The 57,671-nt window shown below is 37.1% G+C and carries 55 protein-coding genes, 2 tRNA genes, 1 pseudogene and 2 other annotated features (1 of these 60 running past the window's edge); of the genes and pseudogenes, 52 read left to right on the top strand and 6 right to left on the bottom strand.

Going from position 1 to position 57,671, the window contains the following annotated elements:
- The 9 genes from racE to MRBLBA3_RS10165 form a co-directional block, all read left to right on the top strand.
- Positions 1-264, top strand: the 3' portion of a protein-coding gene (gene racE / locus MRBLBA3_RS10205) for a glutamate racemase (protein ID WP_000593836.1). It extends 549 nt beyond the left edge of the window; only the last 264 of its 813 coding nucleotides appear in the window; the start codon falls outside the window, past its left edge; the stop codon is at positions 262-264.
- Positions 265-394: 130 nt separating this feature from the next.
- Positions 395-1,444, top strand: coding sequence for a GerMN domain-containing protein (locus tag MRBLBA3_RS10200; RefSeq protein ID WP_044737636.1), 1,050 nt, complete (start codon positions 395-397; stop codon positions 1,442-1,444).
- A 131-nt stretch (positions 1,445-1,575) separates the two neighbouring features.
- Positions 1,576-2,313 carry a ribonuclease PH gene (gene rph / locus MRBLBA3_RS10195; protein ID WP_001261778.1) on the top strand — a complete coding sequence of 246 codons (738 nt, stop codon included), beginning with the start codon at positions 1,576-1,578 and terminating at the stop codon, positions 2,311-2,313.
- Between the two features lie 11 nt (positions 2,314-2,324).
- Complete coding sequence (locus MRBLBA3_RS10190; RefSeq protein ID WP_000815922.1) at positions 2,325-2,933, top strand: XTP/dITP diphosphatase; 609 nt, start codon at positions 2,325-2,327, stop codon at positions 2,931-2,933.
- A gap of 13 nt (positions 2,934-2,946) precedes the next feature.
- Entirely contained in the window at positions 2,947-3,450 is a 504-nt protein-coding gene (locus tag MRBLBA3_RS10185) for a metallophosphoesterase (RefSeq protein ID WP_000645487.1), read from the top strand.
- Positions 3,451-3,558: 108 nt separating this feature from the next.
- Positions 3,559-3,632, top strand: a tRNA-Gly gene (locus MRBLBA3_RS10180).
- 1 nt (position 3,633) lies between these two features.
- A tRNA-Arg gene (locus MRBLBA3_RS10175) sits at positions 3,634-3,707 on the top strand.
- Positions 3,708-4,072: 365 nt separating this feature from the next.
- Positions 4,073-4,375, top strand: coding sequence for a hypothetical protein (locus MRBLBA3_RS10170; RefSeq protein ID WP_044737637.1), 303 nt, complete (start codon positions 4,073-4,075; stop codon positions 4,373-4,375).
- Positions 4,376-4,408: 33 nt separating this feature from the next.
- The gene (locus MRBLBA3_RS10165; protein WP_000124357.1) at positions 4,409-4,609 is read left to right on the top strand and encodes a hypothetical protein; all 201 of its coding nucleotides are present in this window, start codon (positions 4,409-4,411) and stop codon (positions 4,607-4,609) included.
- A gap of 319 nt (positions 4,610-4,928) precedes the next feature.
- On the opposite strand, the gene MRBLBA3_RS10160 is transcribed toward MRBLBA3_RS10165, so the two are convergent.
- A complete protein-coding gene (locus MRBLBA3_RS10160) occupies positions 4,929-5,543 on the bottom strand; it encodes a PH domain-containing protein (RefSeq protein WP_000473869.1) in 615 nt (204 codons plus the stop codon).
- Positions 5,544-5,859: 316 nt separating this feature from the next.
- Here MRBLBA3_RS10160 and MRBLBA3_RS10155 point away from each other — a divergent pair, with 316 nt between their 5' ends.
- The 7 genes from MRBLBA3_RS10155 to ysxC all read left to right on the top strand — a co-directional run bounded on the left by MRBLBA3_RS10155 (position 5,860) and on the right by ysxC (position 15,296).
- On the top strand, positions 5,860-6,108 hold the full coding sequence (locus tag MRBLBA3_RS10155; protein WP_002094402.1) for a hypothetical protein: 249 nt from the start codon (positions 5,860-5,862) through the stop codon (positions 6,106-6,108).
- 197 nt (positions 6,109-6,305) lie between these two features.
- Entirely contained in the window at positions 6,306-7,304 is a 999-nt protein-coding gene (locus tag MRBLBA3_RS10150) for a hypothetical protein (RefSeq protein WP_000358260.1), read from the top strand.
- Positions 7,305-7,613: 309 nt separating this feature from the next.
- Entirely contained in the window at positions 7,614-8,891 is a 1,278-nt protein-coding gene (tig, locus tag MRBLBA3_RS10145) for a trigger factor (RefSeq protein WP_000105212.1), read from the top strand.
- 263 nt (positions 8,892-9,154) lie between these two features.
- Entirely contained in the window at positions 9,155-10,414 is a 1,260-nt protein-coding gene (clpX, locus tag MRBLBA3_RS10140; RefSeq protein WP_000472284.1) for an ATP-dependent protease ATP-binding subunit ClpX, read from the top strand.
- 106 nt (positions 10,415-10,520) lie between these two features.
- On the top strand, positions 10,521-12,191 hold the full coding sequence (gene lonB / locus MRBLBA3_RS10135) for an ATP-dependent protease LonB (protein WP_044737638.1): 1,671 nt from the start codon (positions 10,521-10,523) through the stop codon (positions 12,189-12,191).
- A gap of 181 nt (positions 12,192-12,372) precedes the next feature.
- Positions 12,373-14,703 carry an endopeptidase La gene (lon, locus tag MRBLBA3_RS10130; RefSeq protein WP_044737639.1) on the top strand — a complete coding sequence of 777 codons (2,331 nt, stop codon included), beginning with the start codon at positions 12,373-12,375 and terminating at the stop codon, positions 14,701-14,703.
- Complete coding sequence (ysxC, locus tag MRBLBA3_RS10125; protein ID WP_000869121.1) at positions 14,700-15,296, top strand: ribosome biogenesis GTP-binding protein YsxC; 597 nt, start codon at positions 14,700-14,702, stop codon at positions 15,294-15,296. Before lon ends, ysxC begins: the two co-directional genes overlap by 4 nt.
- Positions 15,297-15,329: 33 nt before the next feature.
- Here the strand turns inward: ysxC and MRBLBA3_RS10120 are convergent, their stop codons facing one another.
- Together MRBLBA3_RS10120 and MRBLBA3_RS10115 are read right to left on the bottom strand one after the other, a co-directional pair.
- Entirely contained in the window at positions 15,330-15,746 is a 417-nt protein-coding gene (locus tag MRBLBA3_RS10120) for an organic hydroperoxide resistance protein (RefSeq protein WP_000359777.1), read from the bottom strand.
- A 2-nt stretch (positions 15,747-15,748) separates the two neighbouring features.
- Positions 15,749-16,201, bottom strand: a complete 453-nt coding sequence (locus MRBLBA3_RS10115) for a MarR family winged helix-turn-helix transcriptional regulator (RefSeq protein ID WP_044737640.1) — start codon at positions 16,199-16,201, stop codon at positions 15,749-15,751.
- A gap of 416 nt (positions 16,202-16,617) precedes the next feature.
- On the opposite strand from MRBLBA3_RS10115, the gene hemA reads away from it, so the two are divergent.
- The 32 genes from hemA to pheA all read left to right on the top strand — a co-directional run bounded on the left by hemA (position 16,618) and on the right by pheA (position 50,363).
- Positions 16,618-17,952 carry a glutamyl-tRNA reductase gene (hemA, locus tag MRBLBA3_RS10110; RefSeq protein ID WP_000547846.1) on the top strand — a complete coding sequence of 445 codons (1,335 nt, stop codon included), beginning with the start codon at positions 16,618-16,620 and terminating at the stop codon, positions 17,950-17,952.
- Between the two features lie 17 nt (positions 17,953-17,969).
- Positions 17,970-18,803, top strand: a complete 834-nt coding sequence (locus MRBLBA3_RS10105) for a cytochrome c biogenesis protein (protein WP_000009001.1) — start codon at positions 17,970-17,972, stop codon at positions 18,801-18,803.
- Between the two features lie 15 nt (positions 18,804-18,818).
- Positions 18,819-19,748 (top strand): hydroxymethylbilane synthase, encoded by a 930-nt coding sequence (gene hemC / locus MRBLBA3_RS10100; RefSeq protein ID WP_001226437.1) that lies wholly within the window; start codon positions 18,819-18,821, stop codon positions 19,746-19,748.
- 2 nt (positions 19,749-19,750) lie between these two features.
- On the top strand, positions 19,751-20,503 hold the full coding sequence (hemD, locus tag MRBLBA3_RS10095; protein WP_000992360.1) for a uroporphyrinogen-III synthase: 753 nt from the start codon (positions 19,751-19,753) through the stop codon (positions 20,501-20,503).
- Between the two features lie 69 nt (positions 20,504-20,572).
- A complete protein-coding gene (gene hemB / locus MRBLBA3_RS10090) occupies positions 20,573-21,562 on the top strand; it encodes a porphobilinogen synthase (RefSeq protein ID WP_001087063.1) in 990 nt (329 codons plus the stop codon).
- Complete coding sequence (gene hemL / locus MRBLBA3_RS10085) at positions 21,562-22,851, top strand: glutamate-1-semialdehyde 2,1-aminomutase (protein ID WP_000712930.1); 1,290 nt, start codon at positions 21,562-21,564, stop codon at positions 22,849-22,851. The genes hemB and hemL overlap by 1 nt, the downstream gene beginning before the upstream one ends.
- 79 nt (positions 22,852-22,930) lie before the next feature.
- A complete protein-coding gene (gene spoVID, locus MRBLBA3_RS10080) occupies positions 22,931-23,944 on the top strand; it encodes a stage VI sporulation protein D (RefSeq protein ID WP_363381093.1) in 1,014 nt (337 codons plus the stop codon).
- A gap of 72 nt (positions 23,945-24,016) precedes the next feature.
- Positions 24,017-25,042, top strand: a complete 1,026-nt coding sequence (ysxE, locus tag MRBLBA3_RS10075) for a spore coat protein YsxE (RefSeq protein WP_363381090.1) — start codon at positions 24,017-24,019, stop codon at positions 25,040-25,042.
- 135 nt (positions 25,043-25,177) lie between these two features.
- Positions 25,178-25,409: a binding site (T-box leader), on the top strand.
- 38 nt (positions 25,410-25,447) lie between these two features.
- A complete protein-coding gene (locus MRBLBA3_RS10070; protein ID WP_000072220.1) occupies positions 25,448-28,093 on the top strand; it encodes a valine--tRNA ligase in 2,646 nt (881 codons plus the stop codon).
- A 94-nt stretch (positions 28,094-28,187) separates the two neighbouring features.
- Positions 28,188-29,489, top strand: coding sequence for a bifunctional folylpolyglutamate synthase/dihydrofolate synthase (locus MRBLBA3_RS10065; protein WP_000582042.1), 1,302 nt, complete (start codon positions 28,188-28,190; stop codon positions 29,487-29,489).
- 164 nt (positions 29,490-29,653) lie between these two features.
- Positions 29,654-30,616: a hypothetical protein gene (locus tag MRBLBA3_RS10060; protein WP_000361025.1), complete on the top strand. Its 963-nt coding sequence runs from the start codon at positions 29,654-29,656 to the stop codon at positions 30,614-30,616.
- A gap of 211 nt (positions 30,617-30,827) precedes the next feature.
- On the top strand, positions 30,828-31,403 hold the full coding sequence (locus tag MRBLBA3_RS10055; RefSeq protein ID WP_000720483.1) for a Maf family protein: 576 nt from the start codon (positions 30,828-30,830) through the stop codon (positions 31,401-31,403).
- A 50-nt stretch (positions 31,404-31,453) separates the two neighbouring features.
- Positions 31,454-32,131 (top strand): DNA repair protein RadC, encoded by a 678-nt coding sequence (gene radC / locus MRBLBA3_RS10050; protein WP_044737643.1) that lies wholly within the window; start codon positions 31,454-31,456, stop codon positions 32,129-32,131.
- 158 nt (positions 32,132-32,289) lie between these two features.
- A complete protein-coding gene (mreB, locus tag MRBLBA3_RS10045; RefSeq protein WP_000466737.1) occupies positions 32,290-33,309 on the top strand; it encodes a cell shape-determining protein MreB in 1,020 nt (339 codons plus the stop codon).
- Positions 33,310-33,350: 41 nt separating this feature from the next.
- A complete protein-coding gene (gene mreC, locus MRBLBA3_RS10040) occupies positions 33,351-34,202 on the top strand; it encodes a rod shape-determining protein MreC (protein WP_001135479.1) in 852 nt (283 codons plus the stop codon).
- A gap of 14 nt (positions 34,203-34,216) precedes the next feature.
- Positions 34,217-34,762 carry a rod shape-determining protein MreD gene (gene mreD, locus MRBLBA3_RS10035; protein WP_044737644.1) on the top strand — a complete coding sequence of 182 codons (546 nt, stop codon included), beginning with the start codon at positions 34,217-34,219 and terminating at the stop codon, positions 34,760-34,762.
- Positions 34,763-34,797: 35 nt separating this feature from the next.
- Complete coding sequence (gene minC, locus MRBLBA3_RS10030) at positions 34,798-35,484, top strand: septum site-determining protein MinC (protein WP_000391519.1); 687 nt, start codon at positions 34,798-34,800, stop codon at positions 35,482-35,484.
- 2 nt (positions 35,485-35,486) lie between these two features.
- Positions 35,487-36,284 carry a septum site-determining protein MinD gene (minD, locus tag MRBLBA3_RS10025; RefSeq protein ID WP_000503308.1) on the top strand — a complete coding sequence of 266 codons (798 nt, stop codon included), beginning with the start codon at positions 35,487-35,489 and terminating at the stop codon, positions 36,282-36,284.
- Between the two features lie 133 nt (positions 36,285-36,417).
- Positions 36,418-37,164, top strand: a complete 747-nt coding sequence (locus MRBLBA3_RS10020) for a M23 family metallopeptidase (protein ID WP_000797460.1) — start codon at positions 36,418-36,420, stop codon at positions 37,162-37,164.
- On the top strand, positions 37,157-38,017 hold the full coding sequence (locus MRBLBA3_RS10015) for a M50 family metallopeptidase (RefSeq protein WP_044737645.1): 861 nt from the start codon (positions 37,157-37,159) through the stop codon (positions 38,015-38,017). Before MRBLBA3_RS10020 ends, MRBLBA3_RS10015 begins: the two co-directional genes overlap by 8 nt.
- Before the next feature lie 194 nt (positions 38,018-38,211).
- A complete protein-coding gene (locus tag MRBLBA3_RS10010; protein ID WP_044737646.1) occupies positions 38,212-39,621 on the top strand; it encodes an Rne/Rng family ribonuclease in 1,410 nt (469 codons plus the stop codon).
- A 77-nt stretch (positions 39,622-39,698) separates the two neighbouring features.
- Positions 39,699-39,776: a sequence feature (ribosomal protein L21 leader region), on the top strand.
- Between the two features lie 14 nt (positions 39,777-39,790).
- Positions 39,791-40,099 (top strand): 50S ribosomal protein L21, encoded by a 309-nt coding sequence (gene rplU / locus MRBLBA3_RS10005; RefSeq protein WP_000270907.1) that lies wholly within the window; start codon positions 39,791-39,793, stop codon positions 40,097-40,099.
- A gap of 11 nt (positions 40,100-40,110) precedes the next feature.
- Complete coding sequence (locus MRBLBA3_RS10000; RefSeq protein WP_001973720.1) at positions 40,111-40,455, top strand: ribosomal-processing cysteine protease Prp; 345 nt, start codon at positions 40,111-40,113, stop codon at positions 40,453-40,455.
- A 3-nt stretch (positions 40,456-40,458) separates the two neighbouring features.
- On the top strand, positions 40,459-40,749 hold the full coding sequence (rpmA, locus tag MRBLBA3_RS09995) for a 50S ribosomal protein L27 (RefSeq protein WP_000944957.1): 291 nt from the start codon (positions 40,459-40,461) through the stop codon (positions 40,747-40,749).
- A 63-nt stretch (positions 40,750-40,812) separates the two neighbouring features.
- A complete protein-coding gene (locus tag MRBLBA3_RS09990) occupies positions 40,813-41,361 on the top strand; it encodes a sporulation initiation phosphotransferase B (RefSeq protein WP_001003577.1) in 549 nt (182 codons plus the stop codon).
- Positions 41,361-42,644 (top strand): GTPase ObgE, encoded by a 1,284-nt coding sequence (gene obgE, locus MRBLBA3_RS09985; RefSeq protein WP_000497118.1) that lies wholly within the window; start codon positions 41,361-41,363, stop codon positions 42,642-42,644. The genes MRBLBA3_RS09990 and obgE overlap by 1 nt, the downstream gene beginning before the upstream one ends.
- A 261-nt stretch (positions 42,645-42,905) precedes the next feature.
- A complete protein-coding gene (locus MRBLBA3_RS09980; protein WP_000276713.1) occupies positions 42,906-43,613 on the top strand; it encodes a response regulator transcription factor in 708 nt (235 codons plus the stop codon).
- Positions 43,603-44,685 carry a HAMP domain-containing histidine kinase gene (locus MRBLBA3_RS09975; RefSeq protein ID WP_044737647.1) on the top strand — a complete coding sequence of 361 codons (1,083 nt, stop codon included), beginning with the start codon at positions 43,603-43,605 and terminating at the stop codon, positions 44,683-44,685. Before MRBLBA3_RS09980 ends, MRBLBA3_RS09975 begins: the two co-directional genes overlap by 11 nt.
- Before the next feature lie 93 nt (positions 44,686-44,778).
- Positions 44,779-45,555 (top strand): ABC transporter ATP-binding protein, encoded by a 777-nt coding sequence (locus MRBLBA3_RS09970; RefSeq protein WP_000114529.1) that lies wholly within the window; start codon positions 44,779-44,781, stop codon positions 45,553-45,555.
- On the top strand, positions 45,530-47,452 hold the full coding sequence (locus tag MRBLBA3_RS09965; protein ID WP_001011391.1) for an ABC transporter permease: 1,923 nt from the start codon (positions 45,530-45,532) through the stop codon (positions 47,450-47,452). The genes MRBLBA3_RS09970 and MRBLBA3_RS09965 overlap by 26 nt, the downstream gene beginning before the upstream one ends.
- A gap of 49 nt (positions 47,453-47,501) precedes the next feature.
- Positions 47,502-49,415 carry an ABC transporter permease gene (locus MRBLBA3_RS09960; protein ID WP_044737648.1) on the top strand — a complete coding sequence of 638 codons (1,914 nt, stop codon included), beginning with the start codon at positions 47,502-47,504 and terminating at the stop codon, positions 49,413-49,415.
- Positions 49,416-49,511: 96 nt separating this feature from the next.
- Positions 49,512-50,363 (top strand): prephenate dehydratase, encoded by an 852-nt coding sequence (gene pheA, locus MRBLBA3_RS09955; RefSeq protein ID WP_044737649.1) that lies wholly within the window; start codon positions 49,512-49,514, stop codon positions 50,361-50,363.
- 102 nt (positions 50,364-50,465) lie between these two features.
- Here pheA and MRBLBA3_RS09950 read toward each other — a convergent pair whose 3' ends face one another.
- The 3 genes from MRBLBA3_RS09950 to MRBLBA3_RS09940 all read right to left on the bottom strand — a co-directional run bounded on the left by MRBLBA3_RS09950 (position 50,466) and on the right by MRBLBA3_RS09940 (position 52,884).
- Positions 50,466-51,113, bottom strand: a complete 648-nt coding sequence (locus MRBLBA3_RS09950; protein ID WP_044737650.1) for an MOSC domain-containing protein — start codon at positions 51,111-51,113, stop codon at positions 50,466-50,468.
- 86 nt (positions 51,114-51,199) lie between these two features.
- On the bottom strand, positions 51,200-51,742 hold the full coding sequence (locus tag MRBLBA3_RS09945; RefSeq protein WP_044737651.1) for a transcription repressor NadR: 543 nt from the start codon (positions 51,740-51,742) through the stop codon (positions 51,200-51,202).
- A complete protein-coding gene (locus MRBLBA3_RS09940; protein ID WP_363381073.1) occupies positions 51,742-52,884 on the bottom strand; it encodes an IscS subfamily cysteine desulfurase in 1,143 nt (380 codons plus the stop codon). The genes MRBLBA3_RS09945 and MRBLBA3_RS09940 overlap by 1 nt, the downstream gene beginning before the upstream one ends.
- 153 nt (positions 52,885-53,037) lie before the next feature.
- On the opposite strand from MRBLBA3_RS09940, the gene nadB reads away from it, so the two are divergent.
- The 4 genes and pseudogenes from nadB to exsA form a co-directional block, all read left to right on the top strand.
- Positions 53,038-54,567, top strand: coding sequence for an L-aspartate oxidase (nadB, locus tag MRBLBA3_RS09935; RefSeq protein WP_044737653.1), 1,530 nt, complete (start codon positions 53,038-53,040; stop codon positions 54,565-54,567).
- Between the two features lie 19 nt (positions 54,568-54,586).
- Positions 54,587-55,420: a carboxylating nicotinate-nucleotide diphosphorylase gene (gene nadC / locus MRBLBA3_RS09930; RefSeq protein WP_044737654.1), complete on the top strand. Its 834-nt coding sequence runs from the start codon at positions 54,587-54,589 to the stop codon at positions 55,418-55,420.
- Positions 55,421-55,450: 30 nt separating this feature from the next.
- The gene (nadA, locus tag MRBLBA3_RS09925; protein WP_000511758.1) at positions 55,451-56,557 is read left to right on the top strand and encodes a quinolinate synthase NadA; all 1,107 of its coding nucleotides are present in this window, start codon (positions 55,451-55,453) and stop codon (positions 56,555-56,557) included.
- A 225-nt stretch (positions 56,558-56,782) separates the two neighbouring features.
- Positions 56,783-57,671: pseudogene (exsA, locus tag MRBLBA3_RS09920) on the top strand (spore coat assembly protein ExsA); the annotation flags it as partial.

The following is a 57,671-nucleotide window of genomic DNA, read 5'->3' as shown; positions in this document are numbered from 1 at the left end:
TTAGGGTGTACACATTATCCGATTTTAGGTCCTGTTATTAAAAAGGTAATGGGAGATCAAGTGCAATTAATTAGTTCGGGTGATGAAACAGCGCGTGAGGTAAGTACGATTTTATACCATAGTAAGATGTTAAACGAGGGAGAAGAACAAAGTGATCATCTCTTCTTAACGACTGGTAAAATAGGTCTGTTTAAAGAAATTGCATCAAAGTGGTTCGGTCAGCCAATTGAAAATGTGAAGCATATTAATTTAGAAACAGAATAATAGTAGATTCATATAAGAGAACTCCTGAGAAATCAGGAGTTTTTTCTGTGTAAGTAGTTATAGCTTGTTCTAAAATATGAAACAGCTCGTATACATAATAGTACAAACTTAGATTTTAGGGGGGAATGGCATGCCTAAATCCACTTTTAAATGGGTTGTTGGTGCTACTGTGAGTGCGATTTTATTATCAGGGTGTGGCTTATTAAATCAAGAGAAAGCAACAGAACAAATTGATCCACCGAAAAAAGTTACGTATACAGAAGGTGAAAAGAAAGAAACAGCTAAAAAAGATAAACAAGGGCAAACAGTAAATAGAGAGTTATACCTCGTTGATAAAAATGGATATGTCGTACCGCAAACTATTGCAATGCCTACTCCGAAAGCGAATGAAGTTGTAAAGCAAACGTTAGAGTATCTTGTGAAAGATGGACCAGTAACAAATTTATTGCCAAATGGATTTCGAGCAGTCCTTCCAGCGAATACGACGATGACCTTGGATTTGAAAAAGGGTGGGGCAGCAGTAATTGATTTCTCTAAAGAAATGAAAAATTATTCAAAAGAAGAAGAGCGTCAAATTGTTGAATCAGTAGCGTGGACTTTGACTCAATTTACAGAAATAAAACAAGTGCAGTTCCAAATAAATGGTGAAAAGCTAGCGAAGATGCCTGTTGCGGGTACGCCACTTGGTGAAGGCGTAAGTCGTGCGAATGGAATTAACTTTGATGATGAACAAGTAGCAGATGTAACGCATACAAAACCGGTTACACTTTACTTTATGGCGCAAAATAATAATAAGCAGCAATATTACGTACCGGTAACAAGACGCGTTGCAGAAGGAAAAGAAAATGATTACGCGACAATTGTGGATGAGCTTGTAAAAGGTCCGATTCAAGGGTCGCTATTAAATGATTTTAATCCAGGAGCTAAGCTTATTACGAACCCGAAACTGGAGAATGGAAATATTACATTAAACTTTAATGAAAATATATTTGCGAACCAAGACAAGAGTGTAATTTCAAATTACGTATTGAAGTCGTTAGTCTTATCTTTAACGGAAAAACAAGGTGTGAAAAATGTTTCTATTGAAGTGAATGGGAAAGCGAATCTGATGGATGAAAAAGGTGAAAAGTTAACAAAACCTGTTAATCGTCCACAAAACGTGAATACAGGTAGTTTTTAATCGCGAATAATTTGATATACTTATGTAAGAAAGGGGAATTGCTTTTTGAGTTCCCCTTCTTTTATTGTTATACATATCGTACATTTAAATTTGGCTATACTAATGAGAGTAGTTATGAGGAGGTTATTTTTATGCGAGTAGATGGTAGAGGACAAGCAGAGCTACGCCATATACATATTCATACAAATTATTTAAAACATCCAGAGGGATCGGTACTAATTGAAGTTGGGGATACAAAGGTGATTTGTTCAGCGACAATTGAAGAGCGTGTACCGCCGTTTATGCGTGGAGAAGGAAAAGGTTGGGTAACGGCAGAATACTCAATGATTCCACGTGCGACAGAGCAACGTACAATCAGGGAGTCAAGTAAAGGGAAAGTAACAGGGCGTACAATGGAAATCCAGCGTTTAATTGGACGAGCATTACGTGCGGTTGTTGATTTAGAAGCGCTTGGCGAAAGAACGGTTTGGATTGACTGTGATGTAATTCAAGCGGATGGCGGAACGAGAACAGCTTCAATTACAGGTGCCTATGTAGCGATGGTATTAGCTTTTGAAAAATTATTGCAAGCAGACAAAGTATCTAAAATTCCTGTAAAAGATTATTTAGCGGCAACGTCAGTAGGTGTTGTTGAAGAACAAGGTGTCGTTTTAGATTTAAATTATGCCGAAGATTCTAAAGCAGACGTTGATATGAACGTTATTATGACTGGAAAAGGTCAGTTTGTTGAAGTACAAGGAACTGGAGAAGAAGCGACGTTTAGCAGAGCAGAATTAAATGAACTACTTGATGCTGCGGAACAAGGGATCTTCCAACTTGTTGAAAAGCAAAAAGAAGCGTTAGGTGACATCGTATCTCATATAGAGTAGAGGTGGAAAATATGAAGCAAGTTGTTGTAGCGACGAAAAATCTTGGGAAAGTACGTGAATTTGCTGAGTTATTTGAGAGATTTGACTTAGAAGTGAAATCTTTACACGATTTTCCTCATATTGAAGAAGTCGAAGAAACTGGTGAAACATTTGAAGAAAACGCAATTTTGAAAGCGGACAGTCTTAGTAGACAGTTGAATTCCATCGTAATTGCGGATGACTCTGGTCTTATTGTAGATGCCTTGAACGGGAAACCAGGTGTATATTCAGCTCGTTTTGCTGGAGAGCCGAAAGATGACCAAGCGAATATCGATAAAGTGTTGCAAGAGTTAACTGACGTCGATTTAGAAAAACGTACAGCTCGTTTTTACTGTGCGCTAGCGGTTGCTTTCCCTGAAGCAGATAAAGAGCCTGTTATTGTAAACGGAACGTGTGAAGGAAAAATCTTAGAACAGCGCCGCGGGGAAAATGGTTTTGGATACGATCCGATTTTTTATGTAGAAGAATATAAAAAAGCAATGGCTGAGCTAAGCTCAGATGAGAAAAATGCCATTAGCCACCGCGGACGCGCTCTTCGTAAATTAGAAGAGAAAATCCCAGAATGGTTTTTAGAAGAATAAGGGAGAGAAATTGATGAAAGCTTTAATCGTAAGCGATAGTCATAGCTCTGTGAAGGAATTACAGCAGTTAAAAGAGAAATATGAAGGGAAAGTAGATATCATGATTCATTGTGGTGATTCAGAGCTAACGCCTGCTCACGAAGAGCTACAAGGTTTTTGTGTTGTAAAAGGGAATTGTGATTATGCTAACTTTCAAGATGAAATTGTAACTGATGTAGATGGAATTCGTTTCTTAGTTGTACACGGTCATCGTCATAATGTGAAAATGACGTTACAAACGTTAGCGTATCATGCAGAAGAAGTAGGAGCACAAGTAGCGTGCTTTGGACATTCTCATGTATTAGGGGCAGAATTACTTGATGGGATTTTATTTATTAATCCAGGAAGTATTTTGCTCCCGCGCTCTCGTGTGGAAAAGACATTCGCTTTATTAGAAATGGATGAAAATCATATAGAAGTCCGTTTTGAAACATTAGACGGACAGCTAGTTGAACAAGCAGTTTTTAAAAGAGGATAATAAAAATTATCCTCTTTTAAAAAAGTGTTGACTTTATAAGTAGTTATGAATATAATAAATATTGTCGATAGGGCAACGGCGCTAACGAAGAAAAATAAAATAACATATGCGGGTGTAGTTTAGTGGTAAAACAAGAGCCTTCCAAGCTCTGGTCGAGAGTTCGATTCTCTTCACCCGCTCCATGTCCCAGTAGCTCAGCCGGATAGAGCATACGCCTTCTAAGCGTACGGTCGGGAGTTCGAATCTCTCCTGGGACGCTAAAAAAACCTTGTTATCTTTTGATAACAAGGTTTTTTGTTTGTCTAAAAATTGATTTGTGTGTAAGTGGTGGAAGATTATTATAATATAATATATGATAATAATTGTATAGAAAAAATAAAAGCAAACTACATATCGTTGATTAAACGGCTTAGCCGACGATAGTTGTTATGAGATAAATAATGGAATACAATTGTGCGTCTTTATTTCGGTAGAATGCATCCGCCGTGCGAAATTTTTCCACAGCTCTTTCTAGTTCGTTAGCTATTTTATCGAATTCTGTTAAAACATTGAATATATCGACATATATGTTATCAGCAACGAAGACTGGCACGATGCGGACGATCAGAAGAAAGTACGATTAATGAACTCGGCGGATCGAACGTGGCACAATCAATTCAAAGGATATGATATCCCCTATAATGCAATATGCGAATTCAACGCATACTTAGTAATCGTTTATAACGATACAAACAAAATGCAGCGGCAAGGAATCGCATCATTTAGCGTAACTGGCGTCAGATCATTCAAATTCAAAGAAAATAATGTTTCTAGTACGATTGTGCAGCCGTTATCGGAACTTATCCCCGGCAGTGTGTTACAATTAATAGAAGCGGAAAGCGAGGATCTCCAATTGACTGGACGTGTGATTGATTGGACAGTTTAAGAAGGTTGTATAAAAAAGGGAGATGGCGCAAATATGGCGAGATCAAAAGAAAATGATTTAACGGAGAAATTGGCAGAAGGTCAACAAAAATATGGTGACGGCAACTTTACAGTACAGAACATCGGTGATGAAACTAACCCGAATTGGACTGTCGTAAAAAATGTGAGGAAGGGATCGGCAGGCATTCGCGAAGAGGAAGATATATTAAGACTGCAATCAAAATATATAAAATAGTGCGGAAAGGTACGCCGAGATTCGTATTTTAAGACGATTATTTTTTATTCCGTGGATAGGGAATATCATCTAAATACGTCAGAATTTTCGATAGGGAATCGATAGAACAAAAAGGCATTCAACATTGATGTAGAACTACTATATACCGTATAATATTAATTAACAAAAATGGTCAGTCGACCGCACAAATGAACGTTCAGTAAGCGATGAAAGAATCGTTTATATATCGGTAATTGACGGGTCGGGAGTTCGAATCTCTCCTGGGACGCTAAGAAAACCTTGTTATCTTTTGATAACAAGGTTTTTTGTTTGTTTTAAATTAGTTATTAATAAACTTTTCAAAGACAAAACCGTAATCTTTCACGTTATACTGTTTCTTCGTATCAACGAGCCAATTAAAAGCAATCTCGTTCATCTCTTTAAATTGTTCTGCTAAATTTACTTGTGCGTTTGAAATACGGCTGAAAGCATTAGATGCCATATCTAGACTTTTATGTGCATACTGCAATGTAATGTCGTTGTCGTATGAAATTTCTTCTATTTTAAGTAGAGCCTTATATAAATCTTTTAATTCTTCAATATGTTTTTTATGAACATCAATTGAGTAATGCTCATCGCCCATTTGAAACTTAATTTCTACATCTAAATCAATCGTTCCCGCAGTTTCAAGTGCTACGTTTTTAATTTGATACTTACTATAGCTAAAGCGGCGCAGTGTGCGTTTTTTACTTGTCGCACTTGTACCATCTAGGTGGATTAACCCTTTGTTTGTAAAGCAATATTCATCTGATTTTGATTTAATTAGAAAATAAATTTTCTCTCCATCTTCATGCATCACGTAATCATCAGCATCGACCTTATCGTAATCTTTCGGTGTGATGACAGAACCTACATCGCTTAAACCCAAAACATCAGCTGCCATTTTTTTGAACATATATAATCCCCCTTGTAAATTAAATTCTTAATTGTACAAAAATATAATAACATGATTTTAAACTTATTTTTGAAATCTTACAATTCTGTAAGGTAACTGTAAGGAAGTTCGATGGTAACAAATTACTAATCCTCTATAATGAAGGTAACAACGATAAAACAAGGAGGAAGAAATGATGAAGGGATTAATCGTAACGGGCTTAACAGTTGCTTTTGGATTTGTAGCGTATGAAAAATTAACGTATGTAGTTGATGTTGTAAAACATTTAATCGCTTAGAAAAAACTACCATGAGAGGGAAAGGGAATGAGTGAATGAATGGAATGGTTATTTGGAATTATAGGTACTTGTAGTGTAGTATTATTGTTCTTTGTCCCGAGTGGTATACTTAGTTCGACAACGAGTTTGTTCTTCTTAAGTTTGTTTGCTTGTACGATGCTTATTATTATGTTTTTAATGAAGCGAAGTAAACCAATCTTCTACTTTAGCATGATTGTTATGGCAATTATTGTTCTCCAAATTATTACCCTTGTTATATACCCCACAATTATAAACGCTTTCCATTAATGATGAATCCTCTGCTTCTGTTGCTGAGGGTTTTTGTTTGTGAAAAATGAATTTCATTTAAAAGGTTGTTGATTTTTCGATATAAAAATTAAATATTCCTATATTTCAAACGAATGGTTTTGGAATGTTGTGTTCTCATTACGCATTTGATATATTTACTTTGAAGATAATTAAAATCTAGAAAAAGAGGCGAACGTATGGATAAAAAAGAAAATACGGTCGTATTGTTTCCGCAACTATCAGAACGCTATATTGATGAAGGTTTTTTAGCGTTGAAAGAGCGGAAATTCGAAGATGCATTGCGCTGCTTTGAAATATTACGTCAGTATAATGCGGAAACGGAACAAACAGAATTAGCTTCAGTTATTTGTTTGTTAGAATTAAAGCATATGGAAGAAGCGAAAGACAAATGTGAGCAGTTGCTTGAAACGGGAGCTGTATTATTTGGTGACATTCTTGAAACGTATGTGACGATTTTAGTTCAAACAAATGATTATGAAGGTGTTATTGAAATTGTCGAAAAAGTTTTGCAAACGAAAGACATAATGCCCGAGCAAAAGGAAAAATTAGCGCAGCTCGCTTTATTTGCAGAAGGTATGCTAAATGAGGAAGACGCGTCGCTAGTTGATTCGAATTTTGAATTAGACGAGTTTACTAATGAACTTTTTGGAGAAAACTTTGGTCAAAAGCTAAGAGTGATCCAGAAACTTTCATTAAAAGACCTGGATCTCGCACTTCCTGCTCTAAAGAAATTTTTAATAGAGGAAAAGCAACACCCTTATTTAAAAACTTCTATTTTGTATAAAATGGTAGAAAATCAAATAGAAGAAGAGATAGAAGTAGAGAAGTTTGGAAATACGATAAAAGTGATACCAGCATTTACAGGTCATAATGAGGAGCAATCCGATAAAATCATACATAAATTATCAAGCCAATTAGAACAAAATTATCCGGATATATTTAGTGCGATGGTCACTTACTGGAAAGAATTACAAATTAGCATTTTCCCATTCCCTCTATTAATGGATAAAGTAGAAATTTGGGCTGCCGTCTTAGAGAGAATTGGAAGAAAGCGTTTCGGATTGGCTATTGATGAAGAAGAACTTATGACAGCATACAATATCGAGTTAGAGGAATTTCATATCGCCTATCAATGGTTACTACGCATTGAAAGAGAAGGATATTTGCCCGTATAATTATGAAAAAGAATCGTTCAGTTATTGAAACGAGCATATTCTATGTTATAATGTAAGGGTTGCAAAAGGCAGAAATCTGCCTGTTTGTAAGAGAAGAGGAGTATAATTCTCTTACTTAATATGTTTCATATTAGTCTCGAACAAAATATACCGTAGTTGTCTTTTAGACAATTAGTAGATTGGAACATTATATCTGAAAGCTTTTGCTAGAGGGTTATTTGTACATTTGTTATTTCAAAAAAGAGATAATGAATATTTTAATCTATAGAGGTATGTGCATACATTATTATAGTTGGAGGGAAAGAATAAATGTCTACAAAATGGGAAAAATTAGAAGGTAACGTTGGCGTTTTAACAATCGAAGTTGATGCTAAAGAAGTAAACAACTCTATCGACGCTGCGTTCAAAAAAGTAGTAAAAACAATTAACGTACCAGGTTTCCGTAAAGGGAAAATGCCTCGTCCGTTATTCGAACAACGCTTTGGTATCGAATCTTTATACCAAGATGCTTTAGATATCATCTTACCAAAAGCATACGGTGAAGCAATCGATGAAGCTGGTATCTTCCCAGTTGCTCATCCTGAAATCGACATCGAGAAGTTCGAAAAAAATGCTAACCTTATCTTCACTGCAAAAGTTACAGTGAAACCTGAAGTTAAATTAGGTGAGTACAAAGGTTTAGCAGTAGAAAAAGTTGAAACAACTGTAACTGACGAAGATGTAGAGAACGAAGTAAAAGCTTTACAAGAGCGTCAAGCTGAACTAGTTGTTAAAGAAGAAGGAACTATTGAAAATGGTGATACAGCTGTAATCGACTTCGAAGGTTTCGTTGATGGCGAAGCATTTGAAGGCGGAAAAGGCGAAAACTATTCTCTTGCAATTGGTTCTGGCACTTTCATCCCAGGTTTCGAAGAGCAAGTAATTGGTCTTAAATCTGGTGATTCTAAAGACGTTGAAGTTTCATTCCCAGAAGAGTACCATGCTGCTGAATTAGCTGGCAAACCAGCAACATTCAAAGTAACAATTCACGAAATCAAAACAAAAGAACTTCCTGAGTTAAACGACGAGTTCGCTAAAGATGCTGACGAAGAAGTTGCAACTCTTGATGAATTAAAAACAAAACTTCGTACAAACTTAGAAGAAGGCAAAAAGCACGAAGCTGAGCACAAAGTACGTGACGAAGTAGTAGAATTAGCTGCTGCTAACGCTGAAATCGACATTCCAGAAGCTATGATCGACACTGAGTTAGATCGTATGGTTCGTGAATTCGAGCAACGTTTAAGCCAACAAGGTATGAACCTTGAGCTTTACTACCAATTCACAGGTACTGATGCTGACAAGTTAAAAGAGCAAATGAAAGAAGACGCTCAAAAACGCGTAAGAATCAACCTTGTTCTTGAAGCTATCATTGAAGCTGAAAACATCGAAGTTACTGAAGAAGAAGTAACTGCAGAAGTTGAAAAAATGGCTGAAATGTACGGTATGCCAGTAGACGCTATCAAGCAAGCTCTTGGAAGCGTAGACGCTTTATCTGAAGACCTTAAAGTGCGTAAAGCTGTAGACTTCTTAGTAGACAACGCTGCATAATAAAATAACAAGGCGCGATTTTAATCGTGCCTTGTTTTATAAATATAGAAATATATTTATAAAACTTTTCGATGAAGAAGGAAAAGTTTCTTCATAAGTCGAATATACATATTTCAAAAGTTTTAAAATTTTTTATTTGTACATAACTAGTCATATTATTTGTATTTCTCGCCACGTAGTGACATAATATGTATTTACATACGATACATTTATCGTGTACATACGAAGGCAAGAGGTTAGCACTTTGTAAGGGGTGTGAAAATATGTTTAAATTTAATGATGAAAAAGGTCAATTAAAATGTTCTTTCTGTGGTAAAACACAAACGCAAGTTCGAAAGTTAGTTGCAGGTCCAGGTGTTTACATTTGTGACGAGTGTATCGAGCTTTGTACTGAAATTGTACAAGAGGAGCTTGCGAAGGACGAAGAAGTAGAATTCAAAGATGTACCGAAACCGGTAGAAATTCGTGAAATCTTAGATGAGTATGTCATCGGACAAGATAACGCGAAAAAAGCACTAGCGGTAGCGGTATATAACCATTACAAACGCATTAATTCTAACAGCAAAATTGATGATGTAGAATTAGCGAAGAGTAATATTTCACTTATTGGGCCAACAGGTAGTGGTAAAACATTATTGGCACAAACATTAGCGCGTATTTTAAATGTTCCATTTGCAATCGCGGACGCAACATCTTTAACTGAAGCTGGATACGTTGGGGAAGATGTAGAAAACATCTTACTAAAATTAATCCAAGCGGCTGATTACGATGTAGAAAAAGCGGAAAAAGGAATTATTTATATTGATGAGATTGATAAAGTGGCACGTAAGTCCGAAAATCCATCAATTACACGTGATGTATCTGGTGAAGGTGTACAGCAGGCACTTCTGAAAATTTTAGAAGGTACTGTAGCAAGCGTTCCACCTCAAGGTGGTCGTAAGCATCCGCATCAAGAGTTTATTCAAATTGATACAACGAACATCTTATTCATTTGTGGTGGAGCGTTTGATGGCATCGAGCCAATTATTAAACGTCGCCTTGGTGAAAAAGTAATTGGATTTGGTGCTGAGAAGAAAAATGCTGATGTAAATGAGAAGCATGTTTTATCTCACGTTTTACCAGAGGACCTTTTAAGATTCGGTTTAATTCCGGAGTTTATCGGTCGTCTTCCAGTTATTGCGAACCTAGAGCCGCTTGATGAAGATGCTCTTGTAGATATTTTAACTAAACCGAAAAATGCACTTGTTAAGCAATTCCAAAAATTATTGGAGCTTGACGATGTTGAGTTAGAGTTTGAAGAAGGTGCACTAGTTGAGATTGCGAAAAAAGCAATTGAACGTAAAACAGGTGCTCGTGGACTTCGTTCTATTATTGAAGGCTTAATGCTTGATGTAATGTTCGAACTTCCATCTCGCAAAGATATCGAGAAGTGTATTCTTACAAAAGAAACAGTAGCTGATAATGCACCGCCAAAATTGGTGTTACAAGACGGTACTGTACTTGATACAAAAACATCTGCATAATGCGAAGAAGAAACAGCAATTTTTATAATTGCTGTTTTTCTTTATGTTTAGCACTATTCCTCCCAGGAAATACTAAAAGATAAAACATAGCGGGAGGAAATGAATTATGAGCTGGACAAATATATTTTTACTTGTTCAACTTGTTTTTGGTGTAATTGTCGGATTGTACTTTTGGCATTTACTTCGAAATCAGCGAACACAAAAAGTTTCAATTGATCGAGAATCGAAAAAAGAATTAGAGCAGCTTCGTAAAATGCGTGAGGTTTCTTTAACAGAGCCACTTGCGGAAAAGGTGCGTCCTACATCCTTTTTAGACATTGTGGGGCAAGAAGACGGGATTAAGTCGTTAAAAGCGGCTCTTTGTGGTCCTAACCCGCAACATGTGATTATATATGGTCCGCCAGGTGTCGGAAAGACAGCGGCAGCACGCCTTGTATTAGAAGAAGCGAAACGAAACCCAAAATCTCCATTCCGTACGAATGCAACATTTATCGAACTTGATGCGACGACAGCTAGGTTTGATGAACGTGGTATTGCAGATCCTTTAATTGGTTCAGTCCATGATCCAATTTATCAAGGAGCGGGTGCAATGGGGCAAGCGGGTATCCCGCAGCCGAAAAAAGGGGCTGTAACAGATGCGCATGGAGGCATTTTGTTTATTGATGAGATTGGTGAATTACATCCGATTCAAATGAACAAAATGTTAAAGGTGTTAGAAGATCGGAAAGTATTTTTGGAAAGTGCGTACTATAGTGAAGAAAATTCGATGATTCCAACGTATATACACGATATCTTTCAAAAAGGTTTACCAGCCGATTTTCGCTTAGTTGGTGCAACGACGCGTTCGCCAGAGGAAATTCCTCCTGCAATTCGGTCGCGGTGTTTAGAAGTGTTCTTCCGGGAGTTAGAAACAGAAGAAATTCAAAAAGTAGCGAAGAATGCAGCTGACAAAGTGGAAATGCAAATAGGTAAGAACGGTATTGAAATGATTGGAATGTATGCAAGAAATGGACGGGAAGCGATTAATCTCGTACAAATTTCTGCTGGTATGGCGATAAATGAAGAACGTTCTTTCATTAAAGATGAGGATATCGAGTGGGTTGTTCATTCGAGCCAACTTACACCAAAGTACGAAAAGCACATTTATCCAATTCCAAGGATTGGTCTTGTGAACGGGCTTGCTGTATATGGACCGAATACAGGCGCTTTATTAGAAATTGAGGTAACAGCTATTCCTGCGAAAGATAAAGGATCAGTAAATGTAACTGGTATTGTGGAAGAGGAAAGTATTGGGAGTCAAACGAAATCAATCCGCCGTAAAAGTATGGCGAAAGGTTCTGTTGATAACGTATTAACAGTACTCCGTTCTCTAGATGTACTTCCAGAAGGCTATGATATACATATTAACTTTCCGGGCGGTATCCCGATTGATGGTCCTTCGGCAGGGATTGCTATGGCAACGGGTGTTTATTCAGCGGTGCATCGTACATATGTGAATAATGAAGTAGCGATGACAGGTGAAATAAGTATCCACGGAGAAGTGAAGCCTATTGGTGGTGTGTACGCAAAAATAAAAGCTGCGAAAAAAGCGGGGGCTAAGAAAGTCATTATTCCGGCTGAAAACATGCAACCATTTTTGTATACAATAAAGGGAATTGAAATCATTCCTGTCCGCAAATTAAAAGAAGTATTTGAATTAACATTTATGCAGGAAAATATGCATCGTGAGATTGATGTACAGACTGCTTTGGACGAAACAGATGCACAATCAATGTAAGAATAAACGATAATAAAATTTGCCAGACTTCGTTTAAGTTTGTATGCTTAAGCGGAGTCTTTTTCTTTTCGTAAGGGAGAAAAACAAGATATTTACAATTGCGGAGAATCTCTGCAATTGCATCTAGATGTATTGTAATATAAAATAGTTGAACAGGAGTTTAATTTATTATGGAGGTGCTATGTCTAGTATGAATACGAACGAAAGAATTGTGCCCCTCCTACCATTAAGAGGCGTTCTCGTATATCCAACGATGGTTCTGCATCTTGATGTAGGACGTGATAAATCGATACAAGCACTAGAGCAGGCGGCAATGGATGAAAATATCGTCTTTTTAGCGATGCAAAAAGAAATGAATATCGACGATCCGAAAGAAGATGACATATATAGTGTAGGTACAGTGGCGAAAGTGAAGCAAATGTTAAAGTTGCCGAACGGTACGCTTCGTGTCCTTGTAGAAGGTTTACATAGAGCAGAAGTAGTAGAGTTTATCGAAGAAGAAAATGTAGTACAAGTTTCAATTAAAACGGTAACTGATGAAGTAGAAGATGATTTAGAAGAGAAAGCTCTTATGCGTACGTTACTGGAGCATTTCGAACAATATATTAAAGTTTCGAAAAAAGTTTCAAATGAAACATTTGCAACGGTAGCCGATGTAGAAGAACCGGGAAGACTAGCTGACTTAATTGCTTCTCATTTGCCGATTAAAACGAAGCAGAAACAAGAGATTTTAGAGATTGTATCTGTAAAAGAACGACTACATACACTTATTTCAATTATTCAAGATGAACAAGAGTTGCTTAGCCTAGAAAAGAAAATTGGACAAAAAGTGAAACGTTCAATGGAGCGCACACAAAAAGAATATTTCTTACGTGAGCAAATGAAGGCGATTCAAACAGAACTTGGTGATAAAGAAGGTAAGGGCGGGGAAGTTGAAGAACTTCGTGAGAAAATTGAACAGTCAGGAATGCCTGAAGAAACATCGAAGGCTGCGCTGAAAGAATTAGATCGTTATGAAAAGTTACCAGCAAGTTCTGCGGAGAGCGGTGTTATTCGCAATTATATTGACTGGTTATTAGCCCTTCCGTGGACAGAAGCGACAGAGGATATGATTGATCTTGGTCATTCTGAAGAGATTTTAAATAAAGATCATTACGGCCTTGAAAAAGTAAAAGAGCGAGTGCTTGAATATTTAGCTGTACAAAAATTGACTAACTCATTAAAAGGCCCTATTCTTTGTTTAGTAGGACCTCCTGGGGTCGGAAAAACTTCGTTAGCTCGTTCTATCGCAACATCATTGAATCGTAACTTTGTCCGTGTATCCCTTGGCGGTGTACGTGATGAGTCTGAAATTCGTGGTCACCGTCGTACGTATGTTGGAGCAATGCCAGGACGCATTATTCAAGGTATGAAAAAGGCGAAAACAGTTAATCCAGTCTTCTTATTAGATGAGATTGATAAAATGTCTAACGATTTCCGTGGAGATCCATCAGCAGCATTACTTGAAGTGTTAGATCCAGAACAAAACCATAACTTTAGTGATCATTACATTGAAGAGCCATATGATCTATCGAAAGTTATGTTTGTAGCAACTGCCAATACACTTTCAAGTATTCCAGGTCCGTTGCTTGACCGTATGGAAATTATTTCGATTGCTGGCTATACAGAACTTGAAAAGGTGCACATTGCTCGTGAACATTTACTGCCGAAACAATTAAAAGAGCATGGCTTACGAAAAGGTAATTTACAAGTACGTGATGAAGCGCTTCTTGAAATTATTCGTTATTATACACGTGAGGCTGGTGTTCGTACACTAGAGCGTCAAATTGCAAAAGTTTGTCGTAAAGCAGCAAAAATCATTGTTACAGCAGAACGCAAGCGCATTGTTGTAACGGAGAAAAATGTTGTTGATTTACTTGGCAAGCACATATTCCGTTACGGACAAGCTGAGAAGACAGACCAAGTTGGTATGGCGACTGGTTTAGCTTATACAGCAGCTGGTGGTGATACACTTGCTATTGAAGTGTCTGTAGCGCCAGGTAAAGGGAAATTAATTTTAACAGGGAAACTTGGGGATGTTATGAAAGAATCAGCACAAGCAGCGTTTAGCTATATTCGTTCTCGTGCAGAAGAGCTGCAGATCGATCCGAATTTCCATGAGAAAAATGATATTCATATTCATGTTCCAGAAGGAGCAGTTCCAAAAGATGGACCGTCAGCAGGTATTACGATGGCAACGGCACTTATTTCGGCACTAACAGGTATTCCTGTAAGTAAAGAAGTAGGTATGACAGGTGAAATTACACTTCGTGGTCGTGTATTACCAATTGGTGGTTTAAAAGAAAAAACATTAAGTGCTCACCGCGCAGGCTTAACAAAAATTATTTTGCCAGCAGAAAACGAGAAAGATTTAGATGATATTCCAGAGAGCGTAAAAGAAAACCTTACGTTTGTGCTTGCATCTCATTTAGACGAAGTATTGGAGCACGCATTAGTAGGAGTGAAACAATGAAAGTAACAAAAGCAGATATTGTAATTAGTGCGGTTAAACCAGAACAATATCCAGACAGTGATTTACCAGAAATTGCATTAGCAGGTCGTTCAAATGTCGGGAAGTCTTCCTTCATTAATAAAATTTTAAATCGTAAAAAGTTAGTACGTATTTCTTCTAAACCAGGAAAAACGCAAACGCTGAACTTTTTCTTAATCAATGAAATGATGCATTTTGTTGACGTTCCAGGTTATGGATATGCGAAAGTATCTAAAACGGAGCGCGCGGCATGGGGCAAGATGATTGAAACGTACTTTACAACACGTGAGCAATTAGACGCAGCTGTATTAGTAGTTGATTTACGTCACCAACCAACAAAAGATGACGTGATGATGTATGATTTCTTAAAGCATTATGAAATCCCAACAATTATTATTGCAACGAAAGCCGATAAAATTCCGAAAGGGAAATGGCAAAAGCATTTAAAAGTTGTAAAAGAAACGCTTGCTGTTGAAATTGGCGATGAAATCGTTCTATTCTCTTCTGAAACAGGACTTGGAAAAGAAGAGGCATGGAAAGCAATTCATAAAATGACAAAAACAAAAAACGCGTGACGAATGTCGCGCGTTTTTTTATTTACTAAACTTTTAGCGTACGTTTAATGTTACTTCAATATTCCCTCGTGTTGCTTTAGAGTACGGACACACCCCGTGAGCAGCTTCTACAAGTTCTTGTGCTTCTGCATGAGAAACGCCAGCGACATGTACATCAAGTACAGCAGATAGACCGAAACCACCATCTGTATCTTTTCCGATAGAAACGTGAGCAGTTACTTCTGTACTTTCCACCTTCACACGTTTTGTACGAATGACAAGTTGTAATGCACTATCAAAGCAAGCTGCATAACCAGCAGCAAATAGTTGTTCTGGATTTGTTGCCTCTCCGCCTGCACCACCTAGTGCTTTCGGCATTTTTACATCAAGGTTTAATATGCCATCATCTGAAACTACTTTCCCGTTTCTTCCACCTGTTGCTGTTACTGAAGCAGTATATAATTTATCCATGTTTATTCCCCTTTTCTATCATTAATGGTTTTCATTGTTTCAATTAATTTATTTAATTGGATGAGTAAAGAACGATATTCTTGCTCTGTAATTCCTAAATTTGTAGCCATCGTTGTCGGTAATGAACAAGCCTTTTCTTTTAAATCTTTACCTTGTTCTGTTAATTCAATACAAACTTTTCGCTCGTCTTCTTTTGAGCGAACACGTTTTACAAGTTTTAATGATTCCATTCGTTTTAACATAGGTGTTAACGTACCAGAATCTAAAAATAGGCGTTCGCCAATTTCTTTCACTGTTAGCCCATCTTGCTCCCATAGTACGAGTAAAGTAATGTACTGGGGATACGTAATACCCATTTCTTCTAAATAGGGCCGATAAAAACGGGTAACCTCTTTAGAACAAGCGTAAATAGAAAAACAAAGTTGGTTATCTAGATGTAAAGAATTCTCTGTCATACATAACTCCCTTCTAATTAAGTTGTGCACAATTTAATTTTGTAAAATCAATATAACCAAAAAGAAATACAATGTCAAATGCATTGCATTGAGAAAGTGAGGACTATATTTTGGAACAATCATACATATTTTCCTTCATGATGAAAGAAGATAGAAAAGATGATGTTATAATTAATATGGAATAGTTTCCATCACTTGATTATGAAGACTTTTTTTGGTAACGTACAAATAGAGTTGTTATTTTATAATCATTATAAAGTAGAGGTTTCTTTATTAATTTTACTGAAGCTCCTTTATTACATATGGAGAATAAATAAAAAATAATCAGTTGTTCACACGATTGTCAGATTCATAAGAGGAAAGTTGTATTATGATAGTAGATAAAGTGATAAAACGGGTGAAGGGGGACATGCTGCGTGCATATTCTTGTTGTTAGTGTAAATTATCGAACAGCCCCTGTAGAATTTCGTGAGAAACTCACATTTCAGGCAGCAGAGCTAGAGCAAGCAATGACTACATTACAAAACCAAAAGAGCGTGTTAGAAAATGTCATTGTATCAACTTGTAATCGCACTGAAATTTACGCTGTTGTCGATCAATTACACACGGGACGGTATTACATTAAGAAGTTTTTAGCTGATTGGTTTCAGCTTGAAATAGAAGAAGTCGCACCATACTTGTCTATTTTTGAACAAGATGGTGCAATAGATCATTTATTCCGCGTAACGTGCGGTTTAGATTCTATGGTAGTTGGAGAGACGCAAATTTTAGGTCAAATAAAAGATAGCTTTTTAGAAGCGCAACAAGTAAAAACAACGGGCACAATTTTTAATGAATTGTTTAAGCAAGTTATTACATTAGCGAAACGTGCGCACTCTGAAACGACAATTGGTGAAAGTGCGATGTCTGTTAGTTATGCTGCTGTTGAGCTTGGAAAGAAAATATTTGGCGATTTAACAGATTGTCATGTGCTCATTCTTGGTGCTGGTAAAATGGGTGAACTGGCATTGCAAAACTTATACGGAAGCGGTGCTCGTAAAGTAACAGTTATGAACCGGACGCTTTCGAAAGCGGAAGTAATGGCTGAGAAATATATGGGACATGCAAAATCTTTAAGTGAATTACAATGTGCATTATTAGAAGCGGATATTTTAATTAGTTCAACTGGTGCATCAGAGTATGTCATTACGAAAGAGATGATGACGAAAGTGGAGAAAATGCGCTCTGGTCGTCCTTTATTTATGGTTGATATTGCAGTACCACGTGATATTGATCCAGCGATTGATGAATTAGAAGGTTCTTTCTTATATGACATTGATGATTTGCAAGGAGTAGTGGAAGCAAACCGTGCTGAGCGTTTGAAAGAAGCGGAGAAAATTCAATTTATGATTGAAGAGGAAATTGTTTTATTTAAAACGTGGTTAAGTACACTTGGTGTTGTTCCATTAATATCATCGCTTCGTGATAAGGCACTTGCTATTCAAAGTGAAACGATGGAAAGTCTGGAACGTAAATTACCAAATCTTAGTGATCGTGAGAAAAAAGTAATTAGTAAGCATACGAAAAGTATTATTAACCAATTATTAAAAGACCCAATTTTAGTAGCAAAAGAAATAGCTGCAGAAGAGGGAGCAACGGAAAAACTAGCTTTATTTGCGAAGATTTTTGATTTAGAAGTGGAAGAAGTAGAGAGTCGTGCGGAAGAAGTAGAACATAAAAGAGCGTGGACACCATCCGTTCCATCTTTATAATTTGGAAGGATGATCGGATGAGTTTTTTAAATAACAGTATTATTTATCATATTGCAATTATTTTATATGCTTGTAGCATTAGTTTATATTTTATAGATTATTTCCAAAGTAACCGAAAGGCGAACCGATTTGCTTTTTGGTTACTTTCGATTGTATGGGTATTGCAGTCTATTTTTATGTTGCTTAGGGCGACAGATTCAGAAACGAATCCCATATTAACTTTATTATCAGGGATTTATTTTTATGTTTGGTTATTGATTACGATGTCGTTAGTAATAAATCGATTTATGCGCGTTGACTTTTTAGTCTTTTTTACAAATGTTGTTGCATTTGGCGTAAGCGCTTTTTCGATTTTTACACCGCTCGGAAAGATGTCGCCAGTACTTGCAGAGCAATTGGTTTCAGAACTTGTATACGTGCATGTCGGAATGGCGATTATTTCTTATGCAACGTTTACTGTATCGTTTATTTTTTCTATTATGTATTTACTGCAATATCGCCTATTAAAAAAGAAAAAGTGGAATGCGAGATTAAGAAGGTTAGGGAATTTGCCGAAGCTTGAATCTACGTCTTTCGGATTAAATTTATTTTCTGTTCCATTCTTCTTACTAGCAATTTTATTAGGATGTATATGGGGATATACAAAATTGGACAATTTCCATTGGTATGATACGAAAGTAATCGGTTCGTTTGTTGTTCTATTTGTATATTGTGCGGGCTTGTATTTACGAGCGGCAGATGTGCTGCAAGGGAAGAAAATTGTACTGTGGAATGTAGGGGCATTTCTCGTAATGCTAGTTAACATTTTTCTATTAAGTAGTTTATCTAATTTCCACTTTTGGTATTTATAATGAGGAGAGAGAATTATGCGCAAAATTATTGTAGGTTCACGAAAGAGTAAACTAGCATTAACACAAACAAACTGGTTTATTGATCAGTTAAAAGCACTTGGTTTACCATATGAATTTGAAGTGAAAGAAATTGTCACTAAAGGTGATGTGATTTTAGATGTTACTCTTTCAAAAGTAGGCGGAAAAGGTTTGTTCGTTAAAGAAATTGAACATGCGTTACTTACGAAAGAAATCGATATGGCTGTACATAGTATGAAAGATATGCCGGCCGTACTTCCAGAAGGGTTAATGATTGGTTGTACACCAAAGCGTGTTGACCCTCGTGATGCTTTTATTTCTAAAAGCGGGGAATCTTTTAAAGACTTAGCAAAAGGTGCAATCTTAGGGACGAGTAGTTTGAGACGTAGTGCGCAACTACTAGCTGCGAGACCAGATTTACAAGTGAAGTGGATTCGAGGAAATATTGATACACGCTTACGTAAGTTAAAAGATGAAGATTACGATGCAATTATTTTAGCGACAGCTGGATTACAGAGAATGGGCTGGGACGATGAAGTTATTACAGAACATTTAGATGAAACGTTATGTGTACCAGCTGTAGGACAAGGTGCATTAGCGATTGAATGTCGTGAGGACGATAAGGATTTACTTCAGTTGTTAGCACATATTAATGATGCAGTAACAGAAAGAACAGTGGCTGCTGAACGAGTATTTCTTCATAAACTTGAAGGTGGATGCCAAGTTCCAATCGCTGGATATGCAACTCTTAAAGAAGACGATGCAATCGAATTAACAGCGCTTGTCGGTTCTATGGACGGTTCTGTTTTGTTGAAAGAGACAGTAGTAGGCACTGATCCGAAGCAAGTTGGATTAGAGGCTGCGGACCGTTTAATTAAACAAGGAGCAAAAGAGCTCATCCTTGCTGCAAATAAGGAGCAACAATAAATATGAACGCTCTCGCTGGCAAAACAGTATTGATTACACGTGCCCAGCACCAAGCGAAACAAATGAGTGTAGCAGTGAAAGAAAGGAGCGGAATTCCATTGGAAATTCCGCTTTTGCGTATGGAAGGTATGTCTCATCGGCAAATTCAACATATAGCAGGGCAGCTACATTCGTATGACTGGGTTATTTTTACGAGTAAAAATGGGGTAGCTTTTTTTCTAGATAGTTTGAGAAAGAAGCTCCCCGGAACGATTAAAATTGCTGCAGTAGGCGTGAAAACAAAGTTAGAGTTAGAAAAGAGAGGCTATCAAGTAGATTTTGTTCCCACTGCATTTGTTGCAGAAGTATTTGCAGAAGAGTTTGTAAAAAAACTAAGTGGAAACGAATGTATTTTATTTCCGAAAGGGAATTTAGCAAGAGATGTAATTCCAGTTACACTTCGGGAAAGAGGTGTTTCTCTAGAGGAGCTAATCGTATACGGTACGAAAGTAAATGTAGAGAAAAAGCAAGAGCTTATAGCAGCGTTGAAGTTAGGGAAAGTAGACATTATTACATTTACGAGCCCTTCAACTGTCACTAGTTTTGTTCGTTTACTTGAGGGTACAAACTGGAGAGAATGGACAAAAAAATGTACAATTGCTTGTATAGGGCCTATTACGGAAAAAGAGGCGAGCCTTTATTTTTCGCATGTTATTGTGCCAAAAGAGTACACTGTAGAAGCATTGCTGCAATGCATTTGTGAATCTATAAAGTGAAACTTTAATTAGTGGGGTCTTACTGCCCGCAAATAGCGGGATAAAATAAAAGAATGGGGATAGAAATCTATGAATTCTTTACAATTTAATCGTCATCGTCGCTTAAGACAAAGCGGGGGCATGCGTGCGCTTGTGCGTGAAACGTTTTTACATACGGAAGATTTTATTTACCCTATTTTTGTATTAGAAGGTGAAAATGTTCGTAATGAAGTTCCTTCTATGCCAGGCGTATATCAAATGTCTTTAGATTTATTGCAAGCTGAAATGCAAGAGGTTGTTGACTTGGGTATTCGTTCTGTTATTGTATTTGGTTTACCTGCTGAAAAGGATGAAGTTGGGTCATCAGCATATTGTGATCATGGAATTGTACAACGTGCAATTAAGCAAATTAAAGGTGATTTCCCTGAGCTAGTAGTAGTTGCGGATACATGTTTATGTCAATTCACAAGCCATGGTCATTGCGGTGTGATTGAAGATGGTATTATTTTAAATGACGAGTCTCTTGCAGTTCTTGCGAAAACAGCTGTAAGCCAAGCGAAAGCAGGGGCGGACATTATTGCACCATCAAACATGATGGACGGATTCGTAACAGCAATTCGCCATGCATTAGATGAAAATGGTTTTGGTCATGTGCCAGTTATGTCGTACGCTGTGAAATATTCATCAGCATTTTACGGACCATTCCGTGATGCGGCTCACGGTGCACCACAATTTGGTGATCGCAAAACATATCAGATGGATCCAGCGAACCGTATGGAAGCGTTCCGTGAAGCAGAATCAGATGTAATGGAAGGGGCAGATTTCTTAATTGTAAAGCCAGCTCTTTCTTACTTAGATATCATTCGTGATGTGAAAAATAACTTTAATTTACCAATCGTTGCTTACAACGTAAGTGGTGAATATTCAATGATTAAAGCGGCAGCGCAAAATGGTTGGATTAATGAAAAAGAAGTTGTGCTTGAAAAATTAATTAGCATGAAACGTGCAGGAGCAGACTTAATTATTACGTATCATGCGAAAGATGCAGCAAGATGGTTACAAGAAGGAGGCGCTAAATAATGAAAAAGTTTGATAAGTCTATTGCGGCGTTTGAAGAGGCACAAGACTTAATGCCTGGTGGCGTAAATAGCCCTGTTCGTGCCTTTAAATCTGTCGGTATGAATCCGTTGTTTATGGAGCGTGGAAAAGGTTCTAAAGTATATGATATCGATGGAAATGAATACATCGATTACGTATTATCATGGGGTCCTTTAATTCATGGTCATGCAAATGATCGTGTTGTAGAAGCTCTAAAAGCTGTTGCTGAAAGAGGTACAAGCTTCGGTGCACCAACAGAAATTGAAAATAAATTAGCAAAACTTGTTATTGAGCGCGTACCATCAATTGAGATTGTACGTATGGTTAACTCTGGAACAGAAGCGACAATGAGTGCACTACGTTTAGCTCGTGGTTATACAGGCCGTAACAAAATTTTGAAATTCATTGGTTGTTACCATGGTCATGGCGATTCGTTATTAATTAAAGCAGGCTCTGGTGTGGCGACGCTAGGTTTACCAGATAGCCCTGGTGTACCAGAAGGTGTAGCGAAAAATACGATTACAGTAGCTTATAACGATTTAGAAAGTGTGAAATACGCTTTTGAACAATTCGGTGATGATATTGCTTGTGTAATTGTAGAGCCAGTAGCGGGCAATATGGGTGTTGTTCCTCCGCAACCTGGATTTTTAGAAGGCCTTCGTGAAGTAACAGAGCAAAACGGTTCATTGCTTATTTTTGATGAAGTAATGACAGGATTCCGAGTTGCTTATAATTGTGGGCAAGGTTATTACGGCGTAACACCTGATTTAACTTGTTTAGGTAAAGTAATCGGTGGTGGCTTACCAGTAGGAGCATACGGTGGTAAAGCAGAAATTATGCGCCAAGTTGCACCAAGCGGACCGATTTACCAAGCTGGTACTTTATCAGGTAACCCGCTTGCGATGGCAGCAGGTTATGAAACGTTAGTACAATTAACGCCAGAATCATATGTAGAATTTGAGCGTAAAGCTGAAATGTTAGAAGCTGGCTTACGTAAAGCGGCTGAAAAACATGGCATTCCGCATTGTATTAACCGCGCTGGTTCTATGATTGGTATTTTCTTCACAGATGAGCAGGTTATTAATTACGATGCAGCAAAATCTTCAAACTTAGAATTCTTTGCGGCTTACTATCGTGAAATGGTAGAACAAGGTGTATTCTTACCACCATCTCAATTCGAAGGTTTATTCTTATCGACAGCACATAGTGATGCAGATATTGAAGCGACAATTGCAGCGGCTGAAATTGCAATGTCAAAATTAAAAGCTTAATTTATGAAAGAAAATCGCTCTCCATAAGGGGAGCGATTTTTTTTATTCATAAAGTAGGCTTTCCATACATAAATCTGTAATGACATATAGTTTGGGAGGGGGAAAAGAAGTGGCAACAGATCATTCATTACGATTTTCATTAAAAGAATCTGTTTGGTTCCAAAAAGGACAGGAAGTCGAAGAACTTTTGTCAATTTCGTTAGATCCAGACGTTGAGATAGAAGAGCTTGATCATGAAGTTATCGTGAGAGGGCAGTTAGATTTAACGGGAGAGTATGTTGCAAGGCAAGATGATTCAGCTTATTCATTAAGAGAGCTATCACCAGCAAAGGCAATTGATTATGTAGAAACAAGGGCAGACGGGGTTAATGAGCTTGTCCATTCCTTTCCGCTTGAAATATCAATTCCAAGAAATCGAGTGAAAGTCATTGAAGAATTATATGTATCAATTGAGGAATTTGATTATGAATTAAAGGAAAATGGTTGCTTACAATTGTTAGCGGATATATCTATTACCGGTTTATGTGACGAGGAAAGAATTGAGGAAGAGGAAGAAGAGGACGACACGACATATACTGAGTTAGAAGATGATTCAGAACAAGAGGATGAAAATAGACCCGTACCATATGTAGAAGAACCATCTTATAAGGAATCAGATGAGTGGGAAGATTACGCATTTGAACCGTTTCAACTAGAGGAAAGAAAAGAGCAGGAAGTAGAGGAAGAGGAAATAGAAGAACATGAATTTGTGGAGCGTGAAGAGGAGAAAGAAACAACGCCACAATTTGAATTGTTCGGACGAAAAGATTTCAAGAAAGAAAAAGCAAGAAAACAAGAAGAGCAAGAAGAAGAAGCGTACTCACAGCGAGATGAAAATGCGCTTTATTTAACGAAATTATTTACGAAAGAACCGGAAGAAGAATTTACAAAGTTAAGAATGTATTTCGTGCAAGAAGGGGATACGATTGAATCTGTTGCAGATCGTTATGAAACGACTGTACAAAACTTATACCGTGTAAATCAATCAGAAGATATATATTTGACTACAGGGCAAATTATATATATTCCTGTTTCAAAAGCAAAGGCGAAATAAGTGAGTGAGTTTTTTCACTCACCTCTTTTCTTTTCCTAGAAGCTATGTTTTGAACAAGAAAGGGTCATTCGTATGGATATGGAATTACGAAATCGTTATGAACCCATTGTCAGGCAATATAGATTGGATACGCAGCATATGGAAGAGCACGGAAGTGTAATGAAAATTTATACGAATCAAGGTCCGTATGCGTTAAAGAAAATACAAGATAGAAAATTAGAGCGGAATAATTTTTTGCATCACATTCAATACTTGAAAGAGAGAGGTTTTTCGAATTATGTACCTATTTATCATGCGACGGACGGAAATTATGTCTTAAGTGATGGGACATATAGTTATTATTTAATGCCTTGGTTAGAGCGTGCGGAAGGAAACGGTGAGGATAACGATCAATATCACAAAATGTTTCAGACGCTCGGAACGTTACATCAAAAAACGGTGAAAGAGGAGACGTATACAGAAGAAGAGTTAGAAAAACATTATACAAATATATCCGACCGTTGGGAAAATGATGGTGAGATGTTAGAAGAGTTTCTTGTAGAATCTGAAGCGAAGTGGTATATGTCTCCGTTTGAATTACAATATTGTACGTATTATCACCATGTTATGAGAGCTCGCGAGTTCGCAACAAAGCAATTAAATGAATGGCATGATGCGATGAAAGAAAAGGAAACAACACGTACTACTTTCGTTCATGGGAATGTATCGCTTAATCATTTTTTATTTGATTATGAGCGAAACGGCTATTTTATTAGTTTAGAAAAATCGCAGTTTGCAACGCCTGTGCAAGATATAGTAGGTTTTTATTCTCGGTCTTTAAACACATATCCAATTGCACGGAGTGACCGCTTTGAATGGTATCAAATGTATCAAAAAAATTTCCCGTTTACGAAAGAGGAGCAGCTTCTTATGTTTGCATATATGACGTATCCATCGCATTTTATTCGGCAAATTCAGTCGTATACGAAAAGAAGAGAGTGTCGTAATGAAGAAAATGAGCTCCACGGGGTGAAAAGTTTGCAGCAATCGCATTGGCTCGTTAGTAATACAGAATATTTCCTTTCGCAATTACAAGCTGCCCAGCAAGGGAACGGATGAAGAAGATAAGTAGGGAGAACCCTGCTTATCTTTTTTTTATTAGTTCCATAAAGAGATAAAAGCCGTAGTTTCAAATTTATCTTGACGAATAAGGTTTCGTTTTTTACACTATTGTATATAATAATTAACAATCATATAAATGCATTGAAGGGGAAGAGTATGACATGAAACGTCTTCAGAGAGGAGAATCATTAGCTGGGAGATTCTCTAGATAGTTATGTTAGAAGGTAGCCCTGGAGCATCTTTTCTGAACGGAATAGTTCTCATTAGGAAAAGACGGATTTGTCCGTTATCAAATTAAGAGTATAAGCAAATTTTGAATTTGTTTGTAAATAAAGGTGGTACCGCGATGTCCCTCGTCCTTTTTTGGATGAGGGGCATTTTTTATTTTAAGGAGGGAAAATAATGTCAAACACGGAAAAGAATTTACCAACTAAATATGATCATATGTCCGTTGAAGAAGGCCTTTACCAATGGTGGCTTGAAGGCAAATATTTCGAAGCAACAGGAGACGAGAAGAAACAACCATATACAATTGTAATTCCACCTCCGAACGTAACTGGTAAGTTACACTTAGGTCATGCTTGGGATACAACTCTTCAAGATATTTTAACTCGTACGAAGCGTATGCAAGGTTACGATGTACTGTGGCTTCCAGGAATGGACCATGCTGGTATCGCAACGCAAGCGAAAGTAGAAGGGAAACTTCGTGAAGAAGGTATTTCACGTTACGATCTTGGCCGTGAGAAATTCCTTGAAAAAGCTTGGGAATGGAAAGAAGAGTATGCTTCTCACATTCGTCAACAATGGGGGAAAGTTGGTTTAGGACTAGACTATTCTCGTGAACGTTTCACATTAGATGAAGGTTTATCTGATGCGGTTAATAAAGTATTCGTTCAATTATACGAAAAAGGCTTAATTTACCGCGGTGAATATATTATCAACTGGGATCCAGCAACACGCACGGCCCTTTCTGATATTGAAGTAATTCATAAAGAAGTTCAAGGTGCATTCTACCATATGAACTATCCGTTAACAGACGGTTCAGGGCATATTCGTCTTGCAACTACTCGTCCAGAAACGATGCTTGGTGATACAGCAGTAGCAGTTCATCCAGAAGATGATCGTTACAAACACTTAATCGGTAAAACAGTTACACTTCCAATCGTAGGCCGTGAGATTCCGATTATCGCTGATGAGTACGTAGAAAAAGATTTCGGAACAGGCGTTGTAAAAATTACACCAGCTCATGACCCGAATGACTTTGAAGTAGGTAACCGTCATGACTTACCACGTATCTTAGTAATGAACGAAGATGGATCGATGAACGAAAAAGCTGGTAAGTATAACGGCATGGATCGTTTCGAATGCCGTAAAGCATTAGTGAAAGACTTACAAGAAGCTGGCGTATTAGTAGAAATCGAGCCTCATATGCACTCAGTAGGTCATAGTGAGCGTAGTGGTGCAGTTGTTGAGCCTTACTTATCAACACAATGGTTCGTAAAAATGGCTCCACTTGCTGAAAAAGCAGTAGAGCTTCAACAGAAAGAAGAAGAAAAAGTAACGTTCGTACCAGAACGTTTTGAAAACACATACTTACGCTGGATGGAAAACATTCACGACTGGTGTATTTCTCGTCAATTATGGTGGGGACACCGTATTCCAGCTTGGTATCATAAAGAAACTGGTGAAGTATACGTAGGTACAGATGCACCAGCAGATATTGAAAACTGGAATCAAGATAACGATGTACTTGATACATGGTTCAGTTCAGCGTTATGGCCGTTCTCAACACTTGGCTGGCCGGATGAAGATTCAGCAGACTTTAAACGTTACTATTCAACAGATGCACTAGTAACTGGTTACGATATTATCTTCTTCTGGGTATCTCGTATGATTTTCCAAGGTTTAGAGTTTACAGGAGAGCGTCCATTTAAAGATGTATTAATTCACGGTTTAGTTCGTGATGAACAAGGACGTAAAATGAGTAAATCTCTTGGCAATGGTATTGATCCTATGGATGTTATCGAGAAGTACGGTGCAGATGCAATGCGTTATTTCTTATCAACAGGAAGTGCACCAGGCCAAGATTTACGCTTCAGCATGGAGAAAGTAGAATCTACTTGGAACTTCATTAATAAAATTTGGAACGCATCACGTTTCGTATTAATGAACATGGATGATATGAAGTATGAAGAAATCGATTTAACTGGTGAAAAATCAGTTGCGGATAAGTGGATTTTAACTCGCTTAAACGAAACAATCGAAAGCGTAACGCGTAACATGGATAAATATGAGTTTGGTGAAGCTGGTCGTTCATTATACAACTTCATTTGGGACGATTTCTGTGACTGGTACATTGAAATGGCGAAACTTCCACTATACGGTGAAGATGAAGCCGCTAAGAAAACAACTCGTTCTATTTTAGCTTACGTATTAGACCAAACAATGCGTCTATTACACCCATTCATGCCATTCGTAACAGAGAAGATTTGGCAACATTTACCGCATGAAGGCGAATCTATTACAGTAGCAGCATGGCCAACAGTTCGCGAAGATTTACAAGATACAGAAGCTGCGGCAGAAATGCATCTTCTAGTTGATATCATTCGCTCTGTTCGTAACATCCGTGCAGAAGTTAATACGCCAATGAGCAAAAAAGTTCAAATGCAAATTAAAGCAAAAGATGAGGCTGTACTTGCTCAACTTACAAAAAACAGCTCTTACATTGAGCGTTTCTGTAACCCAAGCGAATTAATAATTCAAACGGATTTACAAGCGCCAGAAAAAGCAATGACTGCAATCGTATCAGGTGCAGAGTTATTCTTACCGTTAGCTGATCTTATCAATCTTGATGAAGAGAGAGCACGTCTTGAGAAAGAATTTGAGAAGTTCGACAAAGAAGTAGAACGTGTACAGAAGAAACTTTCAAACCAAGGTTTCGTAGCGAAAGCTCCTGCAGCAGTTATTGACGGAGAGCGTGCGAAAGAGCAAGACTACCTAGAAAAACGTGAAGCAGTTCGCCAACGTCTAGCAGATCTTGAGAAATAAAATATTTTTTCAGAGACTCACTATATTGGTGAGTCTCTTTTCTTTGCGTATAATAGAAGTATGAAGGTTGTCTTTTGAAAGGGGAATAACATACGTGATACATACATACGAAGAAGCGATAGGATGGATTCATAGCCGATTGAAATTCGGGATAAAGCCAGGACTAGAAAGAATGCAATGGATGTTAGAAGAGCTCGGAAATCCAGAGCGCCATATAAAATGTGTTCATCTTGCTGGTACAAATGGAAAAGGTTCAACTTTAACATATATGCGCAACATGTTAGAAGGCGCGAAATATAAAGTAGGAACGTTTACTTCTCCGTATATTGAAACATTTAATGAACGTATTAGTGTGAATGGAACACCAATTGCAGATGAAGAGATTATTGAACTTGTAAAGATGGTAAAGCCAGTCGTTGAAAAACTAGACGAGACGGATTTAGGAGAAGCGACTGAGTTTGAAATTATTACTGTTATGGCAATTTGTTATTTCGGTAAAGTTAATTTCTGTGATGTTGTTTTATTTGAAACAGGGCTTGGGGGAAGGTTTGATTCTACAAATGTTATTCATCCTGTTCTCACGATTATTACGAATATCGGTCACGATCATATGCATATTTTAGGGAATACACTAGGAGAAATTGCATATGAAAAGGCAGGGATTATTAAATCAGGTGTTCCAGTAATTACTGGTGTACAAGATGAGGAAGCATTGCAAGTCATTCAAAAGGTTGCGAAGGAAAATCATGCAAACGTATATGAACTTGGCAAACAGTTTACATCACTACATAAACATTCTAATGAAGATGGGGAACATTTTGATTTTGCTTGTCCATTCGCCTCATTTGAAGATGTTCGGATTTCGATGAAAGGTATTCATCAAGTAGGCAATGCTACAGTAGCGCTTATGGCTGTAATGTATTTAAAAACATATTTATCATTTTTAATTAATGAAGAGGAAATGAAAGTTGGATTACAAGAAGCATACTGGATTGGTCGATTTGAAAAGTTACAAAGTAATCCAGATATCATAATAGACGGTGCTCATAATCCAGAGGGTATTGAAAGCCTTGTGAAAACAGTAGAGGCACATTACAAAGATAAAAATGTAGTAGTTTTATTTACTGCTCTTGGTGACAAACAGTTACATAACATGGTAGGGCAATTAGAAGCCATTGCCGATGAAATTATTTTTACAACATTCGCCTTTGATCGTGCTATTTCTGCTGACAAACTTGCATCGTATTCACAAAAAGAATCAAAATTAATTTTTGAAGATTGGAAAGAGGCAATTGATACGAAGATTGAAATGATAGGAGAAAATGATGTTTTCATCATAACAGGTTCTCTATATTTCATTTCCGAAGTTCGAAAATATATTTGCGAAAAAAACTAGATAGTATTTGCTATCTAGTTTTTTGTTCTACAAATGCAGTCAAATGCATACATATAAGATAATTATATAGGATAATTTGGCGAATTCCTCTGACAAATATCTCGTTTTTTTGTGAAATGAATATGATATGATGCGGACAACGATAAGAGGTGAGGTGTGAGTGTATGGACAAGCAATCACGAACGATCTCGGTGAAAGTAAATGGAACAGAAGCGAAGTATGAAGAAAAGAAGAAAGATGAGTTTGAATGGATGGTAGTCGAAAGTGAAAGACCGCAAAATGTTGTACCTTTTAAAAAAGAAAAGACATCGTCTATGGCACAATACCGAAAGAAATGGAGTACTACAATAATCGCAATCGTTGCAACTGCAATTATTATCGGTACTGTATTTGGGATGGGGATAATTCATTTATTAACTGGACAAGGGACAACAGGGGAAGGTACGGTAACGGCTTCGAAGCAGACAGGCAATGAGGAACAAAAGGTGAACGGAACGGTAGAACAAACAGTACCACCAAAGGAGGAAAAACAAAAAGCACAGGTAGGAGCTGCATTAGAACCGATGAAACTATTTTTCGTTCAAGGAGGGCTATATTCCTCTGAAGAAAAGGGACAGGCAGCTATTGAAGAGTGGAAAAGTAATGGGGGCGTCGCTGCTTTGAAACCGAGTGGTGATAAGTATGCGTTAGTTGTTGGTGTTGCAAGTGATGAACAAGCTGTGAATCAATTAATAGGCCAGTATAAGCAAGATGGTGTTTCAGTTTTGAAAAAAAATTGGGATATTACAGATAAAGCATTACTCAAAAATGATAAAGAAGTGGGTGGGTTTTTAGCGAAGGTACAGCCATTGTATACTCATTTTGAAAAATACGTTTTCGGTGTGCAAACTAGTGGAAAGAGTAACCCAAAAGATATAGAAGCAATCACAAAAGAGTGGAAAGCGCTTGAAAAAGAAGGGCAAAGTATGAAGCGTGAAGATGCGAAGAAGCTTTATACGTACACGTCAGTAGCTGTGCAAACAATTAAGGAAGGGAAGAGTGATAAGGAATCTGTAGCTAAATTAAATCAAGTTATTATTGACGGTTTACTTTCATATGAAAAAATAGTTTCACAAAAAGTGAAATGATAATAAGATGAAGGGGAAAGAAGTATTTATACTTCTTTCTTTTCTTTTGAATCTAGAGCAAAGTGCTTTCTTTGTGGGCAGAGTATAATCGTATTAAAAAAATGTTGTTTTGTTTAGAGAAAATAATATTTCTCTAATTTGTGGGGAAACTATTCTTTTGATACGATTGATAGGAATTGTTCTGCTTCATATGAGAAAGGAAGGAGAAAACATGAAAAAAATTATTTTAGCTTCAGGATCACCTCGGAGGAAGGAACTGCTTGAATTAGCTGATGTGCTATTTGAAGTTGTTGTTAGTGAAGTAGATGAGACGATTGGTGCATATTCATCACCTTCTGATATTGTTATGTCGCTTGCTTTACAAAAAGCATCTGCCGTAGCAGAAAATTATAGTGATGATATTGTGTTAGGTGCAGATACAATTGTTACATATGAGTCACGTATTCTTGGAAAGCCGTCTAATGAGGCTGAGGCGAAAGAAATGTTACAATTATTATCAGGGAAAACACATGAAGTATATACTGGTGTTGCGATTATATCAAAAGAGAAAACGGTAACTTTTTATGAGCGCACAGAAGTGACGTTTTGGGAATTAACAGAAGATGAAATTGACGCATACGTTGCATCGAAGGAACCACTTGATAAAGCAGGAAGTTATGGGATCCAAGGGAAAGGATCTATTTTTGTTCAGCACATTCAAGGGGATTATTATAGTGTAGTAGGCTTGCCAATTGCACGTCTTGTTCGTGAATTAAAACAGTTTGGTAGCGATGTAACCCATGCGTAAAAATTGCATGGGGTTTTCTTTGAGAGAACTAATAAAAAAGAGGTGAAGAAATGAACGGGATTCGTGATGTTGTGAAAGAGGAACAGCCACGGGAGCGTTTATTGTTGGAGGGAACTGGAAGTTTATCGAATCGAGAGCTTCTTGCAGTGTTACTCAGAACAGGTTCTAAAGAAGATACAGTTTTAACGTTATCAGATAAAATTTTACACCATTTTGATGGTTTACGAATGTTGAAAGACGCAACATTAGAAGAGCTGATAGGCATTCATGGTGTTGGGATTGCAAAAGCATCGCAACTTATGGCTGCCTTTGAATTAGGGAGAAGAATGGTTCGTTTAGAATATCGAAATAGATATAGCATTCGAAGCCCGGAAGATTGTGCGAGTTATATGATGGAAGAGATGCGTTTTTTACAGCAGGAGCATTTTGTGTGTTTATATTTGAATACGAAAAATCAAGTTATACATAGGCAAACAATTTTTATTGGAAGTTTAAATACGTCGATTGTGCATCCGAGGGAAGTTTTTAAAGAAGCATTTCGTCGTGCAGCAGCCTCTATAATATGTCTTCATAACCATCCCTCAGGAGATCCGGCGCCGAGCCGAGAAGATATTGAAGTAACAAAACGTTTAGTAGAATGCGGTCGAATTATCGGAATTGAAGTGCTCGATCATATTATAATAGGCGACCATAAATTCGTGAGTTTAAAGGAAAAAGGTCATATTTAAGACTATGCTTTTTACTTATTTTGTTTTATAATGTGATTTATGAGTTTTTTGTAGAAATTTATCTACAAAAAGGATACAGATATAAAAAAACGTACTGTTTTTATCATATAAAGTAAGAAAAAATGAGTCCGTGAAAACAAGAAAGGAAGATAAATAATATGTTTGGATTTGGTGGCTTTACTCGCGATCTTGGAATAGATTTAGGAACTGCGAACACGCTTGTATATGTAAAAGGAAAAGGTGTAGTTTTACGTGAACCTTCAGTAGTAGCGTTACAAACTGATACGAAACAAATCGTTGCTGTAGGTAGCGATGCAAAACAAATGATTGGTCGTACACCAGGAAACGTTGTGGCACTTCGCCCGATGAAAGACGGTGTAATTGCTGATTACGAAACGACAGCAACAATGATGAAATATTACATTCAACAAGCTCAAAAATCAAATGGATTCTTCTCACGTAAGCCTTACGTAATGGTATGTGTACCGTCTGGTATTACAGCTGTAGAAAGACGTGCAGTAATCGATGCGACTCGTCAAGCGGGTGCTCGTGACGCTTATCCAATTGAAGAACCATTTGCAGCGGCAATTGGTGCGAACTTACCTGTTTGGGAACCGACTGGTAGTATGGTTGTTGATATCGGTGGCGGTACAACAGAAGTTGCAATCATTTCTTTAGGTGGTATTGTAACAAGTCAATCAGTTCGTGTTGCTGGTGATGATATGGACGATTCAATCATTCAGTACATTAAGAAAAGCTATAACTTAATGATTGGTGAAAGAACAGCTGAAGCATTAAAATTAGAAATCGGTTCTGCAGGCGAGCCAGAAGGTATCGAGCCTATGGAAATTCGCGGTCGTGATTTAGTAAGTGGTTTACCAAAAACAGTACTAATTCAACCAGAAGAAATTGCAGATGCATTAAAAGATACAGTAGATGCAATTGTAGAATCTGTTAAAAATACGTTAGAGAAAACTCCACCTGAATTAGCGGCAGACATCATGGACCGTGGTATCGTACTAACAGGTGGCGGGGCATTACTACGTAACTTAGATAAAGTTATTAGTGAAGAAACAAATATGCCAGTTCTTGTTGCAGAAGACCCATTAGATTGCGTAGCAATTGGAACGGGTAAAGCATTAGACAATATCGATCTTTTCAAAACCGCTGCTCGATAATATTGCAAAATAAAAATCAGTAAAATTAAGAGGGTGTGAACGTGCCACAGTTTTTCTTAAACAAAAGATTAATTGTTTTGTTAGTTAGTATTATTCTTCTCGTGGCATTGATTGGAATCTCATTGAAAGAACGGAATAGTTTGACATGGCCAGAGCAGTTTGTTAAAGATACTGTCGGTGTTGTAGAGCGTGTATTCCAAAAGCCAGCGAAATACGTAGCTGGATTCTTTGAAAATGTGGAAGATGTAAAGCGCACGTATGAAGAGAATAAAGAATTAAAAGCAAAATTAGATAATTATGCAGAACTATCAGGAAAAGTAAAACAATTAGAAGATGATAAAAAGAAACTACAAGAGTTAACTGGTAAAACAGCGTTAAATAGCGGTTATACTGAAATTCCAGCTACTGTTGTTTCTCGTAATCCCGACAAATGGTACGATCTAGTTGGAATTGATAAAGGGGCACAGCAAGGAATTAAAAAAGATATGGCTGTAATAACTTCACAAGGTTTAGTTGGACGAGTGAAAAGTGTATCTCAGTTTACATCATCAGTAGAGTTACTAAGCTCTATGAGCCGAACAAATCGTGTCTCTGCTATCGTACAAGGTGATGAGAAAATCTTTGGATTGATTGAAGGTTACGACAAAGAAAAGCACTTACTTCTTTTCACAAAGATTGGCTCTGATGCGCCAGTAGCAAAAGATCAATTAGTTGTAACATCTGGACTTGGTGATATTTTCCCGAAAGGTCTTGTAATCGGAAAAATCGTTGATGTTCAGCCTGATCCATACGGTTTAACAAAAACAGCTTATGTAAAACCTGCTGCTGATTTAAATGACGTAGAGCATATTACGGTTGTCAAACGTGACACGCCTTCGGCGCCGTTAGAATAGGAGGGGAAGAAGAGATGATGAAGGTTTTAAAAAGAGCAGCTCTTCCTCTTTTGCTCCTTTTTATTTTTTTATTTGAAAATATGTTCTCTACTGTTGTTCCAACAGACGTCTTTTGGAAAGACAGTATAGCAGCACCGCATTTCTTTATAATTGTGTTATGTTTTATTACAGTGTACTATGGTCTGGTTCAAGGAATTTACTACGGACTATTATTTGGTTTCTTATTTGATACCGTATACACAGAACTTGTTGGTATATATATATTTGCTTATCCAATTTTGGCATATTTAGTTTATAGTGCGATGAAGGTATTGCAATTGAATTTATTTATTGTTGTTTCTATCGTATTAGCTAGCATTGCAGCATTAGAGTATTATGTGTATGGATTTTTAACTTTGTTAGGGCGTACTCACATGTCGGCGTATGTCTTTTTCACCGATCGTCTCCTTGCTACTTTATTGCTAAATGGAATTTTCTTATTGATAGTTTGTTTCCCACTGAGACGATATTTAGTGCGTCTTTCAAAAGCGATGGAAGAAAAAGAAAAAAGGATTTTCTAATTTTATGTCGAATTGAATCGGTGGGGTGAACTTTAGTGGAAGAAAAAAAGCAACAAAATGTAACGATAAAAGGGACAAAAGATGGAATAACACTTCATTTAGATGATTGCTGTTCATTCTCTGAACTATTAAAAGAATTGGATGAAAAGCTTTCTACACATTACTATGATGGTGACGGACGTTCTTTGATTGAAGTGCGTGTTAAAGTAGGAAATCGTTATTTAACAGAAGTACAACAAGAAGAGATTCGTACGTTAATTCGCAATAAGAAGAACCTTGTTGTGGAATCAATTGATAGTGATGTTATAACAAAAGCAGAAGCAATAGCTTGGAAAGAAGAAACAGAAATTGTCCCTATTTCCAAAATTGTTCGCTCTGGACAAGTGTTACATGTAAAAGGAAATTTATTATTAATTGGAGATGTTAATCCAGGCGGAACGGTTATCGCTGGGGGGAATATTTTTGTCGTGGGATCATTAAGAGGGATTGCACATGCGGGGTATGATGGAGATTCAGAAGCTGTGATTGCTGCATCTATTATGAACCCTATGCAACTCCGAATTAGTGATGTGACAATGCGGGCTCCGGAAGAGAAAGAGGACGGAGCGGAGGCGGCCGAATGTGCGTATATTAATGAGAACAATCACATTGTTGTCGATCGCCTGCAACTTCTCACTCATCTTAGACCTAATTTAACAAAGTTAGAAAGGGGAATTGTATAGCTGTGGGAGAGGCAATAGTAATTACATCTGGAAAAGGCGGCGTAGGTAAAACTACAACGTCTGCGAACATTGGTACAGCCCTTGCGTTATCTGGAAAGAAAGTGTGTTTAATTGATACAGATATCGGTTTACGCAATTTAGACGTAGTAATGGGGCTGGAAAATCGTATTGTATTTGATCTTGTTGATGTCGTTGAAGGGCGTTGTCGTTTACCTCAGGCTCTTATTAAAGATAAGCGTTTTGATGATCTTTATTTATTACCTGCAGCACAAACGAGCGATAAATCAGCGGTAACACCTGAACAAATGGATGAATTAATACAAGTATTACGTCAAGATTATGATTACATATTAATTGATTGTCCTGCGGGGATTGAGCAGGGATTTAAAAATGCTGTAGCAGGTGCGGATAAAGCAATCGTTGTAACAACACCAGAGGTATCCTCAATGCGTGATGCAGATCGTATTATCGGGCTTTTAGAGAAAGAGGATATTGAACCACCGAAACTTGTCATTAACCGTGTGCGTAGTCATATGCTTCATGAACAGGATATGTTAGATGTTGATGAAATCGTACGTACATTGTCAATCGAGCTTCTCGGTGTTGTCGAAGATGATGATGAAGTTATTCGTGCTACGAATACAGGCGAACCTGTAGCGTTGCAACCGAGCGGAAAAGCAGCAATAGCTTATCGCAACATTGCAAGACGTTTGTTAGGTGAGAATGTGCCATTACAAGCATTTGAACAAGAAAAAGTATCGGTATTTACAAAGATGAAAAATTTCTTTGGAATTCGTTAAAAGCACTTCGCATAAATGCGGAGTGCTTTCTTTTTTCTTCGCATGAATATCTTTCTTCCATAACTCATACATATGTACAAACTGTATATAACTGTTTCTATTTGAATAAGGCTCACTAAAGAAAGGAGACAGTATGAAGAATAGACGTGTGGAAGAAATTAAAAAGCGGATTGCGAAAAGGAAAGCAGAGCAAGAAAGGATGGAGGAAGATCAGTATTTTGCTGGAGGGGATTTTGATAGTGACACGGTATTTATTGAAGAAGGAGAGAAGGAAATTCACCCTCTATTTCGAAAAGAAGTTTTTCTCTTCAAAGTTTTGCTATCAGCAATATTAGTTCTCTCAGTTGCTATTTTATTTAAGAATGCACCTTCTTCTTTTGATGGTACTAGAGCTGTCACAGAAAAAGTTATGCAACAAGAATTTCAATTTGCTACTATATCGAAATGGTATGAAAAGCAGTTTGGAAAACCTCTCGTTTTCTTTTCTCCAAATGAGAAAAAAGAAAAGGCTATTCAGCAAAAGGATTATGCGATTCCTGCCTCTGGAAAGGTGATGCAAGGATTTCAAAAAAATGGCCAAGGTGTATTTGTTCAAACGGCTACAAATGCAACGGTTGAGTCAGTAAATGAAGGTGTAGTTGTTTTTGCGGGCAAGAAAGAGGAACTTGGAAATACAGTTCAAATTCAACACGCTGATGGCACGGAGTCCTGGTATGGAAATTTAAACGATATGTCAGTGAAGTTATATGATTACGTTTCAAAAAAACAAAAAATCGGAACGGTGAATAGTGACGAAAATAATAAAAACGGTAAATTTTATTTCGCAATGAAAAAGAATGAAAAATTTATTGATCCTATTCAGGTGATTTCATTTGATTAAATATAGAGATGTTTTAACGAAAATTACAGTGCATCCATTGTTTTGGGTTATTATCGTTATTGGTATTTTTACAGCGCGTTTTAAAGAGTTACTATTACTATTTTGTATCGTTTTAGTTCATGAACTGGGGCATGCTTTTGCAGCTGCATATTATAATTGGCGTATTAAACAAATTCAGCTTTTGCCGTTTGGTGGCGTAGCTGAGATGGAGGAACATGGGAATAAATCATTAAAAGAAGAATTGATTGTCGTTATGGCGGGACCGATTCAGCATATATGGATGATTGCAGTCGCCTATATTTTGCATCAAGCGGGCTGGGTAACTGATGATTTGTACCATTTCTTTGTATGGAATAATGTCATTATCTTAGGGTTTAATTTATTACCTATTTGGCCACTTGATGGCGGAAAAGTATTATTTAATGTATTATCATATCGTTTTCCGTATTTACAAGCACATGAAAAGATGATGAAATTGTCATGTGTTTTTTTTAGTGTAATATTAGGATGGCAGTTACTTTGGAATAGTAATAACATTATGATGTGGGTATTACTCGTTTTTCTAGTGATTTCTTTGTATCAAGAATGGAAACAAAGAAGGTACGCATTTATGCGTTTTTTATTAGAACGTTATTATGGGAATAAAAGAGATATTGAAAAGATCGCACCTATTGAGGTGCAAACAGAAGATCGCTTGTATACGATTTTCACAAAATTTCGTAGAGGATATAAACACTCTATTATCGTCCATGGAAAATATAAAGAGCATTACACATTGGACGAAAATGAATTGCTCTATGCGTATTTTGCTGAAAAACGAACAACCTCATCTGTTGAAGAATTAATTGGTTAGTGTTGACGACGACACTAACCTTTTACCCCGCATTAACGGGCAGTAAAACTCCCACCTCAAAATGTGGTTGGAGCAAAGAAGTTAGGTGGGAGATCAACTGCCCGTAAACGCCCGATTGGTTCAACTAATAATCAGTGGGGGATGAACAAAACCCCCACTGATTAAAGTTTCACTTTATATTGTAAGGAAAAGAAATGAAAAGTGAGGAAAGAATTTTGAAGACGTTATATATAAACTACACTGGTTCGGAAAAGCGTGTTGCGATAGAAGAGAAACAAAAAATTGTCGAGCTTTTATGGAAAAGGAATGAAGAGCAAGAGATTGTCGGGCATATTTATGTTGGGCGTATCGTAAGAACAATTGCTGGAATGAACGCAGCCTTTGTAAATATCGGATTAGAAAAACATGCATATCTTTCATACGATGATGTACCATCTTCATATCGCATACATGAAGGACAGGCGATACTTGTACAAGTTGTGAAAGAAGCAATTGATACGAAAGGGCCAAAATTAACGGCGAATATAGAATTTACCGGAAAATATGTTGTTTACATGCCGTATGATGAAATGCGCGCTGTTTCTCGGAAAATAAAAAATAACAAAAGAAGACAACAGTTACTCGAAATTGAAGTGAAAGGAACGGGTGGATACATTTTCCGTTCTGCTTCTGAAAAAGGAACAATTGATGAGATACAAGCTGAAATGCAAGGGTTGCAGCAGTTATATGAAGAATTAAAAAGAAAAGAAGAGCAAGGAAAGGCGCCGTTACTACTTCATCGACCAGCGACGTTTTTAGATCGTGTATTTCAGGAGAACCCAATTGAAACGATTGGAAAAGTAGTTGTAGATACGAGAAGTGTAGTAAAAGAATTAGAAGAAAAAGTAGGGGAAGAAAGAGTATCCTTTTACAATGAAAAATCTTCGATGTTTAACCATTTTGGAATAGAGCGTGAAATCGAGAAAGCACTTCAAAAAATTGTGTGGCTACCAAATGGTGCGTATCTAATTGTAGAACAAATGGAGACGATGACTGTAATTGATGTGAATACAGGTAAATTTACTGGAAAACAAAATTTACAAGATACTGTACTTCGCACAAATGAAGCGGCTGCTGAAGAGATTGCTCGTCAATTAAGACTGCGTGATATTGGCGGTATGATATTAATTGATTTTATTAATATGAAAAGACGAGAAGATAAAGAGAAGGTAAGAGAGAGTTTAATGTTAGCTTTACAAGATGATCGTACATATACGAGAGTACTCGGATTTACGGAATTAGGAATTTTAGAGATGACGCGTAAACGTAAGAAACATTCGTTACGTGACGTAGTATTAGAAGAATGTGTACCTTGTAAAGCGACGGGATATGTCATGTCTTATGAAACAATTGCGTATGAGTTAGAGAGAGAACTAATTACATATGGAAATATAGAAGATGAAGCAGTATTGATCGCTGCACCGAAAATTTTGCAAAAGCATTTCCTACAAAAAGAATTACAAAAAAATCTTCCATTTGAAATTTATTTCAAAGATGATATTATCGAAAAGTACGCTATTATCCGATTTGGAAGTAAGAAAGAAATTGTAGAACGGAAAAAATAGTTAGTAGAACTTTCATTGACAATAGTCAATGAATTATGGTAACATCTTTATGTTATAGTTTATAGCACCTAAACGGCTATATGCTACAACCGCACAAAACAGGTTCCCTAAAGACATGTATGTCTACCTCGTTTTTGGCGAGTCTTAGTAATTAAGAGGAGGTGCAAGTATGTACGCAATTATCGAAACAGGTGGAAAACAAATTAAAGTTGAAGCTGGTCAAGCAATCTACATTGAAAAATTAGATGTTGAAGCTGGTGAAACTGTTACTTTTGACAAAGTTCTTTTCGTTGGTGGCGAAAACGTTAAAGTTGGTAGCCCAGTTGTAGAAGGCGCAACAGTGACTGCTAAAGTTGAAAAACAAGGTCGCGCTAAGAAAATCATCGTTTTCAAATACAAAGCGAAAAAGAACAATCGTAAGAAACAAGGTCATCGTCAACCTTACACTAAGCTAGTTGTTGAAGCTATCAACGCTTAATTCAGGTTAACATGATTAAAATTACGATAAGTCGCACGAAATTAGGAAGTATCCAATCATTTAAAATGACTGGACATGCCGATTATGCGCCACATGGACAAGACCTTGTCTGTGCTGGAACTACAGCGGTTGTGTTTGGTTCTATAAATGCAGTGGAAGAGCTTTGTAATGTGCAAGCAACTATTGAACTCGGAAGTGATGGCGGATTCTTAACGTATGAATTGCCTAATGATTTAGACGTTCATGCAGCAGAAAAAGCACAAACGCTTTTAGAAGGATTGGTTGTTTCGCTTAAGACGATCGAACTTGATTACGGAAAGTATATCCGTTTAATAGAAAAAGTGCAGGAGGTGTAACGTATGTTAAGATTAGATCTTCAGTTTTTCGCATCTAAGAAAGGTGTAGGTAGTACAAAGAACGGTCGTGACTCTCAGTCAAAACGTCTTGGTGCTAAACGCGCAGATGGTCAAACGGTTTCAGGTGGTTCAATTCTTTACCGTCAACGCGGTACAAAAATTTATCCAGGTGTTAACGTTGGTCGTGGTGGCGATGACACTTTATACGCGAAAGTTGACGGCGTAGTACGCTTTGAGCGTCTTGGCCGTGACCGCAAACAAGTGAGCGTATATCCTGTTGCTCAAGAAGCATAAGAACTCACGGAAAACTCTAACCTGAGTGCAGGTTAGAGTTTTTCTATATTAAGGGGTATCTAAATGAATGAAAAATGGACAATTATAGATGCGTTGCGTCATTCAAGACATGATTGGCTCAATCGTATGCAGATGGTGAAAGGAAACCTTTCCCTTGGAAAAGTGGAAGAGATTCATAGTCTCATCGATCGTTTTGTCCAAGAAGCGAGACAAGAATCCAATCTGATAGGGCTATCCATGCCTTTATTTTCAGAGTGGATTTTAACATATAATTGGAAACAGCAGCCGTGCTTATTGGAGTACGAAGTATTAGGGAAATTACATAACTTATCTCACTTAGATGAGATTGTATGTACATGGACGAATCAATTTTTCTCAATGCTTCAGCATAGTTTAGACGTATATGTTGAAAATTATGTTTGTATCACAATTGAATGTGACGCGGAGAATGCTCGTTTCTTTTTTGATTTTCGTGGTAAGCTAACGAGTGTAGAAGAACTACAGAATTGGCTTGCGAACCAAAACAATAAATGGTATTCCATTTCTTATACAGTACGAGACGAAGAAGTCTCAGTTATATTACAACCAATCGAAAAAAGTGTGGTGAAATAATGTTTGTAGATCAGGTCAAGATATATGTAAAAGGCGGCGACGGTGGTAACGGAATGGTTGCGTATCGTCGTGAGAAGTATGTACCTAAAGGTGGCCCAGCAGGTGGCGACGGTGGTAAAGGTGCAGATGTTGTTTTTGTTGTTGAGGAAGGCTTACGTACATTAATGGACTTCCGCTACCAACGTCATTTCAAAGCTGATCGTGGTCAGCACGGAATGAGTAAAGGTCAGCACGGTCGTAAATCTGAAGATTTAATCGTAAAGGTTCCACCGGGAACAATAGTAAAAGATGAAAAAACAGGTGAAATTCTTGCCGATTTAGTAACGCATGAACAAACAGCTGTAATCGCAAAAGGTGGCCGCGGTGGCCGTGGTAACTCACGTTTCGCAACACCGACGAACCCAGCGCCAGAAATCGCTGAGAACGGGGAACCAGGTCAAGAACGTGATGTCACGCTAGAACTTAAAGTACTAGCAGATGTTGGACTTGTTGGATTCCCGAGTGTAGGTAAATCTACATTATTATCTGTTGTATCATCAGCGCGTCCGAAAATTGCAGAGTATCACTTTACAACAATCGTTCCAAATCTTGGTGTTGTTGAAACTGGTGATAACCGCAGCTTCGTTATGGCTGACCTTCCTGGACTAATTGAAGGCGCACATGCCGGCGTCGGACTTGGACACCAATTCTTACGTCATATTGAGCGTACACGTGTAATCGTGCACGTTATCGATATGTCTGGTTTAGAAGGCCGTGAGCCATATGAAGATTATGTAACAATTAATAGTGAACTAAAAGAATACAATATGCGTTTAACTGAGCGTCCACAAGTTGTTGTTGCAAACAAAATGGATATGCCAGGTGCAGAAGAAAACTTACAAGCATTTAAAGAAAAATTGGGAGACGAAGTGAAAATTTTCCCAGTCTCAGCTGTAACGAAACAAGGTGTTCGTGACTTACTATTTGAAGTAGCGAACTTATTAGAAACAACACCAGAATTCCCAATGTACGATGATGTAGAAGAATCTGAAGCAAGTGTAATGTACAAATTTGAATCTGAATCTAATTTTGAAATTACACGCGAAAGTGATGGCACATTTGTTATTTCTGGTTATGATATTGAGAAAACATTCAAAATGACAGACTTCTCACGTGATGAATCTGTACGCCGATTTGCTCGTCAAATGCGTGGAATGGGTATTGATGAAGCCCTTCGTGCACGTGGTGCAGTAGACGGAGATATTGTAAAAATTCTTGAATATCAATTTGAATTTATCGATTAAGACTGCCGAAATATGGCGGTCTTTTTTTTATCCCGCTATTTGTGGGCAGTAAAACTCCCATCTCAAAATTCAGCTGGAGCAAAGAAGTTAGGTGGGAGCCTTACTGCCCGTAAACGCCAGATTGGAGAGGGCTGATTAAAGTTTCACTTTATATCGTAAATGTCTGATTCATATAGGAAAAAATACCCACTAATTAAATTTTCAATTTATAATAGAACAAGGAGTGGTTTTGGAAGAATTTTTTATGGGGAGAAAATGAACATGTATAAAATATTAATTGTAGAAGACGATGAAAAAATCGCGGGAATACTAGAGGAGCATTTAGAAAGGTATGGCTATCAATCATTTAGAGCAAGTGATTTACGTCATATAAAAGATGAGTTCGTGAAAGTAAATCCTCATCTCGTATTACTGGATATTAATTTGCCATATTTTGATGGTTTTTATTGGTGTCGTCAAATCCGCAGTGTATCGAATGCACCAATTATTTTTGTTTCTGCAAGAACAGGGGAAATGGATCAAGTAATGGCGATCGAGAATGGCGGAGATGATTACATTACGAAGCCGTTCCATTTAGATATCGTAATGGCAAAGGTGAAAAGTGCACTTCGCCGTGGCTATGGTGAGTATGCCTCTGTTGCTGAGAGTGATTGTTTAGGTGTAAATGGACTGTTGTTATTTCCGTCCCAACACATTGTTGAGTGGCAGGGGCAACAAACGGAGCTGACAAAAAATGAATTTTACTTATTAGAGTGTTTAATGAAACAAGCAAATCAATATGTAACGCGCGAAGAACTGTTAGAAGCCCTGTGGGATGAGGTAGCTTTTGTTGATGATAATACATTAACCGTAAATGTAAAACGCGTAAGGAAGAAACTAGAGGAGCTAGGCATTAAAAATGCAATTGTAACGAAACGCGGATATGGTTATGCGCTTCTTACAGAGTGGGGAGAAGGGCATGAAGGTTAAAAATTACCTCATGGACCGCTTTTCTTTAATTCTTTCTTATATTGTTAGTCTTTGTTTATTTGGTCTCGTTTTGCAGTTGCAAAATCTTTTGGACAAAAAAACAATTGACTGGAGTACGTGGTTATATGGACTCTTATTAGGGACAGTTGTATTTACTGTATACCTCATTTACGATTACCGAAAACGGAGTGTGTTTTTAAAGAGGATCGAAAAGTATGTTACTGGCGGAAATACATTACATGACTCACTACTTATTGATACTTCTTATACGTCAGAGCAAGAGATGATTGTTGAATCGTTTACTCTATTGAGACAGCAATATATGAATGAAGTTCATAAACAACATGCGAAAGAACAACAGCAAATGATATTTATGAACCAATGGATTCATCAAATGAAAACACCAGTATCGGTTATAGAATTGCTATTACAGAAGTTTGGTAAGGAGCATCGTGAAGCAAGAGCAACAGTTGAAAGTATTCGCGAAGAAAATAATCGTATACTAAATGGTTTAGATTTAGCGTTACATATGGCAAGGTTAGAGCAATTTGCGAAAGATTATAAAGTAGAAGTAGTAAATGTGGTAGATATCATTCGAGGTATTATTAATGAAAATCGAAAATCCTTCATTCAATCGTCTGTATTTCCGAAAGTAATGTTTGATGAAGATACTTGTATGGTTGCATCTGATAGAAAATGGCTGAGTATTGCTATAGGACAAATTGTCGTAAATGCAATTAAGTATACGAAAATTTCAGAAGCAGAGAAAAAGGAAATTCAATTTCAAATTGAAGAGAAAGACCAAAAAGTGTTATTACATATTAAGGACAATGGAATTGGTATTCCAGAGCAAGATGTAAAGCGTATATTTGATCCATTCTTTACGGGAATAAATGGCCGTAAAACGAGAGAAGCAACTGGGATGGGTTTATATATTACAAAAGAAATTTGCGATAATTTACATCACGGTATTTATGTGCAATCAGCTGAAGGGGAAGGAACGACATTCACGTTCCAATTTGCAAAAGATGAAGAATATCATACATTAATGAGAAAAATGACAAAACTGTAAGATAACAAAACGTTTTGTAAGGGAAATCACTCGTTTCTTTTTCTTATTTTTCTTATAGTAAATGTAAGAAGAAAACACATAGGGGGATTAGAAATGAGTGTTCTTGAAGTAAAAGGATTAACAAAAGTGTACCAATCAAAAGGTTCAGTAGCGACGACTGCTTTAAACGATATAAATTTTAAAATAGAAGAAGGCGAATTTGTAGGAATTATGGGGCCTTCAGGGAGCGGGAAAACAACGCTTTTAAATCTATTAGCAACAATTGATAAGCAAACTTCAGGTCATGTGCTTGTAAATGGTGAAGAAATTAATCAAATGCGTGCTGCAAAATTAGCGGAGTTTCGTCGTACACATTTAGGATTCATCTTCCAGGATTTTAACTTACTTGATACGTTATCGATTAAAGAAAATATTATTTTGCCTCTTGTAATGGCGAAGAAATCTGTAAATGAAATCGATGCGAAAGTGCTTGAGATTGCAAAGTTTTTAAACATCGAAGAAATTTTAAATAAAAAAGTATATGAAGTGTCAGGCGGACAACAACAACGTGCAGCTGCTGCGAGAGCAATCATTCATGAACCAACGTTGATTTTAGCGGATGAGCCGACTGGTAATTTAGATTCGAAGTCAGCAAAATCATTAATGGGTGCGTTGCAAGACTTACATGAACAAAAGAAAGTGACAATTGCAATGGTAACGCATGATCCAGTAGCGGCTAGTTATTGCGAACGTATCCTCTTCATTCGCGATGGAGAAATTTTCTCAGAAATACATAAAGGAAGAACGAAACAAGCCTTTTTCCAAGAAATTCTGGACGTACTTGCGATGCTAGGAGGAGAATATCATGAACTTTCGCCAGCTCGCGCTTAATAACGTAAAAGGAAATTGGCGTAATTATAAAGCTTTCCTTATTAGTAGCTGTTTATCAATCGTAGTATTTTTCATGTATGCTTCCTTCATCTATCATCCAGACGTTGTAAGCGGTAATATTAGTATGAAGACGATGATTACAAAAGGGTTAGAATCAATGAATTATATCGTAGTCATCTTCTCAGCACTCTTTATTTTATATGCAAATTCAACGTTTTTACGAGCAAGAAAAAAAGAATTCGGTTTATTAACATTAATAGGCGGAACGAAATCTCAGCTCGGCCGAATGATTATATTAGAACAACTTATGTTAGGTAGTATTGCAATTGTAGTAGGTATCGGGATTGGAATGCTTTGCTCAAAACTATTTTTCCAAGCACTCAGTGTCTTACTAAAAGTTGATAAAACATTGCCGCTTGTGTGGAATGGAAAAGTAGTTCTTATTACAGCTGGTGTATACTTTATCCTGTTTTTAATTCTATCGTTGTTTAGTGTTTGGACAGTAGGGCGCTTGCAAATTATTGATTTATTAAGAGAAGCAAGAAAACAAAAAGTAGAGCCGTTTGCATTTACATGGTTAGGTGTAGTTGGTATAGGCTGCATTATTGCGGCGTATATACTTTGTTTCCAAGTAACAATTATGAATTTTATTATGTATTTCTTACCAATTGTAGGACTGACGATTGGCGGAACGTATTTACTATTTACGCAAGGTAGTACAGTCGTATTAAAAGCATTGCAAAAAAGAAAACAATCTTTTTATACGTATCCAAATATGTTTGTACTTAGCAATCTTATTTATAAAATGAAAGATAATGCTCGTTTTCTATTTGTCATTTCTATCATTACAGCTGTTGTTTCTTCAGCAGTCGGTACGCTTTATGTATATTTTGAAAATATGAGTGCGAAAACGATAGATCTTACGCCACATGCTATTTCATATGAGGAAAAGGGTATAAATACGCATATCATTATTAACGAGGAAAAAGTACAGGGATTATTAAAAAAGAATGGATTTGAAGATGCGCGAAAAATAACCTACGTAAAACTACCGGCAACACAGAAAATAACGTTTTTTAACAGTGAACATGAAGTGCCAACAGCGATTATTGCAGAGAAAGAATATAATGCGGAAGTACGTAAACAAAAAAGGGAAGAAGTTAGAGAAGTTCATAATGCACCAGGTAGTGCGACGATGATTATGAGCGATATGACAAATGATCTAGTGAAGATAGATCGTACGAAGCCATATGAAATTACAATTAATGGGCAAAAACAGTCTGTTCAGTTAAATGAACCAACTTCATATTCTGTTTTTAATGACGATGAATATCTTATTGTGAATGATCAAGATTTTGAGAAATATGCAAAGCTCGTACCAGATGAAGAAAAGACGAAATATTATGGGTATTATATTGAAGATTGGAAAAGTACCGAAAATCTTGTGCTAGATTTGAAAAAGGAAATTGCGCCGGAAAAGCAAGGAGAACTGAAAAATTCAGTGCTTGCTTATAAAGATATAAGAGAATCCGGAGCAATTACAATGTTCATCGGTTTCTTCGTAGCAGTACTGTTCTTCTTCTTCGCTTGTAGCATGACATACTTTAAATGGTTTAATGATAAAGAACAAGATCGTATTCAATTTAAATCATTAAAGAGAATCGGTATGACAGATAAAGAAATTCGTAAAATTGCAATTCGACAAATGGGTGTTATCTTTTTTATCCCAATTTTAATCGGTACAATTCATAGTGCATTTGCTCTTCATACGTTAGGGAAAATGCTTTATATCGATTTATGGAAATCAGGTGCAATTGTAATAGGGGCTTATATTTTAGCTTCTGCCATTTACTTTATGATTGCTCAAAGAGGATATTTAAAACACGTAAAAAGCTAGGGAAACCTCTAGCTTTTTGCCTATGTAGTAAGGTACAGGAGGACGATAGATGAACATTCGGCAACTGGCGCTGCAAAATATAAAAGGGAATTGGCGTAATTATAAAGTGTTTTTCTTAAGTAGTTGTTTTGCAATATTTGCGTCTTTTGCATATATGTCTGTCATTGTACATCCGTATATGCAAGAGACGATGTGGTATCAAAATGTACGCTGGGGACTTATCATATGCAACATTATAATTATTTCTTTTTTCGTCATATTTATTTTGTACTCTACCTCTATTTTCATAGAAGCGCGTAAGAAAGAATTAGGGTTATATATGTTAATGGGAGCAACGAAGTCTAACGTAATAGGAGTGATTATGACCGAGCAAATATTGATCGGGATTTTTGCTAATATTTTCGGTATTGGGCTTGGCATGATCTTTTTAAAACTCTTTTTTATGGTATTTAGTATGTTACTTCGCCTTCCGAAAGAACTCCCTGTCATATTTGACGTGAGAGCAATTGGGGTAACGTTTATTACATATATGGTCGTTTTTATTCTATTATCTTTTATCAGTGCTTTACGTATATGGAATATCAAAATCATCCGGTTATTAAAAGAGTTTCGAAGAGATAAACGAGAGAGGAAAACATCAAAGTGGCTTTGTTTATTTGGCTTTGCTTGTTTAGGAACGGGATATGCGTTAGCACTACAAGTGACGATGGCAACGATAGGATTATACTTTTTCCCTGTGTCTATACTTGTCTTTTTCGGAACGTATTTTTCTTTTACACATGGTGTTAGCCAATTGTTAGAAATGATAAAACGAAATAAAAAGATTATGTATACATATCCTTATTTATTTATAGTAAACCAATTGTCACATCGAATGAAGGAAAATGGTCGCTTTTTCTTTCTGATGGCTATGGCAACGACGTTTGTAGTTACGGCAACAGGTACGGTATTTTTATATTTTTCTAGCATGCAAGATATGTGGCGTGGCGGAGGAGCACACTCTTTTTCGTACATAGAAAAGGGTACTTCTTCTCATGAAGTCTTTGAGGAAGGTACGGTTGAAAAATTACTGCATCAATATGGATATGATGATTTTCAAACTATGAGTTTTGTTGGAGTGTATGCATCCTTTCAGTCCAATAAAGGAGAAACAACAATAGCGCCGCTTATAAAGGAAAGTGAATACAATCAAGAGGCGAGAAAACAAAAACAGAAAACGTATCATCCTAAAAAAGGAACAGTTACACTTGTTTATTATAATAAACGCAATTATCCGAATGTATATAATCAAACAGAGATTCAATTGCACGTAATGAATCAAACGCATCAATTCGCATTTAACGGTCAAAAAGAAGGGGTGCAATTTAACTATCACCCTTCATACATTAATGGCCTGTTTTTCGTCATGAATGATGAAGATTTTGACAGTATAGCAAATACAATTCCGGATTCTGAAAAAATGATATATAGAGGTTACACATTACCAAATATCGAAAATACGAAGGAATTAAACGTGGATTTACGGAAACATATGAAACAAGATACCAATGATACATTCCGAAGTAATATGGAGTTATATGTGAATATGAAAGAGTTTGGCGATATTACTCTATTTGTAGGCTCATTCATTAGTATATTATTCTTTCTGACTTCATGTAGTATCGTATATTTTAAATGGTTTCATAATATTGCATCGGATCGTAAGCAGTACGGGGCGCTCTCTAAACTTGGAATGACGAAGGAAGAAGTGTGGAAGATTTCTCGTTGGCAATTGTGTATGCTATTTTTTGCGCCAATTATAGTAGGAAGTATGCATAGTGCAGTTGCGTTATATACGTTTCATAATACTGTCTTTATGGACGGTTCCTTAAGAAAAGTAGGTTTGTTTATTCTGTTTTATATCACTGCATGTATCATTTATTTTTTCTTCGCTCAAAGAGAATATAAGAAACATTTAGACTAGCGGATGCTAGTCTTTTTTAAATATTCGAAATTTACATAGAAGAATATAAAAAAGTATGGTATAACAGTAAGAAAACGAAAAAGAGGGGAAAAGACGATGATTCGAGTAGGATATTTAGGACCAGAAGCAACTTTTACAAATATGGCGGTGAGTCGTTTTTTTCCGGAAGCAGAGCATGTACCGTATCGAACGATTCCAGATTGTATAGATGCAGCTGCAAATGAAAATGTGGACTTCGCAGTTGTACCGTTAGAAAATGCGATTGAAGGTTCAGTAAATATAACTGTCGATTACCTTGTACATGAGCAACCACTTTCTATTGTAGGAGAAATTACAGTACCGATTCAGCAACACTTACTTGTACATCCGCAGTATGCAGAAGTGTGGGAAGAAGTATATGCTGTACATTCTCATCCACATGCTATTGCACAATGTCATAAGTTTTTAAATGAAGAATTAAAAGGGATAACTGTTCGAGATATGACATCAACAAGTGCCGCTGCGCAATATGTGAAAGAACATCCTGAAGAAAAAATCGCTGCCATTGCAAATGAAGCAGCTGCAGAAAAATACGGATTAACGATCGTAAGACGTAGCATTCATACGCATAAAAATAATCATACGCGCTTCCTAGTGCTCCATAAGAAAAAGAGAGCAGTACTCCCAAGAAACGGAGAAAATCGCGGGGAGAAAACGACGCTTATGATAACGTTACCTGCAGATTATGCAGGAGCGCTATATCAAGTGTTATCAGCTTTCGCATGGAGAAAATTAAACTTATCAAAAATCGAATCTCGTCCGATGAAAACAGGTCTTGGAAATTACTTTTTCTTAATCGATGTCGACAAAGCATACGATGATGTATTATTGCCAGGCGTAACGATGGAACTTGAAGCACTCGGCTTTTCTGTTACTGTGCTAGGGAGTTATTCTTCTTATTGGTTGTAAGGGGAGTGTTTGTCGTATTTTGTAGTTAAGTCGATATAATTTCGGTCGCTAGTATACCGTGTGATAGATAAAAAGAATCCCACCTCTTATAGGTGGGATTCTTTATTTCAACTTCGCAAGACGATCCTCTAACTGACCACGCCAAATATCAGCTAGTTCTGGAACAGCGAGAATCTTTTCAATGCCATCTTTATCTTTTCTATTATGAAAATAAATTTCGTTAGAGAACAAAACAGATACATTGTTTGATGGACGCTCTAGTAATGTAATTTTAGAATCTTTACGTACAGTACCTTCCTGAAGAACACGGCATAGGTAGCCAGTAAATCCAGTTGCTACAATGCGCGGAAGTATGCCAGGAATACCGAGACGTTTTGAAATTGTACTACAAGGTACTCTCGATTGTGTTACTTGAATGATTGCTTCGCCTAGTTGATATGTATCTCCGATGCATACATCACGCTCTAACATATTTGTTACCGTAATATTTTCGCCAAATGTGGAAGCTGGAAGTGTTGTTTGGAATTCTTCTTCCCATAGTGCGTAATGTTCGTGTGGGTATACGCAAACGGCGCGATCAGGTCCGCCGTGATGTTTTAAATCTGCTACATCATCACCACGGAATCCGTCTTTTGAGAGAAAGGCCTCTTCTGTAGGATCTTTACATATACCTGTTATCATTTCTTTATCTTCGCCATATTTCATTTGTTTCGGTTTACCGGTGCTAAAGTGAACGAGTTCAATTCCCATATTTGATCTCCTTTATAATTGTTTACAATATTATAACATCTACAAAATAAAAGCACAGAGTATGATAAAAAACTCTGTGCTTTACATTAATAAACTAGAAATCCAGCGCGGTCTAGTGCCTCACAAGCGGCATCTAATTTCTCTTTAGAATCTGCTTCGATTGTATGTAAGTGAATACCATCTGTTAGTTGTGAAAGGTAGGAAGCGTTTGTGTTTTCGATTTTTTGTAAATATTGCTCTACATCAAAGCGATTACTTACCATGATAGATGCTGTTAAGTCGCCGTATACAGGATGCTCAACTTTTACGTCTTTAATTGTAACGCCGTGGTCAACTAACATGGTAAGTTCTTGACGTACTTCGGCTGGTTTATGTTGGCATACGATTACGCGTTCAAAAGTTTGTTGCTTCGCTTGTGGTTTTAAATATAAATACCCTTGTGCAGTCGCGATAATGGGTTCATTTCGTGCTTTGAGCAAGGAAATATCTTGTACGATAACTTGTCTACTTACATTCGTCTTTTTAGATAGTTCACTCCCTGATAACGGCTCATTTGCAGCGAGAAGCCACTGAAGGATGAGTTGTCGTCTTTCTTCACCTAAAATCTTTTTTTGATCATTTTGCTTCATTATGATTTAACACCTCTATAAAATTGATTTCCAATTGTGTGTAGTGCATGAATAGTTGTATCAATTTGTTCTTTCGTTGTGTGATGTCCGAAAGAAAAGCGGACATATTGTTTTGCCTCTTCATACGTTTTTCCAATTGCGAGCATTGTTTTTGAAGGTTCTTGTTTACCGACTTGGCAAGCACTTCCAGTTGAAATGGCAATACCATGACGGTTACATTCTAACATTGTATACTGACCTTCTATTCTTTTTATTGTAACCCCAATAATATGTGGTAAACAAGAAGCAGAATGTCCTTCCACTTCAATTTCTAGAGGAAGTGTTTGTAATTGCTTTAAAAAATAGGATCGTAACTCTTGAAAACGGAAGCTCTCTTTCTTTTGATTTTTTAATATATGCTCTGCGGCTGTTAAAAAAGCAGCGATGCCAGGAACGTTCACTGTACCAGGGCGAAATCCTTTTTCATGAGAAGTTCCAGGGAATATTTGTTCCCAGCGTGTTTGCGGATTTATATAGCAAGCACCGACACCTTTTGGTCCGTATATTTTATGGGCTGAAACTGAGAGACTATCAATCTTCATTGCTGTAACGTCTATTGGAAGTTTACCAAATGTTTGAACACAGTCCGAATGAAATAAAACATTATATTTTTTTAAAAGTGCCCCGATTTCTGCGATGTTTTGAACGGTTCCGATTTCAGAATTTCCATGCTGTATACTTGCTAGAACAGTATTCTCTGTAATAGCTGCTTCTAAATCCGCTACATGAATTAGCCCGCTTTTATCAACAGGAATTTCAGTAATTGTATAGCCTTGCGATTGTAAGGATTGAAAATAACTTCGAATCGATGCGTGTTCCATAGGTGTCGTAATAATATGTTTCTCATTTCTAGCATTTAGAAGTGATTGAATCGCAAGATAGTTAGACTCTGAACCACCGCTTGTGAAGAATACACCTTGTTCCTTCCCCCCGATCATTTCTGCAAATGTTTCTCTACAAACTTTTAATAAAGAAGATGCACTTCCGCCGATATCGTGTAAACTTTGTTCATTTCCGAAATATGTTTTTGTCGCTTGTATATATGTTTCTAAAGCTTCTTCGCTCATAGGTGTTGTTGCTGCGTAATCAAGATATATCATCATGTGAATTCCTCTCTTCAGTAAGAGTGACGTTTATTTTCGTTTTGAGAATGATAGTGAAAATACGAATTGTAAAAAAACTCTTGTCATTATTTTAAAACTATGTAAATATAGGTGTCAAGACAGTTGAAAAGTGTAAAGTAGGAGGCAACAATTATGCCAAGTGCAGATGTCTTGATTATTGGAAGTGGCGTTGCGGCACTTCGTGTTGCAAAAGAGCTTTGTCACGAAAAGAATGTGATAATTATCACAAAAAAAACAGGACGTAATAACAATACGCATTTAGCTCAAGGGGGAATTGCAGCGGCTGTTGCTGCATATGACGATCCGAGTGGGCATTTTGAAGATACATTAGTGGCAGGTTGTCATTATAACAATGAAGAGGCAGTTCGGTATTTAGTTGAAGAGGGACCGAAAGAAATAAATAAGCTTATTACAAATGGAATGAAGTTTGATGGGGATGAAAAAGAGCTCCATCTCGGTAAAGAAGGAGCGCATCGAAAACGTCGTATTTTACATGCGGGAGGAGATGCAACTGGTAAAAATTTATTAGAACATTTAATTCAAGAAGTAGTTCCGTACGTTACTGTTGTAGAGCAAGAGATGGTGCTTGATTTTATGATAGAAAATAATAAATGCGTAGGGGCTTTAACACGAAATAGTGAAGGAGAGCTGAAGCGTTATTATGCTGATTATACGGTGTTAGCATCAGGTGGAATAGGTGGTTTGTATGCCTTTACGTCGAATGACGAGACAATTACAGGTGATGGACTTGCGATGATATATCGAGCTGGTGGTGAACTAGTTGATCTAGAATTTGTACAATTTCATCCGACGATGTTATACGTGGGCGGGCGATGTTGTGGTCTCGTTTCTGAAGCAGTTCGCGGGGAAGGAGCTGTCCTTATAAATGAAAAGGGACAGCGTTTTATGATGGATATACATCCCGGGAAAGATCTCGCACCGCGTGATGTAGTGGCAAGAGCTATTCATGAACAACTTCTTGCGGGTGAAAAAGTGTACTTAAACATCGAAACTATTCAAAACTTTGAACAGCGCTTTCCGACCGTTTCATCATTATGTAAAAAGAATGGCGTTGATTTAAAAGGGAACCTTATTCCGGTCGTACCGGGTGCACATTTTCATATGGGCGGCGTGAAGACAAATTGTGACGGAGAGACATCCATTTCAAACTTATATGCGGTCGGTGAAGTGGCGTGTAATGGAGTTCATGGTGCGAACAGATTGGCGAGTAATTCATTATTGGAAGGTCTTGTGTTCGGAAGGCGGATAGGAAAACACATTTTAGCTAGACCAGCACAAGAAAGAAAAGGTATATCACAAGAGAGAGAAAAAAGTTTTATAGCTTTTAATGATTTACCGTTGAAAGAAGAAATACAAGAATACATGATGAAGTATGTTGGGATTGTGCGAACAGAGAAAAATTTATCATATGCTACGAGATGGTTTAGTAGGTACGGTGTGAGAAATATGATATTACAATATGATGCTCTTACAAATGAAGAGATTACGCTTATTAATATGTTAACGGTTTGTGAGCTTATAACAGTATCAGCATTGCAAAGAAAAGAAAGTATTGGTGGTCATTATCGCAGTGATTATCCAGAAAGAAATAGAGTAAGGAAAGAGATTATTCGAGTGAGAAGAAAACTACAACTTGTTTAATAAGGGGAAGAGGGGTTTTATGAACACATTAAAAATTAAGGAAGCACTAAATAGATTTTTTCTAGAAGATATAGGAGAAAGAGATGTAACATCGCAGCTTATCTTTCCCGATAATGCAATTGCAAAAGGAACTTTTCTTGTAAAGGATACAGGGGTCTTTGCGGGGAGTTTAGTAATAGAAGAGGGTTTTAAACTAATTGATGAAAAAATTGAAGTTACACTCCATAAAAAAGATGGGGACTTAGTAGGAAAAGGTGAAATTATAGCAACAGCTAAAGGGCCTATTGCATCTTTATTAACAGCGGAGCGCGTTATATTAAATATTATTCAGCGTATGAGCGGGATAGCAACGATGACTCGTAAAGCAGTACTTACGTTAGATAGCAATCATACGCGTATTTGTGATACGAGAAAAACGATGCCGGGACTACGTATGTTTGATAAATATGCGGTAGTGTGCGGAGGTGGATTTAACCACAGATTCGGTTTGTATGATGGTGTCATGATTAAAGATAATCATATTGCGTTTGCTGGATCGATTACAAAAGCTGTTACATCGGTGAAAGAAAGATTGGGACATATGGTGAAAGTAGAAGTCGAAACAGAGACGGAGGCGCAAGTGAGAGAAGCGGTAGAGGCCGGTGCAGATGTTATTATGTTCGATAATCGCACGCCAGATGAGATTCGCGAGTTTTCAAAAATTGTACCGAGTGCCATCGTTACGGAGGCTTCAGGTGGTATTACAATTGAAGATTTATCGAAATACGGAAAAACAGGCGTGGATTATATTTCACTTGGGGCGTTAACACATTCAGTGAGAGCACTTGATATTAGTTTTAATATTGAGGCGTGATGAGAGTGGTTTAGAGGGGGAGAATCATAAATGGGTATTTTAGAGAAAGTTCAGCCAATCGAAGTAATGTTACCAGAGCGTTATCAAACGATGTCTACATTAGAAATGGAAGAGCGTGTTCGCGAAATTAAAGAAAAAATGGGTGAATTGCTATTTATTCCAGGGCATCATTATCAAAAAGATGAAGTGGTACAATTTTCAGATGCAGCAGGGGATTCGTTGCAACTTGCGCAAGTTGCAGCGAGTAATAAAGAGGCGAAATATATTGTGTTTTGTGGTGTACACTTTATGGCGGAAACAGCAGATATGTTAACGACAGAGGATCAAGTTGTCATCTTACCAGATATGCGTGCAGGGTGTTCAATGGCAGATATGGCAGATATTGAGCAAACAGAAAGAGCGTGGAAAGAGCTCGCAAAATTATTTGGGGATACGATGATTCCGCTAACGTATGTAAATTCAACAGCTGCAATTAAAGCATTTTGTGGTCGTAATGGAGGGGCAACAGTAACCTCTTCTAATGCAAAACAAATGGTGTCTTGGGCGTTTACACAAAAAGAACGTCTCGTCTTTTTACCAGATCAACATTTAGGAAGAAATACAGCGTATGACTTAGGCATCCCGTTAGATAAAATGGCAGTATGGAACCCGCATACAGATTCATTAGAGTACGATGGAGATATAGAAGAAATTCAAGTGATTTTATGGAAAGGTCATTGTTCTGTTCATCAAAATTTTACTGTGAAAAATATTGAAAGCGTGCGAAAAAATCATCCGGATATGAATATTATTGTTCACCCTGAATGTTGTTATGAAGTTGTTGCCGCTTCTGATTATGCAGGATCAACGAAATATATTATTGATATGATTGAAGCTGCTCCAGCGGGAAGCAAGTGGGCAATTGGTACAGAGATGAATTTAGTGAACCGAATAATTCAGCAACATCCAGATAAAGAAATTATGTCGCTAAATCCGTTTATGTGTCCGTGCTTAACAATGAACCGAATTGATTTACCTCACTTACTATGGGCACTTGAGAATATAGAAAGAGGAGAAGAAATTAACGTTATTCGTGTAGAAAATCAAGTAACAGAAGAAGCGGTTCTTGCATTAAATCGTATGTTAGAACGCGTTTAAAGCAACGGGATTTCCGTTGCTTTTTTTCATACATATAATCATAACGAGAGCGAAATGGGCATACATTGTTTTGAAGAAATCATTGTGGTTTTTTATGCTTATTCCACTTCGAACTATATTGAAAATAGAAGAAGTGATAAAAGTGAAAAGAAGTTAATGTTATTTAGAAAGGGTTACTTCATGAGATTTGTTACTTATAGATAAGTTATACAGGAGGGGGAAAATTTGAAAATTCATATCGTGCAAAAAGGGGATACCCTTTGGAAAATTGCGAAAAAGTACGGAGTGGATTTTGACACGCTGAAAAAAACAAATACACAGCTTAGTAATCCAGATTTAATCATGCCAGGTATGAAAATTAAAGTACCATCAAACGGCGTTCATGTGAAACAACAGCCTGGAGCGGGTTCTACGCCGCCAAAACAATATGTAAAAGAGGTGCAACAAAAAGAGTTTGCATCAACACCAACTCCACTTGAAATAGAAGATGAAGAGGAAATTACGTATCAATCAGCACCGATTACACAAGAGCCAGCTATGCAACAAACGCAAAAAGAAATGCAGGTAAAACCGCAAAAAGAAATGCAGGTGAAACCGCAAAAAGAAATGCAAGTGAAACCACAAAAAGAAATACAGGTGAAGCCACAAAAAGAAGTACAACAAGAAAAGCCGATTCAAAAAGAAAAACCAGTTGAAAAGCCGTCTGTTATTCAAAAACCACCTGTTATAGAGAAAGTAGAAAAGCAAAAGCCAACTACGAAGGAGAATACTAAATTTTCCATTAATGTATTACCGCAGCCACCGCAACCGCCAATTAAAGCGAAAAAAGAATATAAAATTTCAGATGTAATAAAAAAGGGAAGCGAGTTAATTGCTCCTCAAATTAGTAAAATGAAACCTAACAACGTCATTTCTCCGCAAACGAAAAAAGACAATATAGGAAATGTCTCACCACAAGTGAAAAAAGAAAACGTAGGAAACATAATTTCACCGCAAGTGAAAAAAGAAAATGTAGGGAACATAGTCTCACCGCAAGTGAAGAAAGAAAATGTAGGGAATATAGTCTCACCGCAAGTGAAGAAAGAAAATGTAGGGAATATAGTCTCACCGCAAG

The organism is Bacillus sp. LBA3-1-1.1 (assembly GCF_040676495.1).
Classification (GTDB): Bacteria; Bacillota; Bacilli; order Bacillales; family Bacillaceae_G; genus Bacillus_A; species Bacillus_A nitratireducens.
The sequence above is the reverse complement of the archived record's forward strand: the minus strand, read 5'-3'. Positions and strand labels throughout refer to the sequence as shown.

Bases quoted from the DNA above. Each gene is read 5' to 3' on its own strand.
- hemC (WP_001226437.1), top strand. From the start codon at position 18,819: ATGCGCAAAATTATTGTAGGTTCACGAAAGAGTAAACTAGCATTAACA.
- mreB (WP_000466737.1), top strand. From the start codon at position 32,290: ATGTTTGGATTTGGTGGCTTTACTCGCGATCTTGGAATAGATTTAGGA.
- MRBLBA3_RS10115 (WP_044737640.1), bottom strand. From the start codon at position 16,201: ATGACAGAGAATTCTTTACATCTAGATAACCAACTTTGTTTTTCTATT.
- pheA (WP_044737649.1), top strand. From the start codon at position 49,512: ATGATTCGAGTAGGATATTTAGGACCAGAAGCAACTTTTACAAATATG.
- MRBLBA3_RS09950 (WP_044737650.1), bottom strand. From the start codon at position 51,113: ATGGGAATTGAACTCGTTCACTTTAGCACCGGTAAACCGAAACAAATG.
- nadB (WP_044737653.1), top strand. From the start codon at position 53,038: ATGCCAAGTGCAGATGTCTTGATTATTGGAAGTGGCGTTGCGGCACTT.
- MRBLBA3_RS09945 (WP_044737651.1), bottom strand. From the start codon at position 51,742: ATGAAGCAAAATGATCAAAAAAAGATTTTAGGTGAAGAAAGACGACAA.
- MRBLBA3_RS10060 (WP_000361025.1), top strand. From the start codon at position 29,654: ATGGACAAGCAATCACGAACGATCTCGGTGAAAGTAAATGGAACAGAA.
- clpX (WP_000472284.1), top strand. From the start codon at position 9,155: ATGTTTAAATTTAATGATGAAAAAGGTCAATTAAAATGTTCTTTCTGT.
- MRBLBA3_RS10185 (WP_000645487.1), top strand. From the start codon at position 2,947: ATGAAAGCTTTAATCGTAAGCGATAGTCATAGCTCTGTGAAGGAATTA.
- MRBLBA3_RS10200 (WP_044737636.1), top strand. From the start codon at position 395: ATGCCTAAATCCACTTTTAAATGGGTTGTTGGTGCTACTGTGAGTGCG.
- MRBLBA3_RS10165 (WP_000124357.1), top strand. From the start codon at position 4,409: ATGGCGAGATCAAAAGAAAATGATTTAACGGAGAAATTGGCAGAAGGT.
- MRBLBA3_RS09965 (WP_001011391.1), top strand. From the start codon at position 45,530: ATGAACTTTCGCCAGCTCGCGCTTAATAACGTAAAAGGAAATTGGCGT.
- MRBLBA3_RS09960 (WP_044737648.1), top strand. From the start codon at position 47,502: ATGAACATTCGGCAACTGGCGCTGCAAAATATAAAAGGGAATTGGCGT.
- MRBLBA3_RS10155 (WP_002094402.1), top strand. From the start codon at position 5,860: ATGGAATGGTTATTTGGAATTATAGGTACTTGTAGTGTAGTATTATTG.
- MRBLBA3_RS09990 (WP_001003577.1), top strand. From the start codon at position 40,813: ATGAATGAAAAATGGACAATTATAGATGCGTTGCGTCATTCAAGACAT.
- MRBLBA3_RS10000 (WP_001973720.1), top strand. From the start codon at position 40,111: ATGATTAAAATTACGATAAGTCGCACGAAATTAGGAAGTATCCAATCA.
- MRBLBA3_RS09940 (WP_363381073.1), bottom strand. From the start codon at position 52,884: ATGATGATATATCTTGATTACGCAGCAACAACACCTATGAGCGAAGAA.
- obgE (WP_000497118.1), top strand. From the start codon at position 41,361: ATGTTTGTAGATCAGGTCAAGATATATGTAAAAGGCGGCGACGGTGGT.
- spoVID (WP_363381093.1), top strand. From the start codon at position 22,931: ATGACATATAGTTTGGGAGGGGGAAAAGAAGTGGCAACAGATCATTCA.
- MRBLBA3_RS10190 (WP_000815922.1), top strand. From the start codon at position 2,325: ATGAAGCAAGTTGTTGTAGCGACGAAAAATCTTGGGAAAGTACGTGAA.
- mreD (WP_044737644.1), top strand. From the start codon at position 34,217: ATGATGAAGGTTTTAAAAAGAGCAGCTCTTCCTCTTTTGCTCCTTTTT.
- ysxC (WP_000869121.1), top strand. From the start codon at position 14,700: ATGAAAGTAACAAAAGCAGATATTGTAATTAGTGCGGTTAAACCAGAA.
- MRBLBA3_RS09980 (WP_000276713.1), top strand. From the start codon at position 42,906: ATGTATAAAATATTAATTGTAGAAGACGATGAAAAAATCGCGGGAATA.
- MRBLBA3_RS10170 (WP_044737637.1), top strand. From the start codon at position 4,073: ATGAACTCGGCGGATCGAACGTGGCACAATCAATTCAAAGGATATGAT.
- rplU (WP_000270907.1), top strand. From the start codon at position 39,791: ATGTACGCAATTATCGAAACAGGTGGAAAACAAATTAAAGTTGAAGCT.
- MRBLBA3_RS10055 (WP_000720483.1), top strand. From the start codon at position 30,828: ATGAAAAAAATTATTTTAGCTTCAGGATCACCTCGGAGGAAGGAACTG.
- MRBLBA3_RS09970 (WP_000114529.1), top strand. From the start codon at position 44,779: ATGAGTGTTCTTGAAGTAAAAGGATTAACAAAAGTGTACCAATCAAAA.
- MRBLBA3_RS09975 (WP_044737647.1), top strand. From the start codon at position 43,603: ATGAAGGTTAAAAATTACCTCATGGACCGCTTTTCTTTAATTCTTTCT.
- nadA (WP_000511758.1), top strand. From the start codon at position 55,451: ATGGGTATTTTAGAGAAAGTTCAGCCAATCGAAGTAATGTTACCAGAG.
- MRBLBA3_RS10020 (WP_000797460.1), top strand. From the start codon at position 36,418: ATGAAGAATAGACGTGTGGAAGAAATTAAAAAGCGGATTGCGAAAAGG.
- tig (WP_000105212.1), top strand. From the start codon at position 7,614: ATGTCTACAAAATGGGAAAAATTAGAAGGTAACGTTGGCGTTTTAACA.
- hemL (WP_000712930.1), top strand. From the start codon at position 21,562: ATGAAAAAGTTTGATAAGTCTATTGCGGCGTTTGAAGAGGCACAAGAC.
- hemD (WP_000992360.1), top strand. From the start codon at position 19,751: ATGAACGCTCTCGCTGGCAAAACAGTATTGATTACACGTGCCCAGCAC.
- ysxE (WP_363381090.1), top strand. From the start codon at position 24,017: ATGGATATGGAATTACGAAATCGTTATGAACCCATTGTCAGGCAATAT.
- nadC (WP_044737654.1), top strand. From the start codon at position 54,587: ATGAACACATTAAAAATTAAGGAAGCACTAAATAGATTTTTTCTAGAA.
- MRBLBA3_RS10150 (WP_000358260.1), top strand. From the start codon at position 6,306: ATGGATAAAAAAGAAAATACGGTCGTATTGTTTCCGCAACTATCAGAA.
- lon (WP_044737639.1), top strand. From the start codon at position 12,373: ATGTCTAGTATGAATACGAACGAAAGAATTGTGCCCCTCCTACCATTA.
- MRBLBA3_RS10120 (WP_000359777.1), bottom strand. From the start codon at position 15,746: ATGGATAAATTATATACTGCTTCAGTAACAGCAACAGGTGGAAGAAAC.
- rpmA (WP_000944957.1), top strand. From the start codon at position 40,459: ATGTTAAGATTAGATCTTCAGTTTTTCGCATCTAAGAAAGGTGTAGGT.
- MRBLBA3_RS10010 (WP_044737646.1), top strand. From the start codon at position 38,212: ATGAAAAGTGAGGAAAGAATTTTGAAGACGTTATATATAAACTACACT.
- MRBLBA3_RS10070 (WP_000072220.1), top strand. From the start codon at position 25,448: ATGTCAAACACGGAAAAGAATTTACCAACTAAATATGATCATATGTCC.
- hemB (WP_001087063.1), top strand. From the start codon at position 20,573: ATGAATTCTTTACAATTTAATCGTCATCGTCGCTTAAGACAAAGCGGG.
- MRBLBA3_RS10105 (WP_000009001.1), top strand. From the start codon at position 17,970: ATGAGTTTTTTAAATAACAGTATTATTTATCATATTGCAATTATTTTA.
- MRBLBA3_RS10160 (WP_000473869.1), bottom strand. From the start codon at position 5,543: ATGTTCAAAAAAATGGCAGCTGATGTTTTGGGTTTAAGCGATGTAGGT.
- lonB (WP_044737638.1), top strand. From the start codon at position 10,521: ATGAGCTGGACAAATATATTTTTACTTGTTCAACTTGTTTTTGGTGTA.
- radC (WP_044737643.1), top strand. From the start codon at position 31,454: ATGAACGGGATTCGTGATGTTGTGAAAGAGGAACAGCCACGGGAGCGT.
- rph (WP_001261778.1), top strand. From the start codon at position 1,576: ATGCGAGTAGATGGTAGAGGACAAGCAGAGCTACGCCATATACATATT.